Raw genomic sequence first — 57671 nt, 5'->3', positions numbered from 1 at the left:
GCGCGCCTCCTTGATGCCCGGGTCGTAGTAGCTGTTCACGTTGTCCAGGCCGACGATAACGTCGTCCGTGGTTTCCAACAGCCGTTTCACCAGGAACGCGCCAATGAAGCCGGCCGCGCCGGTTACCAATACCTTTCTATTGCACATTTATGCATCATCTCCCCAGTTCGGATGGAAATTAACTGCGCCGCCCAGCAATGCGGCCGTATCGTTTAAAGGAGGGATGGGTCTCCGGAATTCCGCTCCCCTCGGCCGGCACCTCCGGCCAGCCGAAAGCCTCGGGCGCGCACGTGAAGTCCCACCTTCGCCCTCAGGAGATCCCCTGAAGCTCCCCGAGGCAACTCTGAAGCGCAAAAAAGCCTCAAAGCTCACGACGAGACCCCCCCCCCGTATTTCTCGGGAGGAGAATTGAGCCATCCCGTCAGATCGAAGTACCGGCGAAACGCGACGGTGTCGTTGCCTATCTCGCCGTTAGCGACATACCTGCGCCCGAAACGCACGGAGCAGCCGAGATCAGGACGATCCTCGACGGTAAACAGAACCTTGTTCCTATGGCGCAGCCGCGAGAAAGAACCAAGCTCAGTCTCACCACAGTGGTTCATCTCGCTGAACTTGAAGAAGACGTCGTCGTAGTTGATCCGAGACGCCCGACGTTCCCATTTCTCCCTCGCTTCCTCGAAGCTCGGGTAATGGAGAAAGACGACCTCGATGTCGCCGAGCAGCCCCAGTGGGACGTCGCGCTGCCCCTTCGCGACAAGCTCGTCGCGGTGAGGGGAGTCCACGATGTCCAGGGGCTCGAGCGAAAGGGACATGTAGCGGCGCAAATCCCCGCAGAGTTTGATGTAATCGGGAGCGAAGAAGTAGAGGCCCGCCGTCGGCGACTGGTAGGGCAGGCCGTAGTACCTGTAAACGCTGCCAGCCCAGCAGTTATTCGAGATGATCGAGAAGCCAGTGCGCTCGAGACGCTTCCTCCTGGTCTTGGCAAAATATGGAGTGGTCGCCTCGTCCAGACGCTTGTATACTTTGTCGGTTATTCCGAGCTTCAATTTACGCCCCCTTGTGCAAAATCGATTTGGCCGGGATGCCGCCGAGGACGTCGTTGGGGACGCCGGTGCCTCTCGTTACCACCGCACCCGCGGCAACGGTGGTCCCCTCTAGAAGGAGGACGTCGCCGATCACCACGGCGCCGCAGTAGACGGTGCAACCCCTCTCAATCACGGGGCAGGCGGGCTCGCTCTTCTCACGTCTTCCGATGGTCACGTTCTGATAGATGGTGCAGCCGTCACCGATGACCGAGCCTGCGCCGATAACGATCCCCGTGGGGTGCGGGAAGTAGACGCCCTTCCCGACCTCGCATTCATAGGAGATGTGGCACCCCCAACGCCTGGCGATGCGGACGTGCAGGAGGTTCCGCACGAGCTTAATGCCCTTGCGATGAGCCGCGTGCATCCGCTCCACGTCACGGGAGAACTGGTAAGAGGGATCGAAAAGCGACCTCTTCAAATGATCGATCAGGTGCATCAGTCCGAAATCCTCCTCATAGTGCTGAGGGCCTTGAGCGCGATGGGGACGTAGGCGGCCGCGAGGACGCAGGCGGCCAGAGCAAGCCCCAAGACGCTAGTCCGCTCGTAAAGAAGCCAACAGACACAGGACTCGGCGGCATACGCGGCAAGCAGGCCGGCCGTCCAGGGGACGGAAAGCACGAAGTTCAGGCTTTTCCGAGCCAGCCACCAACGTGAGACGGTCATAGCGGCGGTACCCCCGGCAAGCCCGAAGATGACACCGTCGAGCCCGAAGAAGCCGATGAGGCCGAGCGTCAATGCGGCCGTGACCACAAGGCCGAACACCGTCGTGGTGGCTATCGAGTCGGTCTTGTTCGTGGCCATGAACACCGAACCGAACTGAGTTGCCATAACGGTCAGAGCGGCGTAGAGGAGCACCCCGGCGGTGAGCCCGGCCGCGGCCACGTAGTCAGTGGAGGCTATCAGGATGTAGAAGAGGTAGACGCATGGCATCAGAACCGAGATGGCAGCGCACAGTATCTTGAGAAGCGAGTTCGACACCGTGGAATAGAATTCAGCAAGTTTCTCGGAGCCGGAGCGGATTATCCCCTCCTCGATGACCGCCATGGAGAATATGCTTCCGACGGAGGTCACGATGGTGGCAAACTTCATGGCGAAGGCGTACTGCCCGTTCGCGTCGGCGCCGAGGTAGTTGACGGTGACGATCCTGCCGAAGCCGACGAGGAGGCTGAGCGCAACGAGGTTGGCCACGCAAGGCGTCGAGTAGCGCAGCATGGACTTGAGAAGGGGGAGGTCCGTCCTCCCCTTCAGAGCCCGGGGAAGAAGGGGACACCTGAACTCGAGGAATACGACGATGGAGAGCTGGCCGAGTATGTACGACGCGGACAGCCCGGCGAATCCGGTCTTGGCCGCGCAGACGAGCAGGATGACGCCTGCGAAGAACCCGAAGCTTGATATGATGCCCGACCAGGCGTAGTCCTTCGACCGAGAGAGGCCCCTGGCGGCGTACTGCCAGATGCGTGCCAGCGCATAGGCGGCCACCATGGCCCCGAGCGCGAGGGCGTTCTCTGGCGGGTACGAGAGGGCGAGCGAAGCGCAGACGACGAGGGCGGTCGTCCCGAGAACGAGCGGCACGCAGAACCGAAGGACGGTAACGATGGCCCGCTCGGCGTCCCCCGCCTTCCCGTTAATGCAGAACTTGAGAATGGCCTCCCAGATGGCCAGGTAGGCGACGGGGGCTATGATCTGGGTGAGCGTGAGGAGGTAGTCGTACTCGCCGAGATCCGCGGACGAGACGTATACCGCGTAGATGGGGACAATGATCGCGGAGATCACCTTCGACGAGAAGTTGCCGACGAAGTATACTCCGGTCTTTTTGAAGAGCCTGTTAGCCATTGAGCCTCCCGGGATTGAGATGAGGGCCGGGCACAGGCCTTCGGCGGGGCGCGGGGACCGCGCCCTTGGCTAGCCCGCCGCCGACGCAGCAGAAGCGCATGAGCATGTAGAGGAAGATGCCCGTGTAAACCACGTTCACGCGGCCGAACATCCATTCGATGATCATGAAGAAGAGGATTACGACCATATAGGTGTAGAGCATGAGTCCGTAGTCGCTGCCCGATCGCTCGTAGTAGGAATGTATCTTCTGGCAGACCACTGCAAGGAAAGCGGGGCCTATCAAGAGGCCAGCCGCGCCGAAGTCCCTCAGGACCCCGTAAACGTAGGTGCAGTTGTTATTCATGTGCAGCGTTGGCGAAATGTTCACCATGGCGGAGGAAACCGCGTTTATCTCGGTGATTGCGATGGGGATGTGGGTCCCTAGCAGCCGGTTGGCGACGACATAGAATGGCGACAGAAGCCCGTCGAGCGTATAGGCGCCAAACAGTACGTTGCCAAGCTGGGAGTGGGAGGGGTCAGAGATGAGGACGTTGAGCATGTCTACCGTCCCGGCGAAATAGACGTAGATAGAGGTGAGGACGTCGGTCTCCCCGATGGTCCGGTCGCCCGATATGGAAAGAATGGCCACGACGGCCAAGACACCGACGACTGTTATCGCCTTGTTTCGCCGCATGAGCTCCCAGAGGCGCAAGCCGTACTGGTGGAACAGAAGGACGGCGAGCGAGAGCATCGCCTCCATGAGTAGCCAGCGCCCCGCGAATATGAGCGTGTACATCGCGAGGTTGCAGCAGCATAGGATCAGAAGGAAGACGGGGCCCGCCTTACTGCGAGGCGTCTTCTTGAGCACGATAGCGGTCGACGCGATGAGGAACTCGGCGAGGATGAGGGGGTTGATAGCCCACTTGAGCAGGACGAGCGATGAGGACGTATAGGTGCTCGTCTCCGAGTAGAGCACGTTGTGTCTGACGGAGCTGAACCCGCCGGTAGCGAGGATCGAGAGCGCATCGGGGAGGTAAGTCGCCAGCAGCGCGGAGGTTGCGAGCGCTATCAGTATGAGCGGCGAGTAGCAGACTCGGGAGAGGTCGAGCTCCCTCGCGGGCCTCCTTTGGGCCGGGCTCTCGGGCCTCTTCCTCTCGTAAGCGCGCAGGCAGTAGGTCGTAAGAACGAATACGAATAATGTCAAGTACATGATTCCATACGTCAGGTGGCTGGGAACGTACGTCTCGTAGAACCCGAGCCTGGAAACGGAGATGATGAAAACCCACACGCCAACGAACATCGTCGCGTAATTAACGTAGCTTGGGAACTGGCTTCTAAGCAGGACGACGAGCACGAAGAAGACCGAGACGTCAAAGGGGATAAGCCATGCCATTGACATTAGCTATCACCCGCCGTCATGCGGAATGCGTCGAGCCAGGCCTTCGCGATGGCGCCCTCGTCAAAGCGAGAGACAGATTCAACGCCCCTCTCGGCCTTCGCGATCGCGGGCGCAGGGGCGCGGAAGTAGTCGTCGAGGGCGCGTGCGAGGGCGCGCGCGTCCCCGCATGGAACGATGGTGCCGTAGCGGCCGCAGTCGAGCAGTAGGCGCGCGCCACCGGGGCTACAGTCTGTCGAGATAACGGGGATGCCGTAGGAGAGAGCCTCCATCACCGTGTTGGGGATGCCCTCATAGTCGGAGCAGAGGACGTAAACGTCAGCGCCCTCGAAGGCCGCCTCAGGGGACTCGACCGGGCCCATGAGCCGTATGCGCCCCTTTGCCGGCGATGCCCCGATCAGGCTTTCGAGCTTGTCCAACTCGGGCTGCGGGCCACCGCCGTATATGCGCAGCTCTGCCTCCGTCTCCATAAGGGCCATGGCCTCGACAACGATGTCTAGTCTCTTCTGGAAGAGGTCAATTCGCGAGAGCGTCGCTATCGTCTTGGATCTGGACGGCGCCCAGCTCTCAGCAAAGGAGCGCTTCGCGGGGTTAGGTATGACTGCCGCCCTGCGCTGAAGGGACGGCGAGAAGTACCTCATTGCCTCCGGAGTCTGGAAGGCGGCGAAGTCCGCCCGGTTGTAGAGCGCGCGACGTATGCGGTCGCCCTTGCTGCGAGGATGATAGGGGTCAGCGCGTTCTGAGACGAGGAGCTTGTACCCGCATGAATGCCTGAGCGCGAGAGCGTAGTAGAACTCGTGGCCTCCGAAGCTGACCACCACATTTGGGCGCTCGGAACACATAAAGGCCTTGATTCTGGAAAACAGGACGGTCTCCTCGGCGGGGTTGCGTTTGTGAGTCTGGGTCCTCGGAGGGGCGTCGAAACAGTGGTAGGAGCACGCGGGGGGAAGACTCTCCTCAAGGAAGCGGGAGCGACTGATCGAGCATAGCGAGACCTCGCACCCGAGGTCGGCCATGGACGAAGCGACCCAGAGCATCATCCTGGTCGCGCCGCCACCCGTCTCTGCATAGTCAAGAATGAACAGTATTTTCAAATTGGAAGTCATGTGGCCTTCCTTCAGCATGTTGCGGAAATCTCGGAGGCTTCGCGGTTGGCAGTCTCCCGAAGGGATCGGTAGAAGCGTGTGCGACGCTCCATGAGCTTCCCCGCCTCGTAGTCATACGCCCGCGCGAACTGTTCCTCACGCACCTCGAGCGCATGGGACCAATCGGCAAGGAGCGAACAAACCATGTCCGCGTATGACTCGGGAGAGTTGTCGCATGAGAGGCACTCGGATCCCAGAAGCTCCGGGATGCCGTCCACCGCGTTGGCGAGGCACACGAGGCCCGAGGCCATCGCCTCTATGACGGCGCGGGGAAGCCCCTCACTCTTGGTGGGCATCACAAGGAACTGGGCGCGCTGCAGCTCGGCCTGCACTTCGGAGAAGCCGGACTTCCACCCGGCGAACTCCACGGAACCGGCAATACCCAGCTCGCCGGCCAAGGCCTCGAAGTCGGCCCTCCTCGGGCCATCGCCGATGAGAATCCCCCTGGCGTCGACGCCGCGGCGTCGAAGCTCCGCCACGGCGCGCAGGAAGACAGCGTGCCCCTTGCGGTCGTCCGACATCTTGCCTGTGTGTGCGAGCGTCACAGCCTCGGGAGCCGCGTCGCCCCATTCGGCCATGGAGTAGTCGGCCGCGCACAGGTTGATGGTCGAGTAGCTCGCCGTAAAGTGCCGACCGTCCCCGCCCTCAGACAGGGCAGCGCAGGGGTACTCCTCCTGGAGGACGCGCTCGGTCACGTAGGCTACCCCGTCGGCTTCCATGCAGGCCCGCTTTGTCTGGGCGGTTATGAAGCCGCAGATGACGGGCTGCAGGGGATGGCTCATGGACTCGCGCCCGTAGGCGGTACGCGGGTTCATCATCATCTCAGCCGCCCAAGGCACGCCGGACCTGCGCACAACCGGGTAGGCCACCATCGAGATGGGGCTCGGCATGCGGAATATGGCGGCGTCGGCGCAATCGAGGCAACCCCTCAGGGCGCGTCTGATGACCGAGAAGTTCTTGACTGGCCCAGCGGCGCCTTGGAAGTCGGGAAGCCCCACGAACTCCACGCGGGGATGCGTGGAGCGCAGCATCCCGCCCAGGTCGTCGTCGGGCGCGGCTTCGCGCATGCGGGCGCAGACGACGAGCCGGTCGAACACAGCCAGATAGCGCTCCCAGAACGAGCTGTCGCTCTGAACGTCGGTGTATACCTCGGAGCCGTCGCGGACGAAGTGCTGCTCCTGGATGACGAGGAGGGTCCTGCCCTTACGAGAGGCCATGGGCATACCCCCTCAGACTAAGCTCCCAGTCGGGCATATGGAATCCTTCCGTCTCCAGCTTGGAGAGGTCGAGCGCTGAGTGCTCCGGACGCGGGGCGATGGGCCCCTGGGCGCTCGCGTAGTACTCGGCGGTCGAAACCGGCCGCACGCAGCCGCCGTTACCGTTGATGAGGTCGAAGACCTCACGCGCAATCTCGGCCCAGGAGACAACGCGGCCGCTGCCGGTGCAGTTGTAGGTGCCGTAAGCTGCGGGCGCGCTCGGCTCGAGTTCGCCCTCGCGGTAGCCGAGCAGGTGGAAGATGGCCTTAGCCATGTCATCGGTGAAGGTGAGGCGGCCGAGCTGGTCATCGACCACGGCAACCTCGACGAGGGCGTCCTCTGGGTCGGCGCACCGATCACTCAGGGCTTTCATGGTCTTCACGAAGTTGTTGCCGTCGCCAATAACCCAGGAGCTGCGGAGAATGTAATGCATGAGGCACCCCTCCACTGCGAGGTCGCCGGCGGCCTTGGACTGGCCGTAGACGGACAGCGGCGAGAGCGCCTCACCCTCCGTGTGGAGCGGCGCCATCCCGTCGAACACGTAGTCCGAGCTCACGTGCACGAGCGTGATCCCGTGCTCGGCGCAGGTGCGGGCGAGCAGCGCCGGGCCCGTGGCGTTGGCGGCCCAGCAGGCGCGGCGTCCCTCGGGGGTCTCGGCCCTGTCGACCGCGGTGTAGGCGCCGCAGTTGATGACGGTGCCGTAGAGGGACCAGTCGTACTGCGCATAGGCCGCGGGGTCGGACATGTCGAACGTGTCGATGTCGCAGTAGTCGAAGCTATCGGCCAGGCCGCGTTCCTCGGCCATGGCGCGCACGGCACGGCCCAGCTGGCCGTTGCAGCCGGTCACGAGCGTGCGGCGCGGGGCCATGGGCAGTGCGTCGGCGAGCATGGGATGGGCCCTGTCGGCCTCGGAGAGCTCGCACTCCTCCAGCGGGATGGGCCACTGGATGGCGAGCTCCGGGTCGGCGAGGTTCACGAAGGTGTAGGTCTTCTTGAGCTCCAGCGACCAGTGGGCGTCCACCAGGTAGGTGTAGGCGGTGCCGTCCTCCAGGGCCTGGTAGGAGTTGCCGACGCCGCGCGGCACGAAGATGGCGCGCGAGGGGTCGAGCGTGCAGGTGAAGACCTTACCGAAGCCCGCGCCGGGGCGCAGGTCCACCCACGCGCCGAAGACCGAGCCCGTGGCCACGGAGATGAACTTGTCCCAGGGCTCGGCGTGGATGCCGCGCGTGACGCCCCTGTTGTCGTTGAAGGAGATGTTGTTCTGCACGAAGCGGAGGTCGGGGATGCCCGCGGCCACCATCTTCTCGCGCTGCCAGTTCTCCTTGAACCAGCCGCGGTTGTCGCCGTGGACGGAGAGCTCCACCACCTTGAGCCCGGGGATGCCGGTCTCGGTCACGGTGAGCTGCTTCTCGAAGTCGAATTCTGCCATTATCGGCCTCCCCTACTGCCCCTGGGCCTTGTAGCGGGCCTCGGTGGCCTCCTTGGCGGGGCGCCACCAGGACTCGTTCTCGACGTACCAGTCGATGGTGGCCCTGAGGCCCTCGGCGAAGTCGGTGTGGGCCGGCCTCCAGCCGAGCTCGCGCTGGAGCTTGGCGGAGTCGATGGCGTAGCGGCGGTCGTGGCCGGGGCGGTCGGCGACCCAGTCGAAGTCCTCGGGGTCGCGGCCCATGGCCTCCAGGATCATGCGCAGGACCGTGATGTTGTTCTTCTCGCCATTTGCACCGATGAGGTAGGTCTCCCCCATGCGGCCCTTGGTCAGGATGTCCCAGACGGCGCTGGAGTGGTCCTCGGTGTGGATCCAGTCGCGGACGTTCTCGCCGCGGCCGTAGAGCTTGGGGCGCACGCCGTCGATGATGTTGGTGATCTGCCTGGGGATGAACTTCTCCACGTGCTGGTAGGGGCCGTAGTTGTTGGAGCAGTTGGAGATCGTGGCGCGCAGGCCGTAGGTGCGGGTCCAGGCGCGGACGAGCATGTCGGAGGACGCCTTGGTGGAGCTGTACGGAGAGCTCGGGTGGTAGGGCGTCTCCTCGGTGAACTTGGCCGGGTCGTCGAGCGCCAGGTCGCCGTAGACCTCGTCGGTGGAGACGTGGTGGTAGCGGATGCCGTGCTTGCGGACGGCCTCCAGCAGGCGGAAGGTGCCCTCGACGTTGGTGCGCAGGAACGGCTCCGGGTCGGCGATGGAGTTGTCGTTGTGGCTCTCGGCGGCGTAGTGGACGATGGCGTCGTGGCCCGGGACGATGCGGTCCAGCAGCGCGGCGTCGCAGATGTCGCCCACGACGAGCTCCACGCGGTCGGAGGGCAGCCCGGCGATGTTCTCGGGGTTGCCGGCGTAGGTCAGCTTGTCCAGGACGGTCACGTGCACCCCGGGGTGGTTCTCCACCACGTAGTGCACGAAGTTGCTGCCGATGAAGCCGCAGCCGCCCGTGACGATGATGTTCCTGGGCTCGAAGAGCTCTTCAGACATGTTTCTATCTCCCATTGGGTCGGATTAGTACTCGCGCGGGCTGTTGACGATCTCGCCGGCGGCGACCTTCTTGAGGTGCTGCCCGTAGACCGACTTGCCGTAGGCCTCGGCGGCCTGCTTTAGCCCCTCGGTGGTGATCCATCCGTTCTCCCAGGCGATCTCCTCGGGCACGGACACGGGCAGGTCCTGGGAGTGCTCCACGGCGCGGACGAACTCCGCGGCCTCGTGCAGGCTCTCCATGGTGCCGGTGTCCAGCCACGCGTAGCCGCGGCCCAGGGTGACGACGGACAGCGTCCCCTCCTCCAGGTACATGCGGTTGAGGTCGGTGATCTCCAGCTCGCCGCGGGCGGAGGGCCGGACCCCGTGCGCCTTGGCGGCCACGTCGCCCGGGTAGAAGTACAGGCCGGTAACGGCGTAGGAGCTCTTGGGGCGCTCGGGCTTCTCCTCGATGGAGACGGCCCTCCCCTCGCGGTCGAACTCCACGACGCCGAAGCGCTCGGGGTCGTCCACGTGGTAGCCGAAGACCGTGGCGCGGCCCGACTCGGCGTTCTGCACGGCGCGCGTCAGGTGGCGCGACAGGCCGTTGCCGTAGAAGATGTTGTCGCCGAGCACGAGCGCGCACGGCTCGCCGGCGATGAAGTCCTCGCCGATGGTGAAGGCCTGCGCCAGGCCGTCGGGGCTCGGCTGCTCGGCGTAGGAGAGGTTAACGCCGTAGCGCGAGCCGTCCCCGAGCAGGCGCTCGAAGTTGGGGAGGTCCGTCGGCGTGGAGATGACCAGGATGTCCCTGATGCCCGCAAGCATGAGGGTGCTAAGCGGGTAGTAGATCATGGGCTTGTCGTAGACCGGCAGCAGCTGCTTGGAGGTCACGAGCGTGAGCGGGTACAGGCGGGTGCCGGACCCGCCGGCGAGGATGATGCCTTTCATCTTCTTGCCTTCCTAACGTCTTTTCTTCCTGCACGGTTGCCCGCGAACCGCGCCGCGCAGTCGACGGCGAACGCCAGCAGCTCCGGGATGTTAGCTTCCTTGACGAGGGCCGTTGCCACGTCCCTCGCGAGCCTCCCGCCCTCGCCGACCTCGGAGGCGCACGAGAGCAAATCGGCGTTACGCTCGAGGAACCTGCCGATGGCGAAGTTGCGCTCGTACTGCTGCCGAGGGGTGAGGTTGTGCGAGTGGTAGACCTCGGCGTCGGCCGCGTAGGCGACTTTCCACCCGGCTTTGACCGCCTTGGCCGCCATGAGCATGTCCTCGCTCATATCCGTGCTCCCAAACCCGCCGAGCTCCAGATACGCGCTGCGCCTGTACGCCGCGCAGACGTCGGTTGCGAAGTAAGCCTTTATCCCGAGCCTTGGGACGTCGTCCCTGGAGCGTACGTTCGATTCATCCGTATAGTTGAACGCTCTGACGAGCTGCTCGAAGCGCCGGGCGTCCGCCTTGGGCAGTTGCCTGCCCGAGGAGACGGCCACCGAAGGGTCAGAGAGAATCGGCGCGACCAGGTTCTCAATGAACGCATCGTTTGCGGGCACGGCGTCCTGGGTCATGAAGCAGGCGATGTCCCCGGAGGACCGCCTGAGCGCCCGGTCCCTAGTGAGGCCGTGGTCGAAGTCCCGTCGGTCGATCACCTCGACCGACACCTCGCGGTACGAGGAGGCGATCCCGACTGTGCCGTCGTCGGAGGACGAGTCGACCACAAGGATCTCGTTGGGAACGCGGCTCTGCCCGAGGAGTGCCTCGATGAGCGCGCCAATCTCCCCCTCCGCGTTGAGCGTGGGGATTATTAGGCTTACGGTCTCGCTCACCTTCCCGACCTCCTCTTACCAAACATGGCACCAAAAGTGCCTGTAAAACATTTCCAGTCCATGCCGAAGCAACGGTTCCGCACGTAATGAAGCTCGATCTTCTGGCGCAGGCCACTCTCGAAGGTCGCGGCATTACGATCAGTGGCCTGCCATAGGCCCGTGATGCCCGGGGTAACGCTCAACAGCTCTTCCTTCTCCTCGTCGGAGAAGTGCTGTTCCAGCTCGTCACGTGTGATGGGACGTGGTCCGATAACGGACAGGTCGCCTTTGAGCACGTTGAGGAACTGCGGCACCTCGTCGATGGAGCACTTACGGATGAACCGGCCCATCCTGGTGATGCGCGGGTCATCGTCGACCTTGCGCTCAACCTCCCACTGGTGCAGTTGCTCGGGGCTCAGGTACTTGCGTACGTCGTTGGCGTCTGCCACCATGCTGCGAAGCTTAAGCACGCGGATCACCCGGCCTCCCCTGCCCACGCGCTCCTGCGTGTAGACCGGGCAGCCCGGTGACTCCACGCAGATTGCGGCGCAGACTCCCGCCATGGGAATCGCCAGCACCACGGCGCATCCGGCGCTGAAGGCTATGTCGAATGTTCTCTTGCATATGCGGTAGAAGAGGGTCCCCGTCGGTTTCCTAGGCATGGGCTAACACCCCGCCATCGGAAAAATCTCGGGAGATGCCTCTAGCAGGCACCCCCCCCCGTTATCATTTCGACGACCGTGAGAACCACGATCTTCAGGTCGGTGACCACGCCGCGCTTGGCGATGTATTCGAGGTCACGTCGCACCATGCCGTCGAAGTCGGTATCGTTGCGGTCCGTCACCTGCCACCAGCCGGTGATGCCGGGCTTCACGGCCAGGCGCTGCAGGTCGAATTCTGTGTACTCGGCCACCTCATTCGGCAGCGGCGGGCGCGGGCCCACCACGGACATCTGGCCCAGAAACACGTTCAGGAACTGCGGGAACTCGTCGATGGAGTGCTTGCGGATGAACTTGCCGATCTTGGTGACGCGCGGGTCGTCCTTCATCTTGAACATGGCGCCGGCGATCTCGTTCTGCCCCTTGAGCTCGGCGAGGCGCTCGTCGGCGTCTTTGTACATGCTGCGGAACTTCCACATGCGGAAGGTGGACAGGCTGCCGTCGCGGTGGGTCTGGCCCACGCGGATCTGGCTGTAGAACGGGTTGCCCTCGCTCTCCAGGCGGATTGCCGCGGCGAGCACCAGGCTCGGCACGGCGATGACGGCCAGAACGCAGCCGCTGAACACGATGTCGAACGCGCGCTTTACGGCACGGTAGCCCAGGCGCGTGCGGTCCCAGTCCTTGACGGCCTGCACGGTCTTGTAGCGCACGGTCACGTCGCCGCCGTTCATTGCCTGGGCAACAAGCGCGGCCCCCACCGGCGCGTTTTGCCCTGTCACTTCTTTACTAGTCAAGTTCAAATCCACGTCCCTGTCCCCCAGGGATCCCCCAATCGATAAATTCAAAAAAGCGAACGAGTAGCCGATGCAACGTCTTCCCTACGTCTTACTGGGTACGTCCAACGGAAGCAGCTCCCTAAATGAGGAGTCGCCTTCGCCCACGTCTACCAGGCACCAGCGCTTATGACGGTCGATCTTCTTTACACGAGCCTCTTGCCCCACCAAGGGCCCCTGCTCTATGTGCAGCACGCCGTCTTCTATGCGGGCTACGCTGTTGCGCACCACGCCGTCGTCGTCGAGCACGCTGCGGTACCAGTCCTGCGCATCGTCCGGCATGGGCGCATAGGCCCGCTCCTTGCTACCGGCAATGCGACAGCCAAAGCTCAACTGGGCCAAAGCCTTATCAAGAAGAGCGGCATCGCGCGTGGCGACGAAGAAGTATTCCTTGTACATGGGTTTGGTTTGGAGCGACCAGGCGCCGTCCCGCTTAAACCAGAACTCCTTTTGCATCACAAAAGCGTCCTGCATCAGCTCATGCGGGATAATGCGGCGGACCTTTTCGCAGGTCTCGCGCTCTTTACCGTTGGGGGTGTGGACCAGATACCAGCGGACGCGGCCGCGCTGACTGTTGGTGATGGCGCCACTAAAGGCACCGGGCAGCTGCTCTTGGCGCCGCATTGTCTGTTCCATCTCTCGCCCCCTTAACTTGCATCCACGACGCACGCGGATGCAGGGGCGTTAAGAACAGGCTTCTCGCTCGCAGCTAGGCGCAGTCGCAAAAGTACAGGTTTTTATAGAGGGGTATGGAGATGTACCTACTAGCAGTACATTTTGCGTAATCTGGGCAAACGCTGATTAATTGCTCGTATAATGTCGTTTGTCGAAAGATACAAAAACCTGTACCTTTTTGTGCAACAAAAAAGCCGCTCAACCAGCGGCTTTTCTTATTTGGGCATGAAAAAGGCGACCGCCCTGTGCGAACGGTCGCCTTTGTTAATTGTTGTGAAGCTTGCCTTAAGCGCGGGTCTTGATCTCCTCGGTCACCTTGGCAACAAACTCGTCAACGCTCATCTGAACGGTCTCGTTGGAGCGATCGCGGACGGAGATGTTGCCGGCCTCGACCTCCTTCTCGCCCAAGATGAGCATGTAGGGCACGCGGTCGATGCTGCGGACCTCGCGGATCTTATAGCCGATCTTCTCGTCGCGGTCGTCGCAGACCACGCGGATGCCGGCCTCCGCCAGTTTGGCGCACACCTCGTGGGCGTAGTCGCGGCTCTTCTCCGAGACCGGAAGTGCCTTGACCTGCACGGGGGCCAGCCAGGTGGGGAACTTGCCCGCAAAGTGCTCAATCAGAATACCGATGAAGCGCTCGATGGAGCCAAAGCACACGCGATGCAGCATGATGGGGCGCTTCTTGGTGCCGTCGGCGTCCACGTACTCCAGGTCAAAGTTGAGCGGCATCTGGAAGTCCAGCTGCACGGTACCGCACTGCCAGGTGCGGCCGAGCGAGTCCTCCAGGTGGAAGTCGATCTTGGGGCCGTAGAAGGCGCCGTCGCCCTCGTTGACCTCGTAATCCATGTGCAGCTGCTCCAGAGCGGTGCGCAGGCCCTCCTCGGCGCGCGCCCAATCCTCGTCAGAACCCATGGAGTCCTCGGGGCGGGTGGAAAGCTCAACGTGGTACTTAAAGCCAAACTTCTGGTACACGGAGTCGATGAGGTTGACCACGCCCACGATCTCGTCGGTCAGCTGGTCGGGACGCACAAACAGGTGGGCGTCGTCCTGGTTAAAGCAGCGCACGCGGAACAGACCGTGCAGGGCGCCGCGCAGCTCGTGGCGGTGCACCAGGCCAATCTCGCCGGCGCGGATGGGCAGCTCACGATAGGAATGCGGCTTGGAGGCGTACACCAGCACGCCACCCGGGCAGTTCATGGGCTTAATGCAGTACTCTTCGTCGTCGATGACGGTGGAGTACATGTTGTCCTTGTAGTGGTCCCAGTGGCCCGAGGTCTTCCACAGCTGCTTGTTCATGATGAGCGGCGTGGAGATCTCCACGTAGCCGGCCTTGTGATGGATCTCGCGCCAGTAGTCCAGCAGCGTGTTCTTAAGGATCATGCCGTTGGGCAGGAAGAACGGGAAGCCGGGGGCCTCGTCGCGCATCATAAAGAGGTCCATCTCGCGGCCGATCTTGCGGTGATCGCGCTTCTTAGCTTCCTCCAGCATGTGCATGTGCTCGTCGAGCTCTTCCTTGGTGGCAAAGGCGACGCCGTTGATGCGGGTGAGCATCTTGTTGTCCTTATCGCCCTTCCAGTAAGCGCCCGAGACGCCGGTGAGCTTAAAGGCCTTGAGGGCCTTGGTGTAGCAGATGTGGGGGCCGACGCACATGTCGATGTAGTCGCCCTGCTGGTAGAAGGTGATGCGGGCGTCGTCGTCCAGGTCGCCGATGTGCTCGACCTTGTACTTCTCGCCGCGCTCCTCCATAAGGGCGATGGCCTCGGCGCGGGGCTTCTCGTACACGGTGAACTTGAGGTTCTCCTTAACGATCTTTTTCATCTCGGCCTCGATCGCGGGGAAGTCGTCCTCGCTGATCTTGACGCCCTCGGGCAGGTCGACGTCGTAGTAGAAGCCGTTGTCGGTCGCGGGACCGTAGGCAAAGTCGGCCTCGGGGTACAGACGCTTGATGGCCTGCGCCATGATGTGCGCGGCGGAGTGGCGGATGACGTGCGTGACCTCGTCCTGCGGGAGCTCGGCCACCGAACCGTCATTGTAGAGTGCCTTCATGGGTATGTTTTCTCCTCTCGGATGCCTGATGCAAGTGCGTGCGATGCGCTCGGCGTTTTAACTTGCATCATTATAGGCAGGTTGCCTTGGTATACAAGCGCCCGCCGCACCTTAATGGCACGGCGGGCGATTTTCTACGCATGCTTCATCGTGTGGGGCGCGCGTGGCTTGCGGCGTGCCCGTAGCTTGCGGCCGGTCCGGCGATGGATGCGTTACTGGATGCGAGTTCGGCAGTAGGGGCAGACCTTCCAGTGCGCATCGAGCGGGCGATGGCAGCTGGGACATACGTTGCGAACCTGGGTATCGCACACCGGGCAGACGACGAAGTCCTTCTCGATGGGCGCGCCGCACTGCGGGCAGGTGCCGTACTGGGCAAGCTGGCGCTCGCGCAGGGCCATGTCCAGCTCCTGCTCCTCGCGGTCGGACGCGTAGGAGTGCGGGCGCAGGACCAGGTAGGCAATGAGGCCTACAAACGGGATGAGGGCGATGATGCCCCATGCCACGTAGGCGCTGGCGCCGCGGCGGCGAGCGTCGATGAACACATAGACGACCGACAGCACATACAGGGCGATGATAAAGCCAACGAAGGCATAGACGACGCCCATAAGCTGCGGCGACATGAGCTCGGAGATGTACTTGGACATTACGGATACCTTTCGGAATATTAACAGTCCGGTCAAGTTTACCACGGGGTTTGTTTATATGGGACCACGGCTAGGGGCGGGGCTGGCGCGGACACAAACATCTCAATCTGTAACAGTTAGGAACGGAATCCGGTCCTAGATGTTACAGAACGAGACACAGGGGTCCATCCCCGACTTCAATCTCGATCAGTAACATCTAGGGTCCCAAAACCCCTCTTACTGTTACAGATCGAGACAGACGGTGGAGTCGCCGGACAAATGTCTAAATCTGTAACAACTACGGGGCAAAAACGGGTCTTGATGTTACAGATCAAGACAGAAGAATCTCTCCCCGACTTCAATCTTAATCTGTAACAAGTAGAACCGAATTTCCACTCTAACTGTTACAGATCGAGACGTACGGATAACCCGCCAGATAAACATCTCAATCTGTAACAACTAGGACCGTAATTCCCCTCTAACTGTTACAGATTGAGACGAACGTAAACCTGTGGACCCTGCATCTCAATCTGTAACAGGTAGCGGCGCAACCGCGAGGTTGGGTGGGAGGATATCGCGGTCTGGCGGGGGCGGCATCCGTGCTGGGCCGACCCTCGCCTGCCGTTGGCGGGTGTTGCGGGGCTGTTCGCCGCATTGCCGCCGCACCGGGGGTGTGCAGACCGTAGGATAGTCCTATTGACAGCCTGTCAACTCATCTGGGAGGCACTGTGACGGAAACGTTTGATATCGCGATTGTGGGCGCGGGCATTACCGGATGCGCCATCGCGCGGCAGCTCGCGCGCTATGACCTGTCCATTTGCGTGGTCGAGGCGGCCAACGACATCGCGCTGGGCGCGTCGAAGGCCAACGGCGGCCTGGTGCATGCCGGCTACGATCCGACACCTGGCACGGTTAAGGCACAGGTCAACGCCCGCGGCTGCGAGTTATATGGCACGTGGGCCCAGGAGCTAGGCTTTTTGTTCCACCGCACCGGGTCGATGGTGTTGGGCTTTAACGACGAGGACCTCGCGCATCTGGAGCAGCTGCGCCAGAATGGCCTGGCGAATGGCGTGCCCGAGCTGTCGATCGTCGGACCCGACCGCATCCACGAATTAGAGCCGCGCGCCAGTGCCGATGCAACGTGCGCGTTGTGGTGCCCATCGACTGGGTTTGTCGACCCGTTTGAGGTTGCCATCGCCGCGCTGGAGAACGCCGTGGCCAACGGGGTGACGTTTATGCGCTCCGCACCCGTGGAGGCGATTGAAGTCGCGGGGTCGGGCGGAGACGCGCGCTTTACGCTGGCGACCCCCGCTGGCAACGTGCGCTGCCGCTACCTGATCAACGCCGCGGGCAACGGCGCCGCCGACATCTCGCATATGGTGGGCGCCGAGGAGTTCCAGATGGTCTGGCGTCAGGGCAACATCGTGGTGCTGGACAAGGAGCCGCGCACGCTCATGCCGCTTTACCCCGTGCCGACGCCGGTGTCGAAAGGCGTTATCGTGACGGGCACCGTGCATGGCAATACTGTGATAACCGCCACGGCTGCCGTGCGCGAACCGGGCGACACGCAGACCTATGCGAGCGATGTGAACGCGCTGCTGACCGGCGCGCGCAAACTGGTTCCCGATCTGGACACGCGCCGCGTGGTGCGCGCGTTTGCCGGCGGGCGCCCGGTCATTCAGGGGACCAACGACTTCTTTATTGGGCAGTCGGCTGTGGTGCCAGGGCTGTTTCAGGCAGCGGGCATTCAGTCGCCAGGCGTGGCGAGCGCGCCGGCCATTGCCGAGCGCATGGAGCACGTGATGCGCGAGGCGGGCGTTGCTTTGCGCGAACGGGCCGATTGGGATCCAATTCGCCGGGCGCCGGACGACTTCGACCGTGCGCCACTTGCACGCAAGGAGGAGCTAACCCAGTCCGACCCCGCGTGGGGGCAGATTGTCTGCCGCTGCGAGACGGTGCCCGAGGCCGAGATTGTTGCCGCGATTCGACGCCGCCCAGGTGCGGTTTCGGTCGAAGGCGTCAAGCGCCGCTGCCGCGCGGGCATGGGCCGCTGCCAGAGCGGCTTTTGCCAGAGCCGCGTAGTGGCGATCCTAGCGCGCGAGCTGGGCTGCGACCCCAGCGAGGTGCTGTTGGAGGATGCCGGATCTTGGTTGGTCGAGGGACCGCTGAAGGGGGTGCGCTAGAATGGCGGAATTCAAATCGAGCGCGATTGATTGCAACGTCGTCGAAGCCGTACAAACGCAAGCCTTCGACGTGGTCGTTATCGGCGGCGGACCTGCCGGCATGGCAGCCGCGCTGGCCGCTCATAAGGCCGGAGCGCGCGTGGCCATCGTGGAGCGCGAGCAGCACCTGGGCGGCATCCTCCGCCAGTGCATCCACCCCGGCTTTGGCCTGTCGCACTTTAAACAGGAGCTCACCGGTCCCGAATACGCGCAACGGTTTATCGACCAGGTGCGTGCGACCGACATTGCGCCGTTCTTGGACAGCATGGTGATTGGAATTGATTCAGGCGAGCCTACGGAAGACACCGCGGTCCATACCGTCACGCTCATGAGCCCTGCCGGCATGCTGCAGCTCACCGGGCGCGCGATCGTCCTTGCCATGGGTTGCCGTGAGCGCACCCGCAGCGAGATCAAGATCCCCGGCAGCCGTCCCGCCGGCGTGTTTACGGCCGGTTTGGCGCAGCGATACATCAATATCGAAAACCTCAAGCCCGGCTCGCGTGCCGTCATCTTGGGCTCGGGCGACATCGGGCTCATCATGGCACGCCGTTGCACGCTCGAGGGAATTTCGGTCGAGGGCGTGTACGAGCTCATGCCGTACGCCAACGGCCTGCGCCGCAACGTCAAGAACTGCCTGGGCGACTTTGGAATTCCGCTGCATCTGTCTACCACGGTCACGCGCGTGATCGGGCACGACCGCGTGAAAGCCGTCGAGGTGAGCCAAGTCGACGAGCGTCTGGCTCCCATTGCCGGGACGGAGCGCATCGTTCCGTGCGACACGCTGCTGCTTTCTGTGGGCCTGATTCCCGAGAACGAGCTTTCGGTTGCCGCGTGCGTGGAGCTGGACCCACGCACGCGCGGCGCCGTGGTGGACCAGAGTCTGCAGACGGGCGTGCCAGGCATCTTTGCGTGCGGCAACGTGCTGCACGTGCACGACCTAGCCGACAACGTGACGACCGAGTCCGAGCGCGCTGGCGCAGCTGCGGCGGTGTACGCGCTGGGGGACGGTGCTGGGGCCGGCACGGATGCGGACGCGGGCTGTGAACTCACGGTCTCCCCTGCCGGCTTTGCGGGATACGCACTGCCGGGGCGCATCTCGGCGATGGCACTCACCAAACTCAACTTCCGCGTGCGCCGACCGATCGACGCCGCCCGCGTGCGCATTCTGGCAGGCGGCGAGGAGCTGTTCGCTGGCAAGGTCCGCCCGTTTAAGCCGAGCGTAATGGAAAGCTTCCCGCTGCCGGCAAAGGTGATTCAGCAGGCGCTCGACCTGGGCGTCAGCGAGCTTGTCCTGTCCGTCGATCCCGTTGAGGAGGCGTAACGTCATGAGCACAAATGCGACCGAAACGCTGAAGTTCAACTGCACCACCTGCCCGTCCGAGTGCCTCCTGACCGTGGAGGTAGAACGCGGAGCAGACGGCGCCGTGGCAGAGGTGCGCTCCGTGACCGGCAACAACTGCCCGCGCGGCGATAAGTTCGCACATCAGGAGCTCACCTGCCCCATGCGCGTGCTCACCACCACCGTGGCCGTATCCGGCGGCAATGAGGCCCTGCTGCCCGTGCGCACCGCCGATGCCATCCCGCTGGCACTCCACGCCCAAGCCATGAACTTCATCCGCGGCGTGGTCGTCGAGGCCCCCATCCGCATGGGCGACGTCGTCCTACCCAACCTCCTAGACACCGGTACCGACCTCATCGCCAGCATGGACATCGAGTAGCTAATTTGGGACGGGCTCTTTTATCTGGCCCGTTCCCTTCCCTTCGCTGGCGAAAATGCCCTCTCGGTTGCTATCGGATTTGTGCCATTTCAAAACTACCCCGGTTTACGGGGCTGATTCGGAGACCCCCATCCATACCGGCAATTTTAGATATTTTTTAAGCCGTCTACCTGCGGTTTTAATTTCGCGATTTTTCCCATGGTCAATTAATACAGGTCCAGCCCCGTAATCCGCCATACTTTTGAAACCAGCCCATTTGGGACGAGCCTCTTATGACTACTTTTGCTCGAACGTCCGCTAGACTGGCCATACCAAAGAGTGTCCCGAAGTGCCGGCATAAAAGGAACGTCCCTATGTGCCGGGCTTGGGATACCATGGTGGCAGCCTAACGAAAGGATGTTTCATGGCACATGTCGATGACCAGCGTGTGGCGCGCGTGCTCGATGCGCTCGAGGCTCAGCACCCCGGCGCACAGCTGCTCGTAAACGACCCGTGGTCGATCTATTACCTGACCGGCTTTTATGCCGATATGTTCGAGCGTTTTTGTGGCGTGCTGCTCGCGCGCGGTGCCGAGCCGGTGATCCTAGTCAACGCCCTGCACCAGCTGCCAGAGTATGACAATGCCCGCGTTGCCTACCACACCGATACCGATATCGTGACCGATGCCATCGCTCGCGAGATCGATCCGACCAAGCCCCTTGGCATCGACACCGTCATGCGCTCTGGCTTTTTGATGCCGCTCATGGAGCGCCATGCCGCCAGCGAGTTTTTCCTGGGTGATTTTGCCGTGACCGCCGCGCGAACCTACAAAGACGCTACCGAGCAGGAGCTTATGCGCGTGTCCTCGGCAGCCAACGATGCCGTGATGGCCGACGCGATTAAGCTCGTCCATGAAGGCGTGACGGAGCGCGAAATTGCCGACCAGATGCTCGGCTTGTATCGCAAACACGGCTGCGAGGGCTTTAGCTTTCCGCCCATCGTGAGCTTTGGCGCCAACGCCGGCGATCCGCATCATGAACCCGACGACACCGTGCTCGAGCGTGGCGACGTGGTGCTGTTCGACATTGGCGGGCGCTATCGCAACTATTGCTCGGACATGACGCGCACGTTCTTTTGGGGCGAGCCGGACGAGGAGACGGCGCGCATCTACGACATCGTGCGCCGTGCCAACGAGGCCGCCGAGGCGCTCATCGCACTGGGCGTGCGCATGTGTGACCTGGACCGCGCCGCACGCGACGTGATTGAAGACGCGGGCTATGGGCAGTACTTTACGCATCGCCTGGGACACTCGATCGGCTTGCAGGACCACGAGCCGGGCGACGTTTCACTCGTCAACGAGCAGGTCGTAGAGCCGGGCATGACGTTCTCCATCGAACCGGGCATCTACCTCCCCGACCACACCGGCGTCCGCATCGAGGACCTGGCCCTGGTGACCGAGAACGGCGTCGAGATTCTCAACGCCTACCCCCACGACGCCATGCGCCTGGACTAGGCTCATCCCCAACTGAAGAGGAAACTTGGGTAGCTAATTTGGGACGGGGCTTTTTTTGCTGCCCTATGTCAAATGTGGTTTCCTGCTTCGAAGACTCCGGGTAGGGCAGCAAAAAAAGCCCCGTCCCAAATTAGCTACCCTCCAGGATGGGTTAACGGAGCAGACCGGCTACTTCGCCGGCTAGGGTGATGGTGCCGGCTGCTACGAAGGGCTCGCCCGCGGCATCGAAGGCAGCGAGGGCCTCGGACACGCTCGGGTATACGCCTGCGAGCTTATCGGCATCAACGAGGGCGGCAAGCTCCTCCGCCGGCAGGGAGCGATCGGAATCGGTCTGGGTCACGACCACGCGGGGGAATGCCGGAACCAGAACGTCAACGATGCCCGCCACGTCCTTATCGGCCAGCGCGGCACACAGCAGCGTGGGGCGATTCTCCACGCACGGATCGATCTCGTCCAGCGCGCTCACAAAGTTCTCGCAGCTCTGAGGGTTATGGCAGGCGTCGATCAGCTTGAGTGGATCGGTCCCCAGCACGTCAAAACGACCCGGCGTGGGGCAACCCATAAGCGATGCATCCAACGCATCGTGATCGAGCTCGCGACCCAGATACCCCTCGCAAAGCATAATCGCGCACGCGGCATTCTGCGGCTGATAGGCCGGCTTGACCATGCTCGACGTATAGATGGCACGCGGCGTAGTACAGCTAAACTCCACGGTATCGCCTACATGCGCCGGTACCTTGGTCGTGGAATGGCTCACCACCAGCGGCACCACACCGCACTCGCGGCAGCGCGTATCCATTACGCGCTGAACGCTCGGCTCATGCGTGCCCTCGCCCAAAACAACCAATCGCCCAGGCTTAATAACCGCAGCCTTCTCCCCCGCAATGGCCTCGAGCGTATCGCCCAAAATACGTGTGTGATCGAGCCCAATACCCGTAATGGCGACGGCCACGGGATCAGTCGCACTCGTAGCATCCCAGCGTCCGCCCATGCCAACCTCAAGCACGGCAACATCCACGCGAGCCTCGGCAAACACCACAAGTGCAGCAGCCGTCAAAAGGTCAAACGGCGTGATGGTATAGGCGCGCTCCCCCGCCGCCACACGACGGGCATTCACTCGATGCCCCGCCTCAACAGCGGCCGAAACGCCACGGGCGAATGCCTCATCGCTCACGACGCATCCATCGACTTCCATGCGCTCGGGATAGCGTACCAGCTGTGGCGACGTATACAGCGCGGTCTTGAGCCCCTCACCACGAAGAATGGCAGCCGAAAAACGCGTAGTCGAAGTCTTGCCATTGGTACCGGCAACCTGAATGCAATCAAAGTACTCGTCCGGATGCCCCAGCTCATCGAGCATATCGACAACCGTCTCAAGCAGAGGCCCAGCATCCCCAGAAATCCGCCCCGTATCAGCAGCAAGCCCCACAGCCTCATCAAACGAAAGCAAATCAAACTCAAAAGGAACGGTATACAAGCCAGAACGCTTAGGCATATTCAGAACCGCCATTCATAGAAAAATAAAACAGTATAGGTTGAGGATAGTCAGCGAAAACGCCTCTGATGAGCCAAGGTGCCGTAAAACAAGGGCGCATAGGGCTTATGCCCATGCACCCGAAGTTGAACGGCAGATTGGCCATCAGAGGCGTTTGCAGCGTCGAGTCAGCCGCCGTTCGTTAGGACGGCGGAATAGGAGTCCGCAGTAGCGAGCAATGCCCCAAACCGCGTCCCCCAGTACCGCCTACGAGAAGTCAGCAACCTGAGCAGTCAGCGCCGCCAGGATCTCCTTGAGCTCAGCTGCACGGTCCCTCTTCTTCTGGACCACCGCAGGCGCGGCCTTAGCCACAAAGCCCTCGTTGGCGAGCGTCTTCTCGCAGCCGGCAAGCTCCTTCTGAGCCGCGGCGATCTCCTTCTCCAGGCGCGCCTTCTCGGCCGAAAGATCAACCTTGCCCTCGAGCACCACAAAGACCTCGACGCCGCTATCGACCACGGCAATGCTCGCGGCCGGCTTCTCGACGTCGGTACCCATGGCCAGCGAAGCGGTGTTCGCCAGAGGCTCGATGGTCGAACGCAGGCTCTCGAGCTTCTCGATGTCCTCGGCGCCGGCGCGCACGACCACGTCGAGCTCGGCCTTGGGGCTCAAGCGATAACGCGAACGCGTGGCGCGGGCGGCAGACACAACGGTGCGGCACAGCTCAAACGCGCGCTCGGCGGGCTCGTCAACGTACTTGGCGTAGTCGGCGGGCTCGGGCCACTTGGCGATCATGAGCGCCTCGGCGCGGTTCACGTTGCCCTCGGCGTCCAGGTCGAGCACGCTCGCCGGCATGTTGTCCCATATTTCCTCGGTGACAAACGGCATAAGCGGGTGCATCAGACGAATGGAGGTGTCGAGCACAAAGATCAGATTGCGCTGAGCTTGCAAACGGCCCTCGCCCTTCAGGCGGGACTTGGTGACCTCGACGTACCAGTCGCAGACCTCGTTCCAGAAGAACTGCTGCACGCCGCGAGCCATGTCGCCAAAGGTGTAGTTCTCAATACCCTCGGTGACCATCTTCACGGCCTTGGCCAGGCGGCTGAACATCCAGGCGTCGGCGGGCGTCTCCACGACGGGCTCACCGGGCGTGTAGCCCTCCATGTTCATAAGCAGGAAGCGGCTGGCGTTCCAGATCTTGGTCACAAACGACTTGGCCTGCTCGGTGCGCGGGCTGTCGATGAGCTTCTTGGTCTTCTTGTCGATGTTCGCGTCGAACTTGACGTCCTGGTTGTTGGTGCACAGCGTGAGCAGGTTGTAGCGCATGGCGTCGGCGCCATACATGCCAATAAGGTCCATGGGGTCAACGCCGTTGCCCTTGGACTTGGACATGCGGCTACCGTCCTTGGCAAGAATCGTCGGGTAGATGACGACGTCCTTAAACGGCACCTCGTCCAGGAAGTACAGTGAGCTCATGACCATGCGGGCAACCCACAGCGCGATGATGTCGCGTGCAGTGACGAGCGCTGTCGTGGGGTGATGGCCCTCGAGTAGCTCCGGCTTTTGCGGCCAGCCCTGCGTGGCGAAGGTCCACAGCTGCGAGCTGAACCAGGTGTCCAGCACGTTCTCGTCCTGATGCACGTGATGGCCGCCGCACTTGGGGCACACATCGGTGTCCTCGGTGAGGGCGTCCTCCCAGCCGCAGTCCTCGCAGTAGAACACGGGGATGCGGTGGCCCCACCACAGCTGGCGGCTGATGCACCAGTCCTTGAGGTTCTCCATCCAGGTAGTGTAGGTCTGCGTCCAGCGCGCGGGGTGGAAGGTGACCTTGCCGGAGTTGACGGCGTCAAGCGCCGGCCCCTTGAGCTTGTCGACGGCGACGAACCACTGCTCGGACAGCCACGGCTCCAGGGCGGAGTCGCAACGGTAGCAGTGCATGACGGAGTGATCGTGCTCGTCGACGTGGTCGAGCAGGCCGTGCTCGTCGAACCACTTGATGACGGCCTCGCGGCACTCATCGCGGTTCATGCCGGTGAACTCGCCGTAGCCCTCGACGACCACCGCGTGCTCGTCGAAGATGTTGATCTGCGGCAGGTCGTGGGCCTGACCCATGGCGTAGTCGTTGGGGTCGTGGGCCGGGGTGACCTTGACGAAGCCGGAGCCAAAGTTGGCGTCGACATGCCAATCCTCAAAGATGGGAATCTCGCGGTTGACGATCGGCAGCATGACGGTCTTGCCCACAAAGGCGGCCTTCTCGGGGTCCTTCGGGGAGACGGCAACGCCCGTGTCGCCGAGCATGGTCTCGGGGCGCGTGGTGGCGACGACGATGTAGTCCTGGCCATTGACCGGCTCGGTCAGCGGGTAGCGCAGGTGCCACAGGTGGCCCTTCTCGTCCTTATACTCGGCCTCGTCGTCCGAGATGGCGGTGGTGCAGTTGGGGCACCAGTTGACGATGCGCTTGCCACGGTAGATCAGGCCGTCATGGTACCAGTCGCAGAAGACCTTACGCACAGCCTGGGCGTAATCCTCGTCCATGGTGAAGCGCTCGTTGTCGAAGTCGACGGAGCAGCCCATGCGCTTGATCTGCTCGACGATGATGCCGCCGTACTCGTGGGTCCAGTCCCAGCAGGCGTCGATAAACTTATCGCGACCGATCTCCAGGCGGCTGATGCCCTCGCTCTTGAGCTTCTTGTCGACCTTGGTCTGCGTGGCGATACCGGCGTGATCGGTGCCCAGCACCCAGCGCGTGGACTTGCCGCGCATGCGGGCCATACGGATGATAGCGTCCTGGATGGAGTCGTCGGTGGCGTGGCCCATGTGGAGCTTGCCGGTCACGTTGGGAGGCGGAATGGTGACGGTGCAGTCGCCCACGCCCTCACGGCGCTTGTAGTAGCCGCCGTCGAGCCACTTCTGCAGGATCGCCGGCTCGTTGGTCGACGGATCGTAGTTCTTGGGCATTTCTTCCATATATCTCTCCCTGTCCCGCCGGGGAGGAATGTCGGCCCGATTTTCGCTCGGTCAAGTCCTGGCTCGCTCGAAGAGCACATTTAGTGCTCTTCGGCTCGTGCGGGATCTACGAAAATCGGGCCGACATTCCTCCCCTTAGGTTTCGATTACTTCAGTCTGAATGGACTTTGCTGAGACTTTAAACAAACACACAGAATAACACAGGTAGTTAGGGTTATTGCGTATATATAAAATAGCCTCCGACCGCGGATGGTCGGAGGCTATTTGCAAGTACGTTTTTGGCTGGTTTACCCGTAGATGCGTTGGGGCTGTTCTTCGCCCTTGACGGCGGCTTCGGTTACGACGACCTTGGTGACGCCCTCCTCACTGGGCAGGTCGAACATCGTCTGCTGCAGCACGTCCTCGCAGATAGCGCGCAGGCCACGGGCGCCGGTCTTGCGGGCAAGCGCCATGCGGGCGATCTCGTGCAGGGCAGCATCCTCAAACTCAAGCTCAACGTCCTCGAGCTGGAACATCTTGCGGTACTGACGCACCACGGCGTTCTTGGGCTCGGTCAGAATCGACACCAGGTCGTCCTCGTCGAGCGCCTGCGTCTGGGTGACGACGGGCGTACGTCCCACAAACTCGGGGATCATGCCAAAAGCGTTGAGGTCCTGCGGGAGCACCTGACGCAGCAGGTCGTTCTCGTCGACCGATGTGGGGCCGGCAATCTCGGAGTTAAAGCCCACGCCCTTGTTGCCCACGCGGTCGGCGATGATCTTGTCCAGACCGACAAAGGCACCGCCGCAGATAAACAGGATGTTGGTCGTATCGATCTGCAGCAGCTCCTGCTGGGGATGTTTGCGGCCGCCGGTGGGCGGAACGCTTGCCACCGTGCCCTCAAGAATCTTAAGCAGCGCCTGCTGAACGCCCTCGCCCGAAACGTCGCGGGTGATGGAGAGATTCTCGGCCTTGCGGGCGATCTTGTCGATCTCATCCACGTAGATAATGCCGACCTGCGCGCGCTCAATATCGCCATCGGCGGCGTTGATGAGCTTGAGCAGGATGTTCTCCACATCCTCGCCCACGTAACCGGCCTCGGTGAGCGCGGTGGCGTCGGCGATGGCAAACGGCACCTCGAGGATGCGCGCGAGCGTCTGGGCGAGCAGGGTCTTACCGGTACCGGTGGGACCGAGCAGCAAAATGTTGGACTTAGCGAGCTCCACCTCGTCCATGTCATCGTCAAGCTGCGAGTCCAAACCGTCGTCAAAGGCCGAAAGCGCGGCACCGCCCTCGATCACGCGGCGGTAATGGTTGTACACGGCAACCGACATGGCGCGCTTGGCGTCCTCCTGGCCCATGACATAGGCCGAAAGCTCGTCATAGATCTCGTGCGGCGTCGGCACATGCGTAATGACCTGGCGGGCGTCATCCTCGAGCTCAAAGCCCTCGGCCTCGGGATCCATGGCGGGCTGCCCAGCAGCCTGGCCGTGATCATTGAGGAAGCCCGGCAGCTTGCCGTTGCGGGCAGCGTCCATAAAGTCCGAAGCCAGCGACTCCTCCAGAATCTCGGAGCAGGCGGCGACGCACTCGTCGCAGATAAAAATGTTGGTAGGGCCCTTTACAAGGCGGCGAACCTGCCCCTGCTCTTTTCCGCAGAAAGAGCAGCGGATGGGGTTGCCGTTCTCGTCAAAGTTGTCCTGCATGTTACCGGCCATCCTAGGCGTCCTTCGCGGCGAGATCGCGCGAGGTGACGATACGGTCAATCAGACCGTAGTCGAGGGCCTCGGCAGCGGTCAGGTAGTTGTCGCGCTCGGTATCGGCCTGGACCTTCTCGATAGGCTGGCCCGAGGCGTCGGACAGAATCTGGTTGAGCTCGCGGCGGGTCTTCTTGATCTCCTCGGCCACGATCTCGATCTCGGTCTGCTGGCCCTGGGCACCGCCGCTGGGTTGGTGAATCATGACCTTGGAGTGCGGCAGGCAGAAGCGCTTGCCCTTGGCGCCGGCCGAAAGCAGCACGGCGGCCATGGACGCGGCCATGCCCACACAGATGGTGGAGACCTGCGGCTTGATAAAGTTCATGGTGTCAAGAATCGCCAGGCCGGAGTATACCTCGCCACCGGGCGAATTGATGTAGAGCGAGATATCCTTCTCGGCATCCTGGCTCTCAAGATGCAGCAGCTGGGCAACGACCAGGTTGGCACTGACAGAGTTGATCTCCTCGCCCAAGAAGATGATGCGGTCGTTGAGCAGGCGCGAATAGATATCGTAGCTGCGCTCGCCGCGCGGCGTCTGCTCGATAACGTATGGCACGAGGGCGGAATCGAACTTAGCGATCATACGCATCTCCATTTCTCTCTTGCGGACCAAATTGGTTCTAGATAAACGTACGGTGCCCGCATGCTATGCATTGGCTGGCACCGTACGAAGCAACCGGATAACCGGTGTATAACTTTACCCCATCACGGGCGCTCACATGCGCTCGCGGGCAAGGTGGCGAGAATTACTCGGCGTCCTTGGCGGTCTCGTCGACCTCGGTCACCTTGGCGTTCTCGACCAGGTGATCGACGGCCTTGGAGCGACGGATGGACTCGCGGACGGCGGGCATGCGGCCATCGGCAATGAACTCGGCCTTGGAAGCCTCGACGTCCTTGACGCCAGCCTTCTCGAACTCGGCGTTGATATCGTCCTCGGTGACCTCGATCTTGAGCTCACGGGCGAGGGCGTCCAGAGCCAGGGACTCACGGGCAACGTCGTTGGCCTGCTTGTGCAGGTCGCCGATGAACTGCTCCATGGTCAGACCGGAAGCGGGCAGCCAGGTGTCCAGGGTCATGCCGCGGGCAGCGAGGTTGGACAGGAAGTTCTGGCCAAGCTCCTCAAAGACGGATTGCTCGTAGTCGGCGTCCATCTCCTCGAGCTGCAGACGCTCGGCGAGAGCGGAGACGCAACGGTTCTCCTTCTCGGCCGGGAGGCGGGAAGCCTTGTCCTGCTCGATCTCGAGCTTGATGGCGTCGCGCATGGCGGGGATGCTGTCGAAGCCAAAGTCGGTCTTGACGAGCTCGTCGGTGAGCTCGGGGGTGTTGCGGACCTTGATGCCCTTGACGGTGACCTCGACGGTGTGGGTCTCGGCCTCCTCGCCCTCCTCGACCTCGTCGGTCCAGGTGACGGTCTTGACGTCGTCAACGTTAGCGCCGATCAGGGCCTCGTTGAACTCCTTGGGGTTGCTGTCGCTACCGGCGATGAGCATACGGCCCTCGGCGGCGAAGTTATCAGCGTTCTCGACGGCCTTGAGGTCGACGGTCACATAGTCGTCAGCCTCGACGGCGCGGCCCTCGACGTCCTCGAAGGTGGCGCGGTAGTTGAGGAGCATCTCGACCTGGTTGTTGATCTCGGACTCGGTGACCTCCGCGGGAGGCATCTCGATCTCGACGGCATCGAAGGAGGAGAGCTCAGCGGCAGGACGCAGGGAGAACTCGACAGTGTAGGTGTAGTCCTCGTGATCCTTGGCGAGGTCGAGCTCCTTGTAGTCACCGTTCTTGGTGGGGACGATGTCCAGCTCGTTGAGGACGGCGGGCTCGTTGGCGGCGATCAGGTCGTTAGTGGCCTGAGCGAGGGTAGCCTCGGCGCCAAGAGCGGAGTCGATAACCGGACGGGGAGCCTTGCCGGCACGGAAGCCCGGGAAGCGGTACTTCTTGGCGGTGTCCTTGTAGGCCTTCTTGATCGCGGCGTCGACGTCGGCGGCCGGGATGGTGACCGTAGCGGTGAGCTTGGCGTCCTTGACGTCAGAAGCGGTGATGTTCAACACGTTCCTCCTCATACTGCCCAGCTTATCTGAGGTGCTGGTACCTTTTATGCAACAAAGAGTCGCGACGGCGGGAGCCGACGCAGGTGCGTTGGTGCGGGCGAAAGGACTCGAACCTTCACGGGAATCCCACCAGAACCTAAATCTGGCGCGTCTACCAATTCCGCCACGCCCGCATGAGCGCACAGACTAGGAATGATAGCAGATACGAACGGCAAGCGCACGCACACGTTTTACAGGCTCACGACCTCACCACGAGTTGCCGATGGCTCAGGGTAGCTAATTTGGGACGGGGCTATTTTATCTACCCCACCAAGGCATTCGAGCTCGGGGCCGAATTCGAAGTGTGGGTAGCTAAAGCGTACGGCCTCGTAGCTCGCGCGGTAGTCGTGTTTGACGACCACGATGTGCTCGATCACGTCGCGCACGTAACCCATGTCCACGAACTCGGCGAGCGGCACGCGGCCGGCACCCGTCAGCTCAACATAGGAATCGAGCGCGAGGAAGGCGGAGAGCACGTCCGAGAAGCCAAAGCGGCCGTAGATGTTGCCACCCACCGTGGCGGTATTGCGCAGCTGCACGCCCACAATGTCGTGGACGGCAAACTCAAACACATTGTTGACGAGCGCGTTGAGCTCGGCATGGCGCTCGAGCTGGCGCAGGGTGCACATGGCGCCGATGCGAAACTCGGTCTCGGTCTCCTCGATCTGATCGAATCCGCAGGCCGAAAGGTCAATCGCCGTCGCCACGCGACGCGATCCCAGGCGCATCCAGATGCCGCCGCCCACAATCTTGTTGTTGCGGTTTTACTGCAAGAGCTCATAGGCTTCGGCCGCGTTTCCAACACGGACGTAGGTACCGAACTTGAGCAAGTTCTCCCCCATCTCTTTACTTGTCCAGTACCTCCAAGTGTACCAAACGAGGGCGCACGACCCTCGCCACCATAGAAAAGGGCTCCCGGCCGATATGGTCGAGAGCCTTAGGTGCATCAGCTGGTGCTGAACGGAGCTATGTTGAGCTGGATTTAGCAGACGCCCTGAGCGAGCATGGCGTCGGCGACCTTCAGGAAGCCGGCGATGTTGGCGCCCATGACAAAGTTGCCCTCCTGGCCATACTCCTTGGCGGTGTCGTCCACGTTGTGGAACATGCCGCGCATGAGCTGCTCGAGCTTACCGTCGACCTCCTCGAAGGTCCAGGACAGGTGCTCGGCGTTCTGGCTCATCTCCAGGCCGGACACGAGCACGCCACCGGCGTTGGCAGCCTTACCAGGCATAAAGGCGACGCCGTTCTCCTGGAAGTAGGTTGTGGCCTCGATGGTCGTGGGCATGTTTGCGCCCTCGCCGACTACCTTGCAGCCGTTGGCGACGAGCGCCTGGGCGTCCTCGAGCAGCAGCGTGTTCTCGCGAGCACAGGGCAGCGCGATGTCGCAGGGCAGCTGCCACACGCCGCGGCCGTCGCCCTCGTGCCACACGGCGTTGGGCTTCTCGTCAACATACATGGCGAGCGTGACGCCCTTATCGTGACCGGAACGCTTCTGGTTGTAGACGTGCTCGAGCACGGAGTAGTCGATGCCGTCGGGATCCTCGACCCAGCCGTGAGTATCGGAGCAGGCCAGCACCTTGCCGCCGAGCTGGGAAACCTTCTGGACGGCGTAGATAGCGACGTTGCCGGAGCCGTGAACGACGACGTTCTTGCCCTCGAAGGAGTCGCCGCGGCTCTTGAGGTACTCGTCCACAAAGTAGACCAGGCCGTAGCCGGTGGCCTCGGTACGGGCGAGCGAGCCGCCAAAGGAGAGGCCCTTGCCGGTGAGGACGCCGGTCCACTCGTTGGTCAGGCGCTTGTACTGACCGAACATGTAGGCAACCTCGCGGCCGCCAACGCCCAGGTCGCCGGCGGGGACGTCGGTGTTGGGGCCGATGTGGCGATAGAGCTCGGTCATGAAGGACTGGCAGAAGTGCATGATCTCGTTGTTGGACTTGCCCTTGGGGTCAAAGTCGGAGCCGCCCTTGCCGCCGCCCATGGGAAGGGTGGTCAGGCTGTTCTTGAGGATCTGCTCCAGACCCAGGAACTTGAGCATGCCCAGGGTGACCGTCGGGTTAAAGCGCAGGCCGCCCTTGTAGGGTCCAATGGCAGAGTTGAACTCGACGCGGTAACCGCGGTTGACCTGAACCTTACCCTGGTCGTCGACCCAGGGAACACGGAACATGACGATGCGCTCGGGCTCGACGAGGCGCTCCAGCAGGGCGGCCTCCTCGTACTCGGGGTGGGCGTCGAGCGCCGGCTGGATGGTGCCGAGGATCTCGGTCGCGGCCTGGATGAACTCAGGCTGCTCGGGATAGCGGGCCTTGAGCTCTTCGAGAACTTTCTGCGTGTAGCTCATGCTTCCTCCAATGATGGGAAACGAAAAGTGTCGGTCGCGGCACCCTATGCGCCGCGAGCTTTATCGTGTATGGATAATATCGCACTGTTGCGGCAAAGTTACGAATAAGACCGCGGGCGGATGTTTCATTTTGATTACGATGCAGGTAGATGGGTTTTTGACCGTCTGACGTGCAAATCGCGTGTTTCAAAGCTGTTTCTCGCACGTTTCGAAACCACCACAAAGGGGACAGGCACCTTTGTGGTGGTTTTGGCGCGATGCGTTGGCGGGAACGTATGTGAATCGAACACATCCAAGACGTTTTGCACGCCTCGCAACGGTTTTGAGGACCGCGGGGCCCACCGGGGCACATCCGTTCCCAAGCGTGGCGGTATTGTTACCAAACCGAATATGCCGCAATCGAAAAGAGCGATGCGGAGGCCGCTAGCGCAGCAATCTCAGACCGCCGGCCTCCTTGTCGAGCACTGTAAAGCGCACGGCATCCAGATGCTCCAAGATGCTGACGGTTCGCTTGCGAGACACGCCCAGAGCTTCACGCAGCACACTCGTGGTGGCGGCACCGCCAGCAGCCTCGATAGCCGTCGCAACAACCTCACGCGCATGGGCCTCGGCGGCGGCGGACAAGGCAACGTCGCGCTCGACTTTAACGATCGAGTGGTTGAGCGAAAGCTCGCGCAGTGCACGCGTCATGGTGTCGCGATCGAGCTGCAACTGCTCGCCCACCTCGGGAAGCGTCGGCGCATTAAGACCCGCCTCGTCCAACAGGGCAACGATACGCTGGCCAGCCTCGCGCACCATGCGTATCGCCGCAGCAGCGGAATGCGGGTCGAACACCTCGGCGCCGTCGACGGCGCACACGCCGCGCGCGCTCCCCCGCCGACAGAGCCCGCGCGCGGCGACGGTGCGAAAGCAGGACGCGTCCGCCACCAAGCAGCGAAACTGGCGAATACGACAGAATGACGGCCTGATCGCCGACGCGCAACGGCAGCGGCCGTTCCAGGCGCACCTGCACCACACGCGTCTCGCCGACCGCAATAGGCGGCTCGTCGTCCAAAAGCATAATGCGGCCGAGCACCTCGGCCGTGCCCGCCATGACGTGCATGCGCGTACCCGAAGCAAGAACGCCGGATCGCACGCCATCGCGCCCCACATATGTCAGTTGCATCAAAAAGCGCAGCGTCTGGCCCACGCGACCCTCGACGCCGAGCATCTCGCCGCGCTTGAGGCCCGCCACGCCATCGTCCACCAGGTTCAGGGCGACGCGCTTGCCGGGAACCGCGCACTGGGTATCCCCGTGAACCTGCCCCCGCGCACGCGACAGCGCGTTTGCGACGGCAGCGCAACGAGCTCATCGCCAACCGAAACGGGACCGTCGTGCAGCGTACCCGTCACGACGGTTCCGGTGCCGCGGATGCTAAAGCAACGGTCGATGGGAAGACGGGGCGCGGCGCCCGAGCCCGCGGCTGCCTCCAGGTGCTCCGACCAGCACGAGCAAACCGCGTTATCGAGCGCCGTAAGCAGCTCTTCCAGGCCCTCGCCCGTCTTGGAGGACACCGGCACTATCGACGTCCCCGCAAACACGGTCCCGTCCAGAAACGCCTCGACATCGAGCTCCGCCAGCGTGGCAATCTCGTCGTCGGCCAAATCGCGCATCGTGAGCGCGACGACCATGCGCGTCACACCCAACAGCTCCAGAACCCGAACGTGCTCGCGGGTCTGCGGCATCACGCCCTCAACGGCCGAAACCACCAGCAACGCTACGTCCACGCCGGTGGCGCCCTGCACCATGGCGCGCAGATAGTGCGCATGCCCGGGCACGTCGACCAGGCCGACAATCTTGCCACCGGGAAGCTCGAGCTCGCCAAAACCGAGCTCTGTAGTCATGCCTCGGCGCCGTTCGACCTCCAGACGATCGGGATTTTTGCCCGTCAGTGCCTCAATAAGAGCCGACTTTCCGTGGTCGACGTGTCCTGCTGTTCCAACGACAACGGGACACTCGACAAGCTCGCGCGCCGTCATCGGCGCAAACCTGCCCGCACGGCATCCACCAACGCAGACGCACACAGGTCAAGGTCGGTGTCGTGCAAAAGCGTGCGAACGTCAAACAGCACCTGGTCGTGCCGCACGCGTGTCACGACCGGCGTATCGGGCTCCTGAACCAAGGCGCGCTTTAGGCCATCGGCGGATAGGCGCCCATCGACAGGGCAGACGGCAACGCAAAATGTTGGGGGCTCGACAGTCGGCAGCGATCCGCCGCCGGGAGTAGAGGCGCCCTCGACAACCTGCAGCTCCACGGCCTCTTCGCACTGAGACTCGCGAAGCTTGCGCAGCAGACGCGCGGCGTGCTCTTTGCGGCCCCCACGGGCACAGGTCGCGACGTCATACTCAAGCGTGCTGTAGCCGCGGGCGACATCGGTCACCGCCTGCACCGCTGCGGGAGCAAGCGGAGCGCGGCCCAGATTGGTGTGAATCACAACACCCGTCGCGTTGACGGCAGGGCGCAGGGTCGGCAGCGACAGTCGGTGGCACCGCTGCTCGATGGCCAAGGCGAGCTCGCGCTTATTCCTAGCGGGGGTGCCAGAGCGGATCGCCTCGCGCTCGGCATCGAGCTCGGCATCAATTGCCTCGCGCACAATCATGTCGCCCGCATCGCCGGCAGCCTTCATGACCGGCCACTCGGCCAGCAGCTCGTGAGCGGCGGGAATGGAGCGCAGGCGGTCGCGCACCTCGGCAGGCGTGGATTCGCGGTCGCTCATGGAAAGCCTTTCGACATGTTCAATAAAAAGCGGGTCCCCTTTGGTCGTCATCGGCCAAAATGTGACGAGACGTATGCATAAGGGACAGGTCCATTATGGCAGCTCGCGACAAGACGGCGAAGCGCCTCGTCCAAAACCTGCCAAAATAAACCTGTCCCTTTTTGGTCGGTTATGGGTTGGGTCCTTTAGGCCTCTTTATTGGTGTAAATAAACCAGTAGCCCAGCGCCACGATCAGGGCGCCGCCCACGATATTGCCCAGCGTGGCGACCGAAAGGTTGAGCGCCAGCCCGGCGGCGTTGAGGGCATCGGTGCCGGCGACATCGGCTCCATAGCCGCAGGAATGCATCAAAATGCCCATGGGCAAAAAGTACATGTTGGCAACGCAGTGCTCAAAACCGCAGGCCACAAAGGCAGCGATAGGCAGCAAAATGCCCACGACCTTATCGACCACGGTCTTGCCAGCAGTGCCGATCCATACGGCCAGGCAGACAAAGATGTTGCACAGAATGCCGCGGAAGAAGATGGTAACGGCGTCGATCGTAACCTTACCGGCGGCGACGCTCACCATGGTGTTGGCGACGGCCTCGCCGTTGAGCTTATAAATAGCTGCCATGTAAATCAAAAAGACAACGAACAGGGCGCCGGCAAAGTTGCCGATCCACACAATAGCCCAAGCCCTAAGCATCTGGACGAGCGTGATCTTTTTGCTCTTAAGCGCGCAGACCATAAGCGAGTTACCGGTAAACAGCTCCGCGCCGCAAATGAGCACGAGCACCAGTCCCAGGCAAAAAGCAAGACCGCCCACGAAGCGCTGGGCGCCCCAGCCAAGCGTGGGATCGCTCAGAAAGACCGTGAAGAACAGGCCGCCGAAGGCGATAAACGCGCCGGCGAACATGGCGAGCAAAAAGGCCTTCGAGACCGGCAGGCTGACCTTGGCAACACCGGCAGCCTCGGTCTTGGCCTCGATCGCGGCGGGCGCCAGGCAGTCGGGAGTGGGATATTCTGCCTTACTTTGTGCCATGGCAATCACTACTTTCGTACGATGTGGGACAAACGCTCCTGGTTCATTTGCCCCGCGAGGTCGGACGGTATAAAAATAAACGCGAGCCAAATTAGCATATTGGCCTGCGATTATATAGCTTGGAGCGGGCGACGGGAAGTCCAAGGATTTGCTTCGCAAATCCTTGTTTCGCTGCGGGCCTTCGGCCCTTGCGTGCTGCGCTGGAAAATGCTCACGCATTTTCTCAGCTCCGCACCCTGACGGGTTCGATTCCCATCGCCCGGCGCGTAAACGAAAACAGCTCTGATTCCCAAAGGAAACCAAAGCCGTTAAGACAATTCTTATGGAGCGGGCGACGGGAATCGAACCCGCGTCATCAGCTTGGAAGGCTGGGGTTCTACCATTGAACTACGCCCGCAAGATATGGTCGGGACGACAGGATTTGAACCTGCGACATCCTGCTCCCAAAGCAGGCGCGCTACCAAACTGCGCCACGTCCCGAAGGTGTTGAGCAGCTAAGGTCTAAACCTTGCGTGTCCCAAAGCGAAGGAAATTATAGGGGAGACTCCCCGCCTGTGCAAGCATTGATGCCTTAGCTCCTCGAATGTGCAACAAAACGACTATGGAGCAGGCCAATCACAAACGCCACCACGGCAACCGGCGCCCACGCGGCACCGATATCCGCCAGCGGCAGCACATCAAACGGCAGCCACGCGCCCGCAAAGAACGCATCGCGGACCGAGGTGATCACACTCTGCACGGCAACCACGCCGCCGACCCAGACCCACACCTGCGGATGCGCATCGCAAAAACCGTGCACCAGACCCATAAGCACCAGCACGATGGCGACGGGGTACAGGGCGTTGAGCATGGGCACCGAGAACATGAGGATCACGTCGAGACCCACGTTGGAGAGCACGCACGAAAACGCCGCGAAAACAAAGGCGAGAACCGCAAAGGGACGGCGCATGGCCTCCTCGGAAGCCTCCGCTCCCCCTTCGACCAAATACGTCTCGCAAAAATAACGCGAACAGCAGCTGATGAGCCCGATGCACACGTTCATGCAAGCGAGGAAGAAGATCGCAAAGACCACGACCGTGCCGACAAGGCCAAAATGCATGGAGGCAGAGCGAGCGAGGATGGCGGCGCCATTGGTGGCATCGGGCATCACGGTGCTGAGTTGCGTGCCGGCAAGTGCTAGGCCGCAGTAGATGATGGCCATGAGCACACCGGCGATCACGCCGGAGCGCGAAATCTCGAAGGCAACGCGCTTGTCATCGGTAACGCCCAGCTCGTGGATAGTCTCGGCGATGATGATGCCAAAGGCGAGCGAGGCGAGCAGGTCCATGGTCTGGTAGCCGGTCAAAAAGCCCTGCACGGCAGCGCCGGCATTATAGGGAGCCTGCGGCGCGGCAGCGGGACCCAGCGGCGAGACCACGGCGGCACCCACGACCAACACGATAAGGGCGATGAGCGCGGGGCCCGTAATACGGCCGAGCACGCGCGTGATGACGCCGGGACGCAGCGTGAGCGCAAATGCGACGATAAAGAATCCGACGGCGAACACCAGGCGAGCCGTGGCGAGCGAGACGCCCTCGGGCAGCAGCGGCACCAGCATCTCGAAGGCTGTTGAGCTCGTGCGCGGAATGGCCAAGCACGGGCCGATGGCCAGATACACCGCCGCGACAAAGAATTCGCCAAACTTGGGGTGCACGCGGCCGGCAAGCTCGCGCGCCGTTCCGGCAAGTGCCACGGCGATAAAGCCCATGACGGGCAGGCCGATGGCGGCGATGAGAAAGCCGAGCATGGCGACCGGCGTGGCAGAACCTGCCTGCAGCGCCAGCAGCGGCGGAATAATGAGGTTGCCGGCGCCAAAGAGCATCGAGAACAGGGCAATGCCGACAGTGAGGACATGGTCGGAGCGCAGGCCGCGGGGAGCGGATGAGGCCATGGGACCACCTTTCGAGTCGAGACAAAAACGGGACGGGCAAAAGACCCGTCCCGCAAGTATATATGCTTTAGCAGACTAAATCGTGCAAAGCTTCAATCTAGCCACCCCTTTTGAGCCGTTACGCGTCCGAGCGACGACGACGCAGCAGCTCGAGCGCTATTACGATAAGCGCAACGGCGCCCGCAGCCACGGCGACTGCCAATGGCGCGTGATCGCCCGTATCGGCGAGCTGCTGAGCGCTCGTCTTGGACGAAGCCTTCTGTCCGGGGTTTTCCGCACCATCGCCCCTTGTCTTATCGGCTGCGGAGTCAGCCGAACTACCTGGTTTTGCCGGATCCCCAGAATCCGACTGGTCGGAATCGGGCGTCCCGGGCTTATCCGGGTCCGGGTTGCCGGGCTCCGGCTTCTTCTTCACCGTCAGCGTACCAGGCTCAGCCGTGACATCAAAGTTCGGGTCGGTGACCGTCGCCTCGATCTGGTACTCGCCCGCCGGGGAACTCTCGTCGGTGACGCAGGAGTACTCGACCTTCACGCCCGAGGTATCGACCGCCCTCTCAAGGCTCGAGGTGAACGCGGGGTTCGTCTCTCCCTCGAAGCGCTCGGTGTCGTCAACCTTCACCGTTACTAGATTATGCTTTCGCGCGAATAATGTATATGATAAATATCTCTCGCCTGATAATTTTCTTTTACCAATAACCACGAGACGGCCCGCACTGTCGCTGCATAAAAAGGCGGAGCAGCCCGTAAGGTTACTCCGCCGCAGGTGAGCACGACATTGGCGTGGCACTCATCGGCGGCTTCCACAATGGCATCACCGATTTCGCTGACGTCGTCGCGCACAACCACATGTGAGGCGACCCTCCATCCCTGCGCCTCGATAAGCTCCTCGAGTGCGGCACCTGCCTCGTCCTGGGCAAGGTCGCGCGTATCCGAGCACGTCACGATCGAAATCTTCAACTCCATAGCATTCCTCCTACAGCACGGTACCCTCGGGCAGATTGACGCGGACAACATCCACGACATCTCCCGCCTTGAGCTCACACGGCCCTTCGTCAATACGCAGCAGGCAGTTGGCCCGCTGCATCGTGCCGAGTAGCGCCGAATTCTGCGTCTTGGCCTCGGTCACCAGCAGCTCACCGGTCTCGGGGTCGCGCAAAACCGTGGTGCGATCGAAGAAGCGTCGGTCCTGGCGCTTCTTCACGCCGTGCGTCAATATCGCCTGCTGCACGGGACGCGTACCCTCGGCAAAGCCGCGCATCTTGCGGATCGCGGGGCGGGCGAGCATCTCAAAGCCCACATACGCCGCCGCGGGATTGCCCGAAAGCCCCAAAACCGGCTTGCCCCCAAGCAGGCCAAACGTGATGGCCTTGCCGGGACGCATCGAGATGCGATCTTACATGCCACGGCGCGCAACGGCGGCGCCGATTCTTTATGTTTGGTTCAGTATAATCCCCCGCTGCCCGCTCAAGACATGGCCCGCAACGGCAAATACACCTGTCGGCTACGCGCCTCTCGTAACAGATCCGAAACCTGCCAATCGCCTTGAGACTGAGGGCGCCGTCCTATAATGCATGCATCACAACAAATAAGAGGACGTTATGGCTTTTATCGATAAACGTGAAAATACACTCGACCCGTCTGATGACGCCCGTCAGGACAAAGACGGCAGAACCTTCTCTCCGGCCGACTTGATCATCAGCGGTCGCAACCAGCTCACCCGCTCTGAGCAGCTCTTGGCCGCCGACACGCGCCGCAATGCCCGTAACATGCTCGCGAGTGCCAAGCTGCTCGCGCTCGTCGTTGTCGTTTCGCTCGCCATGGGCGTTGCCGCCTGGGCGTTTTTGGCCTCGCTGGATATCGCGACCGATTATCGAGAGCACCATGCGTGGGTCTACGCCCTGCTCCCCGTCGTGGGCGTGGCCACCGCGTGGGTCTACAAGAACCACGGTCTTGCCGCCAAGCGTGGCAACAACCTGGTCATCGACTCCGCTCTGGGCACACGCCTCATCCATATGCGCATGGCCGTCCTCACCTTCGTCTGCTCCACGCTCACGCACCTAACGGGCGGATCGGCCGGTCGCGAGGGAGCCGCAGTGCAGATTGGCGGCACCATCGCCAGCAACATCTCGAGCCTCGCCCACCTCAAAAAGCATGACCACCATGACCTCATGCTCGCCGGCATCTCATCGGCCTTTGGCGCCGTATTCGGTTCGCCCCTTGCCGGAGCTTTCTTTGGCATGGAGATGTGCTTTATCGGCAAGATCGACTACACCGCGGGCATCTACTGCCTGGTCGCCTCGTTTACCGGCTACTTTACGTCACTCGCTATGGGCACCCAGTACGAGAGCAACGTCATCGCCAGCGTTCCCGACATGACGCCCAGAACGGTTGCCATCGTCGTTATCGGAGGCATTATCTTTGGCCTGACGGCACGTCTCTTTGCCTGGTCGGTTCGAACCGTCAAAAGCCTGTACGGTCGCTTTATCACCAACTACCTTGCTCGCGCACTCGTGGGCGCGCTCGTGGTGCTCGCGGCCTACGCGATACTCGACGCCTGGGACTACGCCGGCCTTTCCACGTGGCTTTCCGGCGCCGGATTTGCAGGCAACACCACCCTGGCGGACGCAGTCATCAAGTTGGTCGTCACAGCGCTTACCCTGGGCGCGGGCTTCCAAGGCGGCGAGGTCACGCCCCTGTTTGGCATCGGTGCGGCGCTCGGCGGATGGATTGGCTGCCTCGCCGGACTCGACCCGAGCTTTATGGCGGCCCTCGGCATGCTCGGCGTCTTCTGCGCCGGCCTCAACGTGCCCATCACCACCTGCATGATGGCTATCGACCTGTTCCATGGAACGGCCGCGGGCTTCTTTGTCATCGTCTCGTTTATTAGCTATCTCGTTGGCGGACACCGCGGCGTATATCCCGCCCAGCGCATTGTGTCCCCTAAGTGCCGCTCGCTTATCGTGGACGAGGGTCACACGGTGGCAGAGGCTATCGAGCGCCACAACGACCTGATAGAGTAGACGTTAGTATTCGCCGTGCAGCCACAATCGGGGGCAATTCGACCTGAGCGCGACCGCACCGTCATGCCACACGCCGGGAGTCGCCCCATGCACGCAACTGATTTTGGTCGCACGCTCATCATCGCCAACCCCGCTGCCCAGTCGGGCGCGGCGCGCGAGGTTGCCGAGCGCCTGCAACGCTTTTTGGACATGACGGCGCGCGCGTCCCAGTTTGACTTGGTGCTGACAGAGCGCATGGGGCATGCCAAGGAACTTGCCGCACAGGCCCAGGGCTATCGCACGGTTATCGCACTCGGCGGCGACGGCGTGATCCACGAGGTTGTCAATGGGCTCATGGCGCAGGAAGAGGCCATCCGTCCCGCCCTTGCCGTCCTGCCCGTGGGCTCCGGCAACGATTTTGCCCAGACGCTCGGAATCGACGATTTCTCCGGTAAGGATTTTGGCGCGCTGCTCACCTCTGAGCTGCAACGTCAGGACATCGGGCGTATTCGCTCATGGAACCCCGCAAGCGGAAGCGGCGAGGCTTCGGTGGAGTACTACGGCCAGACGCTCTCGGTCGGCATCGATGCCGCTATTGGCCTGGGCACCACCGAGTTGCGCAAAAAGACCGGCTTGACGGGTACTCCGCTCTACACCCTCTCGGGACTTGAGCAGTTTGGTCTGCGCTATCGCAACTACCCCATGACGGTCAGCTTTGACGGCGCGCCCGCCGAGCGCGTGCGGGCGATCATCATGGCGATTCAGCTGGGCCCCACCTACGGCTCGGGCTATCGCATCTGTCCCGATGCCGACCCCTGCGACGGCATACTCGACGTCTGCTACGCCTGCGGCCCCGTCCCCCGCGCGATTGCCCTACCCATGTTTCTTTCGGCCAAGGACGGCCACCACACCAAGCTGCCGCCGGTTCGTATGCGCCGTTGCTGCCATGCCGAGCTCACCTTCGAGCAGCCCGATTACCCCATCCAAGCCGATGGCGAGCCCGTTGTCGCCTCGCGCATCGAGGTCGACGTCCTCGGCGGCGCCCTCCAAGTTTGGCACCCCACCCGCTAGCAAGACCAGTGGAACAAGCGACTACTCGTCCCTGCCCGGCTTGCGTCGGTTGGCCTTTTTAATGGCATTGAAGTGCTTATCGTTGAGCCTGCGCTGGCGAGAGCGCTGGGGCACCTTGGTCTTTACGCGTCGGCGCGGTGGACGCCCGCGACGCTCAAGCTCGGCGCGCAGCTTGCGCAGGCAGCTCGCGCGATTTTGGAACTGACTACGGCTTTCGCGCGCCGTCACGGTAATCCCTGTGGGCACATGCTTCATGCGCACCGCCGAGTCCGTCGTGTTGACGCCTTGTCCGCCCGGACCCGTCGCGCGAAACACCTGCACCTCGCAATCGCGCGCCAACTCCTCAGCCGACATCGCGGCATAGCCCGCATACTCGCGCCATCCCATCTTGTTCTCATCCATATCAACACCTCCCCTCATACAAAAAAAATGTGACAAAGGGACAGTCCCTTTGTCACATCGCATACCAATCGCTTGTGTTGCACGCTTAGGCGAAGGTGATCTCGCCGTTCTCGCAGTCCATATCGGCGATACGGGCCAGGCTCTCAACGCGGAAGCCACGCTCGCGGAGCTTATCGCCACCGCCCTGGAAGCCCTTCTCCACCGCAATGCCAATTCCGGACACCTCGGCACCCGCAGCCTCGCAGATCTTGATAAGACCCTCAAGCGCGCAGCCGTTGGCCAAGAAGTCGTCGATGATCAGGACCTTGTCGCCCTCGGACAGGAAACGCTTACCAACGATGACCGGGTACTCCTTTTGCTTGGTAAAGGAGTAGATGGTCGTGGCATACTGCTCGCCGTCGAGGTTGATGGACTGTGCCTTCTTGGCAAAGACCACCGGCACACCGCCAAAATGCTGAGCCGCGATGCAGGCCATGCCAATGCCCGAAGTCTCAATCGTCAGGATCTTGTTGATCTCGACGCCCTCGAACAGACGGGCCCACTCGGCGCCCATGTGGTCAAACAGCTCAACGTCGCACTGGTGGTTGAGGAAGGCATCAACCTTAAGGACGTTACCGGCCTTTACGATGCCGTCATGGCGAATACGATCCTCAAGCTCCTGCATGAGGCAACCCCTTCTCGCGGCAAGGATGCCGCGCGATTAATAAACGTTGTTCGGTAGTCTACCACGGACCGACCCCCGCCCGCCCCACAAGCCGCATCGCACCATAAAGCCGCAAGACCAGCTGATTTGGGACGGGGCTCTTTTAGCTACTTTCAATGGGCCGATAGCCGCCTTCGCAAGCTAATGGCGGGCGCGCATCCTCACCAAACGCACCATGGCGAGCGCAAAGCCCGCTGCCGCCACAGCCATGAGCACGTAGAATACCGAGCGAAAACCAAACAGGAACACATCCGGACGACCTGCAACAATACTGGTCACGGCCTCGCCCATCGCCACGCTCATCTGCCCATACAGGATATGCGATGCCGCTGTAATGCCCACTGCCATACCCGCATAGCGCGCCAGGCTACCCAGGCTGCCCGCAAAGCCGAGCGCTTCGCGCGGAGCCGAGCCCATATACAGCGAGTTATTGGGGCTCTGGAAAATCGACGTACCGCACGACATAAACGCAACGCAACACACGATCACAGGGATGGAAGAGTGCTCGTCGAGAGTGCTTACCGCAAAAAGACCGCATACGTACACGCCTAGGCCGACCGCCGTGGGACCCTCGCAGCCAACACGGTCCGAAACCGTACCCGAAAGCGGGCCGATAAAGGCATTCACCATCGGCAGCGCCAAAAAGAGCAATCCGGAAATGTCGGAACCAAAGCCGTGGGCGTCCTGAAAATAGAACGGCAGGATAAACTCTGATGCGCCAATACCAACGAACACGATGAGCATGCAGGCGAGGTTGATGGTGAAGGCCGAATTTGCAAAGCAACGACGAGCGGCCTCGATCAGGGACATGGGGCGCTCGCCAGCCTCCGGCTTAACATGCGGCAGCGTGTAGAGCCCCACGATAAACGAGATGACGCCAATGGGCAGGTTGATGAGGAAGATACTCTCCCAGGGAAAGCTTGTCACCAGCATGCCGCCCAGCACGGGGCCACACATCATGCCGAGGGCCACGAAGGTCGCGAGAATGCCCATGGCGCGGCCGCGCTCGCGCGCCGGAAACGACTCGGTGATGATACCCATGTTATTGGCCATGGCCGCCGCGCAGCCGACGCCCTGCACAATGCGTGCCAGAATAAGAACTTCGAGCGAGGCCGACAGCCCGCACAGCAACGATCCGACCGTAAAGACGATTACACCCAGCTGGAATACGCCCACCTTGCCGCTCACGTCGCCCAAGCGGCCAAACGGCAGCATAGCCACGCATGTCGCAAGCAGGTACACCGAGCTCACCAACTGGATGTGGTCGAGGCCCACGCCCAGCTCCTTTTGCATCACGGGCAACGCCACGGTCACGACGGTCGAATCCAGACACGACATAAACGTCATGATGAGCACGGTAAACAGAATCGCCCATTTGTTCTTGCCATGGGTGTCGCCTTCTAGGGCAATGTGCTCGCGGCACAGCTGCTCTGCAGTTTTCTCCATATCCATCCTTTCGAGTGGCCCAACGCAAAAACGGGGCCCCAATCGTCTGCAAACAGTCGCGATTGGGGTCCCGCCTACGGAATCGGAACGAAAGGTCACCGAAGCTTTCTGCCAGCATCGGCGCCTTGTGCGAACGCTAGCCTAGCACTGCTCAAGCGCCTGCTCAAGGTCGGCAATCAGATCGGCCGTGTCCTCGAGGCCGCACGACAGACGCACCATGTCGGCGGAGATGCCACAGGCGATGAGCTCCTCATCGTTCATCTGGCGATGGGTGGCGTTTGCCGGATGCAAGCAGCAGGTGCGCGCATCGGCCACGTGCGTAGCGATCTGGGCGAGCTTAAGGCTCTTCATAAAGGTCTCGGCCGCCGCACGACCACCGTTAAAGCCAAAGCTCACGACGCCACAAGTACCGTTGGGCATGTACTTCTGAGCCAGGTCATAGTACTTGTCGCCCTCCAGACCCGGATAGCTCACAAAGCGCACCTTGGGATGGCTCTGCAGGAACTTAGCGACCGCTAGGCCGTTCTCGCAATGACGCGGCATGCGCACATGCAGGCTCTCGAGCGAGCTGTTCAAGAAGAACGCCGCCTGCGGGTTCTGCATGGGGCCAAGGTCGCGCATGAGCTGAGCGGTTGCCTTGGTAATGAAGGCACCCTCGCGACCGAACTTCTCGGCATACGTCACGCCGTGGTAACTCTCGTCGGGCGTGGTGAGACCCGGGAACTTGTCCGCATGGGCCATCCAGTCAAACTGGCCGTGGTCGACGATCACGCCGCCCAGGTAGGCAGCATGTCCATCCATGTACTTGGTGGTAGAGTGCGTAACGATGTCAGCGCCCCACTCAAAGGGACGGCACATCACGGGCGTCGGAAAGGTGTTGTCGACCATCAGCGGCACGCCATGGTCATGCGCAGCCTTGGCAAAGCGCTCAATATCGAGCACGGCAAGGGCGGGGTTGGCGATCGTCTCGCCAAAGACGAGCTTGGTGTTGGGCTCAAAAGCAGCCTCGAGCTCCTCGTCGGTGCAGTCGGGAGCGACGAAGGTGCAGCTGACACCCATACGACCCATGGTATGGGCGAGCAGGTTGTAGGTACCGCCGTAGATGGCAGAACTGGCGACCACGTGATCGCCGGCGCCGGCCACGTTAAAGATCGCAAGGAAGTTAGCAGCCATGCCCGAGCTCGCGAGCATCGCAGCAGTACCGCCCTCCATCTCGCAAATCTTGGCGGCAACCAGATCGCACGTGGGATTCTGCAGACGGCTGTAGAAGTAGCCCGACTCCTCCAGGTCAAACAGCTTGCCCATGTGCTCGGACGTGTCGTACTTCCACGTGGTTGACTGGTAGATAGGCACCTGACGCGGCTCCGCATCACCCGGGCGATAACCGCCCTGAACGCACGTGGTACCGATAGCCTGCTCGCTCATATCTTGCTCCCTTGCCTGGGTTACGTTTTATTCGGTTCACGATACCGCTACCCCGCACCCCTCTCAACCCATCCCGCCGATAGGTTATGGGACAAATTAATCAGGTTTATTTGTCCCAAATCTTAAGAAAGCGTTCGATGGCGAAAAACAATAAGATATGCGCTGGGGTCTCGATGAGTGAGTGCGCCAGCAAGGGTACCATAGGCGGGTACACCGTGATCAAGGAGACAACGATGAAGCAAATCGATACTGCCCAGCTCGACGCCGCCGCCTGCCAAGCTCAGGCTGCCGAATACCACGCCCGCGGTTTTAACTGCGCACAGGCCGTCGCCTGCACGCTCGCGCCTGCCGTCGGACTCGACCCCCAGGTCGCCTTTACCCTCACCGAGGGCTTTGGCGCCGGCATGGGCGGTATGACCGAAACCTGCGGCGCCATCTCGGGCGCCGTGGCCATCATGGGCTTTGTAATGAGCGACGGCATGGAAAACCCCAAGTCCAAGGGCAAGACCTACAAGCTGTCGCGCGAGATCGCCAAGCGTTTTGGCGAGAAGAACACGACGACCGTCTGCGGCACGCTCAAGGGCATCGGATCGGATAAGGGTCCGCTCCGCAGCTGCCCCGGCTGCATCGACGATGCCGTCGAGATCGCCTGCGATATGCTAAAGCAGCTCGCCGAGTAAACGGCAGCAACAGAAAACGACAGCCGGCACGCTTGGGATCCATCCAAAAGCACGCCGGCCGTCGCCGTTAGAACTCAGCAAATTCGGGAGCGCCGACCTCGATCTCCTCGCGACCGGCCATAAGCTCGCGCATCTTGGCGCAAAACGACTCCTGCTCCCCCGCCTTAAACACCAAATGAATCGTCACGGCATCCGCGTAATCGGTATCCGAAACCTTGGCACCACAATCCTGCGCCAAGCGAAGCACCTGCTCATACTGCGGATAGGCCACACGCACGTCAACAGGCACGACGCTCGTCATCTCGACGATCTGCCCGGACTCCTGAGCCGCCGCCACCGCCGCCTGCGTCGCCGCGGTATAGGCGCGCACCAAGCCACCAGGCCCCAGCAGCGTGCCACCAAAATAGCGCGTTACCACGCAGCAAACATTTTTGAGCCCAGCACCGCGAAGCACCTCGAGCGTCGGCATGCCGCTGGTTCGACTCGGTTCACCGTCGTCGCTCTGACGCTCGCGTCCATCGACCAAAATCCAAGCGGGAACATTGTGTCGAGCATCGTAATGACGCTTGCGGACCATCTCGATAAAGGTATTCGCCTCATCCTCAGACTCAATATGGACCAGCTGGGCAATAAACCGGCTCTTACGGTCCACAAACTCGCCCGAAGCCTCAATATTCGATTGCAGAGTAAAATAGCTGTCCAACAAAGCCCCTCAACAACAAGCAAAGCAACAAACAGCCTCAATAATACGGCAAAGCCCGTACCGTTTACCCCGGTAAATAGAACGGCGACACCGATGACCAGGCAAAAACAGCGAGACGCCAAGGATGACAACGCCGATGAATCCGTCAACGAAAGCGAGAACCCGTCAGCGCGAGCAAGGTGCCTTGAAAGCCGAGACCGCAACAAAAATGGAGCCGCCGATGACCAGGCAAAAACAGCGAGACGGCGTCAGCTGAGTCGATTTGGCCCGAAAGAGGAGGGAGCACGCCTTATGGCGGCGACCGACGAATGAGCGCCAAATCGGCCAGCTGACGCCGTCGCAGCGTCAACAAGATAGCTGAGTGGGCCTATAAGCCGGGTTCTGTCGTGAACGGTCATTTATCTTGTCTGCACGTTACCGTGCAGCTCCACGCACGCTACCCGAACGCGGACCGGGCCGGCCCATAGCGTTCCTATTCGCGCTTGCTCCGGATGGGGCTTGCCAAGCCGCCGTGTTGCCACGACGCTGGTGGTCTCTTACACCACCGTTTCAGCTTTTCCCTTTACGCCTTGCGGCGCAGGTGGGAGTCTTCTTTTCTGCGGCGCTTTCCGTCGGATCACTCCGCCCGGCCGTTAGCCGGCATCCCGCCCTCTGGAGCCCGGACTTTCCTCACGCGTGCTGCAAGCAGCACATCGCGCGACCGTCTGGCCCACTCAGCAGTGCAAGAGTGTAGCACACCGTCAGCATAGGCAGCGGCACAACACAAGCGCTCGACACGATAAACCAAGAACCATGTCATGCAGTACAATAGGAACGCCGATGGGCAACGTCGTCAGTCGAGACGCGACCGCGCTCCGCACCCCTCCGTCTACTCGGTGCGTTCCCGCCTCCTCCCCGAGGCGGGATGTCGGCGTTTTTTCATGCACCGACAACTCAATAGCAGGCGAATAGCCCAAGCAGCGTTACGCGCAGGCACTACCGAACATCTCGGCAGTAAATGCAAAAAGGGACCCGTCCATTACGGACGGATCCCTTAAAACAAGTGATCGTCAAACCGATTTACTCGGCGTCGGTCTCCTCGTCCTTCTTCTCGGAAGGCAGCGGGGTAACCTCGATCTCAACACCCAGAGTCTCAGCAGCGGACTTCATGGACAGGGAGATACGACGACGGTCGAGGTCAATCTCCATGACCTTGACCTGAACCTTGTCGCCCACGTGGGTGACCTGAGAAGGCTGATCGACGTGCTTGTTGGCCATCTCGGAGATATGCACCAGGCCCTCGATGCCCTCGCCCAGGTCGACGAAAGCGCCGAACGGGACAAGCTTGGTCACAGTGCCCTCGACGATAGCGCCGACGGGGTACTTCTTGACCAGTGCGCGCCACGGATCCTCGGTGGTCTGCTTGAGACCCAGGGAGATGCGCTCGCGGTTGAGATCGACGTCGAGAACCTCGACCTCGACCTCCTGGCCGACCTTGACAACCTCGGAAGGATGGTTGACGTGGTTCCAGGAGAGCTCGGAGATGTGGATGAGGCCGTCAATACCGCCGAGGTCGACGAAGGCGCCGAAGTCGACGATGGAGGAAACGGTGCCCTGGAGACGCATGCCAGACTTGAGCTTGGACAGGATCTCGGAGCGCTCGGCCTTACGGGACTCCTCGAGCACGACGCGACGGGAGAGGACGACGTTGTTGCGGTTGCGGTCCATCTCGATAACGCGGGCCTCGATGCGGGTGCCCATGTAGGAGGTGAGGTCCTTGACGCGACGGAGGTCGACGAGGGAAGCGGGCAGGAAGCCACGCAGACCGATGTCGAGGATCAGGCCGCCCTTGACAACCTCGATAACCTCGCCCTCGACGTTCTCGCCGGAGTTGAACTTCTCCTCGATGCGGTTCCAAGCACGCTCGTACTCGGCACGCTTCTTGGACAGGACCAGACGACCGTCCTTGTCCTCCTTCTGGAGAACCAGGGCCTCGATGGGATCACCGAGTGCAACGATGTCTGCAGGGTTAGCGTCCTTGCGGATGGACAGCTCGCGGACCGGGATAACGCCCTCGGACTTGAATCCGATGTCAACGAGCACCTCGTCATGCTCGATCTTAACGACAGTGCCGTTAACGAGATCGCCCTCATCAAAGTCGGTAATCGTACCGTCGATGAGGTTGTTCATCTCCTCCTCGTTGACATCGTCAAGAGAGAAAATGGACGAGTTCTGAATCTCACTCAAAGGTGGACCCCTTTCGAACTACGGGGCCCCGATTGCTAGGACCTACAGAAGGGTGCGACAAGCACACAACGTTTAGGAACACTCGGGAGCCGACAGATACTGATGTGACGCTTATGCAATCACGTTCGTATAGATTACGGGGAAATCGCTTCGATTTCAAGCGTGAACTGCGATTTTTTACTCGTATGGAGACTTTTTCGCAATCTTGTGAACGACTGTCTCCACAAGTTGACGATGAGCAGCTAGGCACACTGCTTTGGGGTAAAGTATCCCAGACATACGATTCTGGAACGATTTTTCGAGAAAGGTGCCCGCGTGCTCAAAGCAGTCGTTTTCGATATGGACGAGACGCTTCTTAGCATCAACCTCAACGCGTTCATCCTTCGCTATTTTAAGGATGTCTCGTCGATGCTCGCGGATATCGGACGTCGCAGCCGCGGGGGCACGATGGCGCGCCTCGGCACCATCCTGGTCGACCTCAACGCCAATCGCCGCAGCAGCACGGACAATCGCACCAATCTTGAGTTTTACCAGACCGAGGTCGAGCGCCGGTGCGGCATTTGCCTCTCGGACCCACTTATCTACGAGGCGTTTACCTACTACGATCACGAAGTTCTGCCGTACAAGAACGATGACATGATCAACGCAAAAGCCATGCCGGGTGCGCACGCCGCGCTTCAAGCCGTACAGGACGCAGGGCTGCGCTGCGCGCTCTTCACCAACCCCAGCTTTCCTCAAAGCGCCATCGAGTGCCGCATGGGCTGGGGCGAGCTGACAGACGCGCCCTTCGAGCTCGTAACGCACATGGGCAACGCCACGCGCTGCAAGCCCGATGCCACATATTATCTAGAGCAGCTGCAGGTCATGGGGCTCGAGCCACATGAGGTCCTCATGGTGGGCAACGACCCCAAGCGCGATTTCCCCAGCCCCGACTGCGGCATTCAAACCGCCTATGTGGGCCAAGGAAAGCCCGGCCGAGCCACCTGGCGTGGAACCATGAAAGACTTCGCCCGCGACTTTAACGCCGTAGCAGAAGCCTTCTACGAGCACCAAATAGCCGACGAACTAAGCTAGTCCCCAAATCAGGAATGGGGCGCACGTTTGCCCCACGCTTCATTACGTGGGCAACGGCTTGAGGGCAAGATGCGATGCCCCAGTGTCCTAGGCCGTGATCATTTTGACGCGTTCGCCGATTTTGGCGTCGCGCTTGTCGGAAATAACAGTAAAGCCCTCCAGGTCGCACACCTTTACATTTGAAAACACGTGGAACTTGGAGCTATCGGCGAGTACGTAACTCGCCTGGGAATTCTGCATCACGATACGTTTTTTGATAGCCTCGGGATAACCTGGCGTCATGATGCCGCGGTCCTCGTCCACCGCGTTGACACCTATAAACGCCCGGTCAAAGTACAGCTCGCGCAGCGCGCTCTCAACCATAGGACCGGTGAGCGAGCAGGTAACGGGGTTGAAGTCGCCGCCAATTACCACCACCTTAGCAGCAAGCTCGCCCGTAAACCGACATGCATAGCCGTTGGTGGTGTAGATAGTCACCGGCTTGTCGACGAGCAGGCTCAGGAGCGCCGTCGCGGTGGTACCGGAGTTGACAGCGAGATGAGATCGTCACGCCCGAAGACCCCGCTTTCGCCGCCGAGGAGCGCGCGGCGCACGTGGCCCATGAGGAGCGGCTCGAGCATATCGAGGGGCTCCTTCCCAAGAAGGGAAACGACCCTGCGGGACGACACGGCGAAAACCATCGTTGATTCCGGCAAGAGACGCCGTTTCTCTGGTAGCTTCATCTTCAACCAAGACCGACAATGCCGGCCAGGCGCTCAACCCAAAAGGAGACAGCATGCCCAACGAGCTCAGCTATGAGGTCAGCCTCGAGCGCAGCAACCAGATCCGCGCCGACCTGCCGCAGCACCCCGAGAAGTACACCATGCTCACCGGCGACCGCCCCACCGGCCGCCTGCACCTCGGCCACTACTTCGGCACGCTCAAGAGCCGTGTCGAGCTGCAGGACATGGGCGTGCACACCAACGTGCTCATCGCCGACTACCAGGTCATCACCGACCGCGACAGCACCGATAACATCCAGGACAACGTCTACAACATGGTCATCGACTACCTGGCCTGCGGCCTGGACCCCGACAAGACGATGATCTACACGTACTCCGCCGTGCCCGCGGCAAACCAGCTCATGCTGCCGTTCTTGTCGCTCGTCTCCGAGGCCCTGCTGCAGCACAACCCCACCGTCAAGGCCGAGATGGAGGCCAGCGGCCATGAGCTCACCGGCCTTTTGCTCACCTACCCCGTGCACCAGGCGTGCGACATCTTGTTCTGCAAGGGCAACATGGTGCCGGTCGGGCGCGACCAGCTGCCGCACATCGAGCTCACCCGCACCATCGCACGCAAGTTCAACAACCACTACGGCAAGGTGTTCCCCGAGGTCGACGCGCTGCTGTCCGACACGCCGCTGCTGCCCGGCCTTGACGGGCGCAAGATGAGCAAGTCCTACGGCAACGCCATCAACATCTCGATGACGGCCGAGGAGACCGCCAAGCGCATCAAGAAGAGCCAGACCGACGGCGAGCGTATGATCACGTTCGATCCCGAGGCGCGCCCTGGCGTATCCGGCCTGCTCTCCACCGCCGCGATCTGCACCGGCCGCTCCGAGGTCGAGATCGCCGAAGAGATCGGCATGGGCGGCTCCGGCCAGCTCAAGAAGTACGTCACCGAAAGCGTGAACGAGCACTTTGCCCCCATCCGCGCCCGCCGCGAGGAACTGGTCCAGGATATGGACTACGTCAAGGACGTCCTACGCGAGGGCAATCGCCGTGCCAACGAGGTCGCCGAGGCGACGCTCGCCGAGGTACGCGAAGCCATGGGAATGTTGTACTAAGCCATCCGGCTCGCGGAAACGCGCCGCGACACGCGAATGGGCCATCTTCACGTGTCCACGCCTTCGACATAGCCAAGGTCTTACGAGGTGGGCGATAATAAGCCCGCCTCGTTTTTTACGTTGTATGGGGGATTGCATGTACCGACTTGTTGCCAGCGATATGGATGAGACGTTTCTCGATGCCGACCACGCCATCCCGGCGTCCAATCTCCGAGCACTCAAACGCATGAGGGAGCTCGGTGTGCTGTTCGTCCCTTCGAGCGGGCGATGGTATTCCTCTATCATGGACAACTTCTCGGGGGAGGCCCGCGAGCTGATCGAAGACGGCTATGTGCTCTCCTATAACGGCGGCTTCATCAACCGCGTGGGAGACCCCACCCCGCTCACCACCTGCGGCCTTTCCAACGAATGCGCGAACGCGATCTATGCAAAGGGGCTCGAACTCGGACTCTGCATGCACGTCAACGTCGCCGACGGCCACGTGTTCGTGAATGACGCACCCACACGGGAGCGTGACTATCTGGAATCGATCACCGGGGTCACTCATTTTCGCGGATCTGACCATCCCGACCTCTCATTCCTTGAAGGCCGTGGCATCGTGAAGATCCTGTACGTCGACTGGGACTTCGATGAGCTGCAGGAATTGGGCCGCAAGCTCGCGCCGATGGCCGAGCGACTCGGCGTTGACATCACCTTCTCCTCCAAGCGCTACCTCGAACTCATGCCCGCAGGCGTTGACAAAGGGACGGGGCTCACGCGCCTTGCCGATATGCTGGGAATTCCGATGTCCGAGGTCATCGCCGTTGGTGATTCCGCAAACGACCTCTCCATGATCAAGGCGGCGGGACTGGGCGTCGGCGTGGCGAATGTCACCGACGACGTGCGGCCGTATTGCGATGTCGTCCTTGAAACGGCTGGGACTGAGGGTGCGTTCTCCGAACTCATCGAGCGATTCCTTGAACCCTAACGACCACATGTCACTGTGTCTTTCTATTTGTAACCCTTGATTAACTTATGGAGAGGCTGTGTGCTCGTCGGTCTACGACTTGGGTCTCAGAGAATTAGCTATAGTTAACTTAATGAAGGCACAGGCGAATTAAAGACCTTCGACACGAACGTTGCGCCTTCCCTCCCCTCGCGCAACACCTCTTTGGAAAGGCGCCCCGCACATGTGGGGCGCCTTTCTTGACTACAATGGCGATATCGATTGAAAGTGAGGGCGGCATGGCAGACCGGGACACCGACGGATTCTTCAACCGCGTATACGACATGGTACGCCAGGTGCCCTGCGGCATGGTTGCCACATATGGTCAGATCGCCAAGCTCGTTGGTGAGCCCCGTCGAGCCCGATACGTGGGATACGCCCTGCACGTCAATCCGGAACCCGGCACCATCCCCTGTCATCGCATCGTATTCGCCGACGGACGCCTCGCGGAGGGGTTCGCCTTCGGTGGGCCCGAGGCGCAGCGCACACTGCTCGAGGACGAAGGCGTTGCCTTCCTCGCCAACGGACATGTCGACCTGCAGGCCTCTCGCTGGCCAGCGGGCCTGGTATGACAAGGGGCGCCGACAGCGCCCCTTCCCGTTTTGGATCCTTGGCAGGCAACCCAATCAAACGGTCGCCTCGAGTGCGTCCCCCGCGCGGTCGAGTGTGCTTCTGACCTTGGCACTCTGTTTGAACCACGTGCGCAGGTCCTCGAGCGTGCTGCCCGCTGCATACACCTTGATTTTGCGACCACCCCTCGTGGTCACCGTGCAGCGGTCGCCGCTCTCGCTGTTCTCGTGCGCCGTGATCTTCTTGAGGTAATCGCGGCGAAACGCCACGACGCGGGCGTTGCTGATCTCGATGAACCAATCGTCATCGACAAGCGAAGTACCCGTGGCACCTCGGCTTGCCATCTCCTCGGAGAAGGAGAAACCGAGCGCGCGCTCCTGCCTGCCGATCTCGAGGATGCCGCGGGCCGGCATGCCGAGCATGAGCAGGGGCAGGAACCCCCCTATGAACAGGAACAGGAACGGGATGAGCACGAGCAGGCGCGCACCCTCGTCGGTGAAGACCGCCATGAAGGCGAGGACGAGCGAGAAGACGAGGGCCATGCCGTTGAAAACAATCGTCAACGGCTTGATGGCAGACCAACACAGGCCCGCCTTGGTCATGGGACCGTCGACGGCGTCCGAGACTTCGATGCCCTCTTCCTCCAGACGGGCGAGGAGGTTGAGCGAGCACACCCCCTCGAGACTTATCGAGCAGAACTTCCGGTCGCCCTCGAACAGGTCGATCCTCATCATCTGCGCGTGAAGCGTTGCACGGGTGATGTTGCCAAACGTCGTCTCCTTGCGGATGCCGAAGGCGTTACGCGAGAGAATGCGCCCACCGTCCACGTCGATACGCGGGATGCTCAGCAAGGCCCAGATAGCCATACCCGCGAGCGCCATGGCATGACCGAACCACACAAGTTCGTGGTCCCACTCGCCCAGCGAGACGCCCTGCCAGACGTAGACACCCAGCATGAGCAGTTCGAACGCGACGGCGCAGCAGGCGATGATCGTGCGGATGGCTGCGGGCATGCGCACCGTGAAGCAATCGAGGCTGTCCGTTGCCTCGCTGCGCTCGCGCGCGCCGCGGCGGGCGACCCATGCAGTGAGCGGGCCGACGATGAACACGGTCATACCGACGCGCAGAATGGATTCGAGCAGATTACTCATAGGGGCCACCGCCTTGGGCTCTGGAGATTAACTGCAGGAAACGCTGCCAGAACGATGGGATGCGCACAACGTAAGGAGCCGCGTATCGGCAAGCGGCGGCATCGCAATCGCCCGGCGAACAGATGATGATCGGCGCCGGGCCAGACGAATTAAACAAAAGGGTGGTCGACGGCGCCCTCGCAGGCGCACCGTCGACCACCCTTCACGTCGCAGCGACCCTACGAGCCGTCCGAAACGAAACGCACTCCGCCAGAGCGCTACCCAATCTTGCGGATGCTCGGGATCGCCCAGGTGATGCCTGCTAGGATCACCATTGCAGCACCGATAAGCACGAAGCACGCGCTTACGCCGATGGCGTCCGCGAACAAGGTCGATGCGACGAGCCCCACGGGCATAGCCCAGCTGCAGACCGCTCCGTACAGACCGAAGACGCGGCCCATGCACTCGGGATCGACGCGCTCCTGCATGAGCGCCATCTGCGGCGCGCTGTACAGCGGACTCGAGACCCCCATCGCGAACGTAAGCCCCAGAAACACAACGAGCGCGGAAGGGGGCACGAGGCCGCCCGCGAGCGTGCCCGCTCCGAAGAGGCCGATGGCCAGCGTGCACGAAAGCGCGCGGTTCTTAAGGCCACCCGTCGCCCCGATCCAGCCGCTCGCCGCGATCATGCCGACCGAGAACGCGATCTCCGCGATAGCCGACTGCGTAGTGGTGCCCCCAAAATGGTCGAACACCATGAGCGGGAACAGCGCGGATATGGGCGAGAACAGGACCGAGAAGGCGAAGCCGATCCAGAGCATGGCGAACAGACCGTGATGGCGTTTGAGCTCGCGGTACCCGTTGGCCGTCTCCAATAGGAAGGCCCGCACCGCGCGGTGCGACGCCTCGGCGTTCTCCTCGGGCGTATGGCGCTCGGGCGCCGGCGTCTTGATGCCGGAGGTCGCCACCGCGATGCTCGCGAGCACCGCCCCGGCGACATCGAGCGCGATCATGAAAGTCAGACCAAATGCCGGGTAGACCGCCGCGGCGATGGCGTTGCCGATGATATAGCTACCCGACTGCATGAACTGCAGCATGCCCGCCAGCTTGCCGAGCACCTCGGGCGGGGCGATGAGCGGTGTGAGCGCGTTGAAGGCGGGCGTATGGAGCGTGCTGCCCAGCGCACGGACGAACAGCACCGCCGCCACAACGGCGACAGAAAGGTCGCCCCGAAGCGAGCCGAAGACAAGCGTGAGGCTCACGGCCGCGATGAAGAGATCGGCGCCGATCATGAGACGCTTGATGGACGTGCGGTCCACGATGGTGCCCGCGAAGGCGCCGAGGAGCGCCATGGGCAAGAAGGCCGCCAGGCTCACGAACGACAGGGCGCTCGCGGAGCCGGTGGTGAGGGTGACGTGCCAGATGAGACCCATCTGCAGAATGGAGCTCGTGAGCACGGAGAAGAACTCGCCGATCCAGACGATGGCGAGCGAGCGCTTCCAAGAAGCGCAGGGATTCGGTTGTGTCATGGAATAATCCTTTGATGCGATCGGTGGTATGCAGCGAAGTACCGGTCGCTCACGCGACCGTGGCTAGAGCCAAATCCTCATGGAAGCAAGCATGGTGCAGCTCCCCTTTCCAAATCTAGAGGTAAACCTTCAGCCGTGAGTGGGGCTATTATAGGGACTTGCGAGCCAAGATGCAACAGGAAGACCTCTACGGAGCGTAGATGCCGGGCGCCCCGAACCACTTATGCCATGAGAGACGGCATCCGATTCTCCTTGACTTGGTCTCAATGTGATATCACAATGCAATCAGTAGTCGCACGGACTGCTCGGGGACTCGCCTCCTCCCCATCGCAATCTGGAGCGCGGCGCCGGGGACGTCACGCAAACGCCGGCGCAGTCGTGAAAGGAACTCACAATGAGCGTGGAAAAGCAACTCAAGGCCAAGTCGGGCTACGGCATGCTCGTCGCCGTGGCGGTGGCGCTCATCGCCATCATCGGCCTCTTTATCTGGAGCACCATCGGGCTCGCGAGCACGCCCGACGGCGTCGACGCGCCCGCAGTCTACGGATGGGGGCTCGGCCTCAGCATCCTCGCGTTTTGCCTGTGGTTCATCCCACTCAACGGATTCTTCTCGCTGCAGCCCGGCCAGGCGCGCGTGTGCATCCTGTTCGGCAAGTACGTGGGCACCGTCCGCGACGAGGGCTTCTTCTGGGCCAACCCGTTCTTTAGCAAGAGCATGGGCGGATCGGCCGGGATCGGCGAGATGATCGAGCTCGAGATGAGCGATTCCAAGGCCGCCAAGGCCGCGGCGCAGAAGGCCGCCAAGGGCAACCCCACCACCATCTCCACCCGCGTGCGCACCCTGAATGGCGAGCGCCTGAAGGTCAACGACAAAATGGGCAACCCCATCGAGATCGCAACCGTCGTGGTGTGGCACGTCGCCGATACCGCCAAGGCGCTCTTCGACGTCGACGACTACCAGAGCTATGTCGCCATGCAGGCCGAGACGGCGCTGCGCCACGTGGCGAGCGTGTACGCCTACGACCACCTGGAGGACGAGTCCGATGCCGCCGGCGCCATCACGCTGCGCGCCAATGTGGAAGAGGTCTCCGAAGCCCTGCGCCGCGAGCTCGCGATGCGCCTGGCGCCCGCCGGCGTCGAGGTCGACGATGCACGTCTCACGCACCTCGCCTACTCCCCCGAGATCGCCCAGGCGATGCTGCGCCGCCAGCAGGCCGAGGCCGTCATCGCCGCACGCAAGAAGATCGTCGAGGGCGCGGTCTCCATGGTCGACATGGCCGTGAAGGAGATGGCTGCCGGCGGCACCATCGAGCTCGACGACGAGCGCAAGGCGCAGATGGCCAGCAACCTCATGGTGGTGCTCTGCGGTGAATCCGAGGCGCACCCGGTGCT

52 protein-coding genes, 4 tRNA genes, 1 other RNA gene and 1 pseudogene (2 of these 58 cut by a window edge) are annotated in these 57671 nt (G+C 61.8%); 12 read left to right on the top strand and 46 right to left on the bottom strand.

The genetic code is table 11. The features are described 5' to 3' along the window. The 16 genes from DW123_RS04725 to DW123_RS04650 all read right to left on the bottom strand — a co-directional run. A protein-coding gene (locus DW123_RS04725) for an NAD-dependent epimerase/dehydratase family protein (RefSeq protein WP_118273395.1) crosses the window boundary here: on the bottom strand, nt 1-147 show its 5' end (the start). The gene continues 894 nt to the left of window position 1, outside the view; only the first 147 of its 1041 coding nucleotides appear in the window; it begins with the start codon at nt 145-147; its stop codon lies off the left edge, out of view. Between the two features lie 221 nt (nt 148-368). Further along, entirely contained in the window at nt 369-1046 is a 678-nt protein-coding gene (locus tag DW123_RS04720) for a DUF1919 domain-containing protein (protein WP_118291487.1), read from the bottom strand. Nucleotide 1047: 1 nt separating this feature from the next. Then, nucleotides 1048-1521, bottom strand: a complete 474-nt coding sequence (locus DW123_RS04715) for a serine O-acetyltransferase (protein WP_118273393.1) — start codon at nt 1519-1521, stop codon at nt 1048-1050. Further along, a complete protein-coding gene (locus DW123_RS04710) occupies nt 1521-2918 on the bottom strand; it encodes a polysaccharide biosynthesis C-terminal domain-containing protein (RefSeq protein WP_118273392.1) in 1398 nt (465 codons plus the stop codon). The genes DW123_RS04715 and DW123_RS04710 overlap by 1 nt, the downstream gene beginning before the upstream one ends. Next, on the bottom strand, nt 2911-4290 hold the full coding sequence (locus tag DW123_RS04705; protein ID WP_158570730.1) for an O-antigen polymerase: 1380 nt from the start codon (nt 4288-4290) through the stop codon (nt 2911-2913). The genes DW123_RS04710 and DW123_RS04705 overlap by 8 nt, the downstream gene beginning before the upstream one ends. Nucleotides 4291-4295: 5 nt before the next feature. Beyond that, complete coding sequence (locus DW123_RS04700; RefSeq protein WP_158570729.1) at nt 4296-5399, bottom strand: glycosyltransferase; 1104 nt, start codon at nt 5397-5399, stop codon at nt 4296-4298. 11 nt (nt 5400-5410) lie between these two features. After that, nucleotides 5411-6655 carry a glycosyltransferase family 4 protein gene (locus tag DW123_RS04695; protein ID WP_158570728.1) on the bottom strand — a complete coding sequence of 415 codons (1245 nt, stop codon included), beginning with the start codon at nt 6653-6655 and terminating at the stop codon, nt 5411-5413. Then, nucleotides 6642-8123: a sugar nucleotide-binding protein gene (locus tag DW123_RS04690; RefSeq protein ID WP_118273388.1), complete on the bottom strand. Its 1482-nt coding sequence runs from the start codon at nt 8121-8123 to the stop codon at nt 6642-6644. Before DW123_RS04690 ends, DW123_RS04695 begins: the two co-directional genes overlap by 14 nt. Nucleotides 8124-8135: 12 nt before the next feature. Next, nucleotides 8136-9158, bottom strand: a complete 1023-nt coding sequence (gene rfbB / locus DW123_RS04685; RefSeq protein ID WP_118291485.1) for a dTDP-glucose 4,6-dehydratase — start codon at nt 9156-9158, stop codon at nt 8136-8138. A 24-nt stretch (nt 9159-9182) separates the two neighbouring features. Next, nucleotides 9183-10082, bottom strand: a complete 900-nt coding sequence (gene rfbA, locus DW123_RS04680) for a glucose-1-phosphate thymidylyltransferase RfbA (RefSeq protein WP_118291483.1) — start codon at nt 10080-10082, stop codon at nt 9183-9185. After that, nucleotides 10079-10954 carry a glycosyltransferase family 2 protein gene (locus tag DW123_RS04675; protein ID WP_118273622.1) on the bottom strand — a complete coding sequence of 292 codons (876 nt, stop codon included), beginning with the start codon at nt 10952-10954 and terminating at the stop codon, nt 10079-10081. The genes rfbA and DW123_RS04675 overlap by 4 nt, the downstream gene beginning before the upstream one ends. Then, on the bottom strand, nt 10951-11595 hold the full coding sequence (locus DW123_RS04670; RefSeq protein ID WP_118273621.1) for a sugar transferase: 645 nt from the start codon (nt 11593-11595) through the stop codon (nt 10951-10953). The genes DW123_RS04675 and DW123_RS04670 overlap by 4 nt, the downstream gene beginning before the upstream one ends. Nucleotides 11596-11636: 41 nt before the next feature. Next, nucleotides 11637-12386, bottom strand: a complete 750-nt coding sequence (locus DW123_RS04665; protein ID WP_233540128.1) for a sugar transferase — start codon at nt 12384-12386, stop codon at nt 11637-11639. A gap of 84 nt (nt 12387-12470) precedes the next feature. Continuing rightward, nucleotides 12471-13061 carry a hypothetical protein gene (locus tag DW123_RS04660; protein WP_118273620.1) on the bottom strand — a complete coding sequence of 197 codons (591 nt, stop codon included), beginning with the start codon at nt 13059-13061 and terminating at the stop codon, nt 12471-12473. A gap of 324 nt (nt 13062-13385) precedes the next feature. Continuing rightward, nucleotides 13386-15149: a threonine--tRNA ligase gene (thrS, locus tag DW123_RS04655; protein WP_118273619.1), complete on the bottom strand. Its 1764-nt coding sequence runs from the start codon at nt 15147-15149 to the stop codon at nt 13386-13388. A 212-nt stretch (nt 15150-15361) separates the two neighbouring features. Beyond that, complete coding sequence (locus tag DW123_RS04650; protein ID WP_055251579.1) at nt 15362-15793, bottom strand: zinc ribbon domain-containing protein; 432 nt, start codon at nt 15791-15793, stop codon at nt 15362-15364. A 707-nt stretch (nt 15794-16500) separates the two neighbouring features. Between DW123_RS04650 and DW123_RS04645 the strand changes: the two genes are divergently transcribed. The 4 genes from DW123_RS04645 (at nt 16501) to DW123_RS04630 (ending at nt 21204) form a co-directional block, all read left to right on the top strand. Further along, nucleotides 16501-17955 carry an NAD(P)/FAD-dependent oxidoreductase gene (locus tag DW123_RS04645; RefSeq protein ID WP_118273618.1) on the top strand — a complete coding sequence of 485 codons (1455 nt, stop codon included), beginning with the start codon at nt 16501-16503 and terminating at the stop codon, nt 17953-17955. A gap of 1 nt (nt 17956) precedes the next feature. After that, nucleotides 17957-19315 (top strand): NAD(P)/FAD-dependent oxidoreductase, encoded by a 1359-nt coding sequence (locus tag DW123_RS04640; protein WP_118273617.1) that lies wholly within the window; start codon nt 17957-17959, stop codon nt 19313-19315. A gap of 4 nt (nt 19316-19319) precedes the next feature. Beyond that, complete coding sequence (locus tag DW123_RS04635) at nt 19320-19712, top strand: DUF1667 domain-containing protein (RefSeq protein ID WP_118273616.1); 393 nt, start codon at nt 19320-19322, stop codon at nt 19710-19712. Between the two features lie 403 nt (nt 19713-20115). After that, nucleotides 20116-21204, top strand: coding sequence for a Xaa-Pro peptidase family protein (locus DW123_RS04630; protein WP_118273615.1), 1089 nt, complete (start codon nt 20116-20118; stop codon nt 21202-21204). Between the two features lie 151 nt (nt 21205-21355). Here the strand turns inward: DW123_RS04630 and DW123_RS04625 are convergent, their stop codons facing one another. The 20 genes from DW123_RS04625 to DW123_RS04540 all read right to left on the bottom strand — a co-directional run bounded on the left by DW123_RS04625 (nt 21356) and on the right by DW123_RS04540 (nt 38892). Continuing rightward, entirely contained in the window at nt 21356-22699 is a 1344-nt protein-coding gene (locus DW123_RS04625; protein ID WP_118273614.1) for a folylpolyglutamate synthase/dihydrofolate synthase family protein, read from the bottom strand. A gap of 246 nt (nt 22700-22945) precedes the next feature. Beyond that, nucleotides 22946-25642, bottom strand: a complete 2697-nt coding sequence (locus DW123_RS04620) for a valine--tRNA ligase (protein WP_118273613.1) — start codon at nt 25640-25642, stop codon at nt 22946-22948. Between the two features lie 287 nt (nt 25643-25929). Further along, entirely contained in the window at nt 25930-27339 is a 1410-nt protein-coding gene (gene clpX, locus DW123_RS04615) for an ATP-dependent Clp protease ATP-binding subunit ClpX (protein ID WP_118273612.1), read from the bottom strand. Between the two features lies 1 nt (nt 27340). Then, nucleotides 27341-27961 carry an ATP-dependent Clp protease proteolytic subunit gene (locus DW123_RS04610; RefSeq protein WP_022095182.1) on the bottom strand — a complete coding sequence of 207 codons (621 nt, stop codon included), beginning with the start codon at nt 27959-27961 and terminating at the stop codon, nt 27341-27343. Between the two features lie 163 nt (nt 27962-28124). Next, nucleotides 28125-29426 carry a trigger factor gene (gene tig / locus DW123_RS04605; protein ID WP_233540127.1) on the bottom strand — a complete coding sequence of 434 codons (1302 nt, stop codon included), beginning with the start codon at nt 29424-29426 and terminating at the stop codon, nt 28125-28127. A gap of 89 nt (nt 29427-29515) precedes the next feature. Beyond that, nucleotides 29516-29599, bottom strand: a tRNA-Leu gene (locus DW123_RS04600). A gap of 57 nt (nt 29600-29656) precedes the next feature. Then, on the bottom strand, nt 29657-30211 hold the full coding sequence (locus DW123_RS04595; protein WP_118273610.1) for an FAD binding domain-containing protein: 555 nt from the start codon (nt 30209-30211) through the stop codon (nt 29657-29659). Nucleotides 30212-30447: 236 nt separating this feature from the next. Next, on the bottom strand, nt 30448-31803 hold the full coding sequence (gdhA, locus tag DW123_RS04590; protein WP_117743617.1) for an NADP-specific glutamate dehydrogenase: 1356 nt from the start codon (nt 31801-31803) through the stop codon (nt 30448-30450). Between the two features lie 263 nt (nt 31804-32066). Then, nucleotides 32067-32163 (bottom strand) — tRNA-Sec (locus DW123_RS09580). Between the two features lie 63 nt (nt 32164-32226). After that, the gene (locus DW123_RS09575) at nt 32227-32601 is read right to left on the bottom strand and encodes a SelB C-terminal domain-containing protein (RefSeq protein WP_158570744.1); all 375 of its coding nucleotides are present in this window, start codon (nt 32599-32601) and stop codon (nt 32227-32229) included. After that, nucleotides 32546-33037 carry a hypothetical protein gene (locus DW123_RS09570; RefSeq protein WP_158570743.1) on the bottom strand — a complete coding sequence of 164 codons (492 nt, stop codon included), beginning with the start codon at nt 33035-33037 and terminating at the stop codon, nt 32546-32548. The genes DW123_RS09575 and DW123_RS09570 overlap by 56 nt, the downstream gene beginning before the upstream one ends. A gap of 17 nt (nt 33038-33054) precedes the next feature. Then, a complete protein-coding gene (locus DW123_RS04580; protein WP_118273608.1) occupies nt 33055-33822 on the bottom strand; it encodes a GTP-binding protein in 768 nt (255 codons plus the stop codon). Next, nucleotides 33819-34559, bottom strand: coding sequence for a hypothetical protein (locus DW123_RS09565; RefSeq protein WP_158570742.1), 741 nt, complete (start codon nt 34557-34559; stop codon nt 33819-33821). Before DW123_RS09565 ends, DW123_RS04580 begins: the two co-directional genes overlap by 4 nt. 185 nt (nt 34560-34744) lie before the next feature. After that, complete coding sequence (locus tag DW123_RS04570; protein WP_118273623.1) at nt 34745-35581, bottom strand: formate/nitrite transporter family protein; 837 nt, start codon at nt 35579-35581, stop codon at nt 34745-34747. Nucleotides 35582-35904: 323 nt separating this feature from the next. Further along, nucleotides 35905-35978: transfer RNA gene (locus tag DW123_RS04565), tRNA-Gly, on the bottom strand. 6 nt (nt 35979-35984) lie between these two features. After that, a tRNA-Pro gene (locus DW123_RS04560) sits at nt 35985-36061 on the bottom strand. Between the two features lie 91 nt (nt 36062-36152). Next, on the bottom strand, nt 36153-37511 hold the full coding sequence (gene brnQ, locus DW123_RS04555; protein WP_118273607.1) for a branched-chain amino acid transport system II carrier protein: 1359 nt from the start codon (nt 37509-37511) through the stop codon (nt 36153-36155). Between the two features lie 118 nt (nt 37512-37629). Beyond that, nucleotides 37630-38130 (bottom strand): MBG domain-containing protein, encoded by a 501-nt coding sequence (locus DW123_RS04550; RefSeq protein WP_118273606.1) that lies wholly within the window; start codon nt 38128-38130, stop codon nt 37630-37632. Nucleotides 38131-38135: 5 nt separating this feature from the next. Beyond that, nucleotides 38136-38474 (bottom strand): molybdenum cofactor biosynthesis protein B, encoded by a 339-nt coding sequence (locus tag DW123_RS09740; RefSeq protein WP_233540126.1) that lies wholly within the window; start codon nt 38472-38474, stop codon nt 38136-38138. A 10-nt stretch (nt 38475-38484) separates the two neighbouring features. Beyond that, nucleotides 38485-38892, bottom strand: a complete 408-nt coding sequence (locus DW123_RS04540) for a hypothetical protein (RefSeq protein ID WP_233540125.1) — start codon at nt 38890-38892, stop codon at nt 38485-38487. Between the two features lie 217 nt (nt 38893-39109). Here DW123_RS04540 and DW123_RS04535 point away from each other — a divergent pair, with 217 nt between their 5' ends. Together DW123_RS04535 and DW123_RS04530 are read left to right on the top strand one after the other, a co-directional pair. Beyond that, nucleotides 39110-40531, top strand: a complete 1422-nt coding sequence (locus tag DW123_RS04535) for a chloride channel protein (RefSeq protein ID WP_118273605.1) — start codon at nt 39110-39112, stop codon at nt 40529-40531. A gap of 87 nt (nt 40532-40618) precedes the next feature. Continuing rightward, on the top strand, nt 40619-41581 hold the full coding sequence (locus DW123_RS04530; RefSeq protein ID WP_118273604.1) for a diacylglycerol kinase family protein: 963 nt from the start codon (nt 40619-40621) through the stop codon (nt 41579-41581). 21 nt (nt 41582-41602) lie between these two features. On the opposite strand, the pseudogene DW123_RS04525 reads toward DW123_RS04530, so the two are convergent. The 4 genes and pseudogenes from DW123_RS04525 to DW123_RS04510 form a co-directional block, all read right to left on the bottom strand. Further along, a pseudogene (locus DW123_RS04525) lies at nt 41603-41911 on the bottom strand (peptide chain release factor-like protein); the annotation flags it as partial. A 157-nt stretch (nt 41912-42068) separates the two neighbouring features. After that, nucleotides 42069-42647, bottom strand: a complete 579-nt coding sequence (locus DW123_RS04520) for a xanthine phosphoribosyltransferase (protein ID WP_117762870.1) — start codon at nt 42645-42647, stop codon at nt 42069-42071. A 180-nt stretch (nt 42648-42827) separates the two neighbouring features. Then, nucleotides 42828-44132 carry an MFS transporter gene (locus DW123_RS04515; RefSeq protein WP_118273603.1) on the bottom strand — a complete coding sequence of 435 codons (1305 nt, stop codon included), beginning with the start codon at nt 44130-44132 and terminating at the stop codon, nt 42828-42830. A gap of 141 nt (nt 44133-44273) precedes the next feature. Continuing rightward, nucleotides 44274-45557 carry an O-acetylhomoserine aminocarboxypropyltransferase/cysteine synthase family protein gene (locus tag DW123_RS04510; protein ID WP_118273602.1) on the bottom strand — a complete coding sequence of 428 codons (1284 nt, stop codon included), beginning with the start codon at nt 45555-45557 and terminating at the stop codon, nt 44274-44276. Nucleotides 45558-45790: 233 nt separating this feature from the next. Here DW123_RS04510 and DW123_RS04505 point away from each other — a divergent pair, with 233 nt between their 5' ends. Beyond that, nucleotides 45791-46237: a C-GCAxxG-C-C family protein gene (locus tag DW123_RS04505; protein WP_117734986.1), complete on the top strand. Its 447-nt coding sequence runs from the start codon at nt 45791-45793 to the stop codon at nt 46235-46237. A gap of 67 nt (nt 46238-46304) precedes the next feature. Here the strand turns inward: DW123_RS04505 and DW123_RS04500 are convergent, their stop codons facing one another. The 3 genes from DW123_RS04500 to rpsA form a co-directional block, all read right to left on the bottom strand. Beyond that, a complete protein-coding gene (locus DW123_RS04500; RefSeq protein ID WP_199412323.1) occupies nt 46305-46943 on the bottom strand; it encodes a YigZ family protein in 639 nt (212 codons plus the stop codon). Nucleotides 46944-47294: 351 nt separating this feature from the next. Beyond that, nucleotides 47295-47656, bottom strand: an RNA gene (rnpB, locus tag DW123_RS04495) — RNase P RNA component class A. Between the two features lie 343 nt (nt 47657-47999). Next, the gene (rpsA, locus tag DW123_RS04490) at nt 48000-49166 is read right to left on the bottom strand and encodes a 30S ribosomal protein S1 (RefSeq protein WP_022095232.1); all 1167 of its coding nucleotides are present in this window, start codon (nt 49164-49166) and stop codon (nt 48000-48002) included. Between the two features lie 315 nt (nt 49167-49481). Between rpsA and DW123_RS04485 the strand changes: the two genes are divergently transcribed. Beyond that, on the top strand, nt 49482-50240 hold the full coding sequence (locus DW123_RS04485) for an HAD family hydrolase (protein WP_118273601.1): 759 nt from the start codon (nt 49482-49484) through the stop codon (nt 50238-50240). An 87-nt stretch (nt 50241-50327) separates the two neighbouring features. Here DW123_RS04485 and DW123_RS04480 read toward each other — a convergent pair whose 3' ends face one another. Beyond that, complete coding sequence (locus DW123_RS04480; RefSeq protein ID WP_118098410.1) at nt 50328-50717, bottom strand: hypothetical protein; 390 nt, start codon at nt 50715-50717, stop codon at nt 50328-50330. Between the two features lie 298 nt (nt 50718-51015). Here DW123_RS04480 and trpS point away from each other — a divergent pair, with 298 nt between their 5' ends. The 3 genes from trpS (at nt 51016) to DW123_RS04460 (ending at nt 53622) form a co-directional block, all read left to right on the top strand. After that, a complete protein-coding gene (gene trpS / locus DW123_RS04470; protein ID WP_118273600.1) occupies nt 51016-52065 on the top strand; it encodes a tryptophan--tRNA ligase in 1050 nt (349 codons plus the stop codon). 136 nt (nt 52066-52201) lie between these two features. Continuing rightward, the gene (locus DW123_RS04465; protein WP_233505115.1) at nt 52202-53032 is read left to right on the top strand and encodes an HAD-IIB family hydrolase; all 831 of its coding nucleotides are present in this window, start codon (nt 52202-52204) and stop codon (nt 53030-53032) included. A 257-nt stretch (nt 53033-53289) separates the two neighbouring features. Beyond that, nucleotides 53290-53622, top strand: coding sequence for an MGMT family protein (locus tag DW123_RS04460; RefSeq protein WP_117743637.1), 333 nt, complete (start codon nt 53290-53292; stop codon nt 53620-53622). 54 nt (nt 53623-53676) lie between these two features. Here DW123_RS04460 and DW123_RS04455 read toward each other — a convergent pair whose 3' ends face one another. After that, nucleotides 53677-54771, bottom strand: a complete 1095-nt coding sequence (locus tag DW123_RS04455) for a hypothetical protein (RefSeq protein WP_117743602.1) — start codon at nt 54769-54771, stop codon at nt 53677-53679. Between the two features lie 257 nt (nt 54772-55028). Continuing rightward, a complete protein-coding gene (locus DW123_RS04450; protein WP_117799207.1) occupies nt 55029-56279 on the bottom strand; it encodes an MFS transporter in 1251 nt (416 codons plus the stop codon). A gap of 394 nt (nt 56280-56673) precedes the next feature. On the opposite strand from DW123_RS04450, the gene DW123_RS04445 reads away from it, so the two are divergent. Further along, nucleotides 56674-57671, top strand: partial view of an SPFH domain-containing protein gene (locus tag DW123_RS04445; protein ID WP_117734981.1) — the 5' portion only. The gene runs 22 nt beyond the window's last position; the window shows 998 of its 1020 coding nt (coding positions 1-998); its start codon is at nt 56674-56676; its stop codon lies off the right edge, out of view.

This window comes from Collinsella sp. AM10-26, from assembly GCF_003472525.1.
Classification (GTDB): Bacteria; Actinomycetota; Coriobacteriia; order Coriobacteriales; family Coriobacteriaceae; genus Collinsella.
Note: the sequence above shows the minus strand (reverse complement) of the source record. Positions and strands in the feature narration are given on the sequence as shown.

Excerpts from the sequence above, each read along its gene's own strand:
- DW123_RS04660 (WP_118273620.1), bottom strand. The coding sequence starts at position 13,061 with ATGGAACAGACAATGCGGCGCCAAGAGCAGCTGCCCGGTGCCTTTAGT.
- DW123_RS04690 (WP_118273388.1), bottom strand. The coding sequence starts at position 8,123 with ATGGCAGAATTCGACTTCGAGAAGCAGCTCACCGTGACCGAGACCGGC.
- DW123_RS04705 (WP_158570730.1), bottom strand. The coding sequence starts at position 4,290 with ATGGCATGGCTTATCCCCTTTGACGTCTCGGTCTTCTTCGTGCTCGTC.
- DW123_RS04620 (WP_118273613.1), bottom strand. The coding sequence starts at position 25,642 with ATGGAAGAAATGCCCAAGAACTACGATCCGTCGACCAACGAGCCGGCG.
- DW123_RS04450 (WP_117799207.1), bottom strand. The coding sequence starts at position 56,279 with ATGACACAACCGAATCCCTGCGCTTCTTGGAAGCGCTCGCTCGCCATC.
- rfbA (WP_118291483.1), bottom strand. The coding sequence starts at position 10,082 with ATGAAAGGCATCATCCTCGCCGGCGGGTCCGGCACCCGCCTGTACCCG.
- DW123_RS04630 (WP_118273615.1), top strand. The coding sequence starts at position 20,116 with ATGGCACATGTCGATGACCAGCGTGTGGCGCGCGTGCTCGATGCGCTC.
- DW123_RS04510 (WP_118273602.1), bottom strand. The coding sequence starts at position 45,557 with ATGAGCGAGCAGGCTATCGGTACCACGTGCGTTCAGGGCGGTTATCGC.
- DW123_RS04695 (WP_158570728.1), bottom strand. The coding sequence starts at position 6,655 with ATGGCCTCTCGTAAGGGCAGGACCCTCCTCGTCATCCAGGAGCAGCAC.
- DW123_RS04515 (WP_118273603.1), bottom strand. The coding sequence starts at position 44,132 with ATGGAGAAAACTGCAGAGCAGCTGTGCCGCGAGCACATTGCCCTAGAA.
- DW123_RS04465 (WP_233505115.1), top strand. The coding sequence starts at position 52,202 with ATGTACCGACTTGTTGCCAGCGATATGGATGAGACGTTTCTCGATGCC.
- DW123_RS04460 (WP_117743637.1), top strand. The coding sequence starts at position 53,290 with ATGGCAGACCGGGACACCGACGGATTCTTCAACCGCGTATACGACATG.
- DW123_RS04715 (WP_118273393.1), bottom strand. The coding sequence starts at position 1,521 with ATGCACCTGATCGATCATTTGAAGAGGTCGCTTTTCGATCCCTCTTAC.
- DW123_RS04535 (WP_118273605.1), top strand. The coding sequence starts at position 39,110 with ATGGCTTTTATCGATAAACGTGAAAATACACTCGACCCGTCTGATGAC.
- rfbB (WP_118291485.1), bottom strand. The coding sequence starts at position 9,158 with ATGTCTGAAGAGCTCTTCGAGCCCAGGAACATCATCGTCACGGGCGGC.
- DW123_RS04505 (WP_117734986.1), top strand. The coding sequence starts at position 45,791 with ATGAAGCAAATCGATACTGCCCAGCTCGACGCCGCCGCCTGCCAAGCT.
- DW123_RS04570 (WP_118273623.1), bottom strand. The coding sequence starts at position 35,581 with ATGGCACAAAGTAAGGCAGAATATCCCACTCCCGACTGCCTGGCGCCC.
- DW123_RS09565 (WP_158570742.1), bottom strand. The coding sequence starts at position 34,559 with ATGAGCGACCGCGAATCCACGCCTGCCGAGGTGCGCGACCGCCTGCGC.
- DW123_RS04455 (WP_117743602.1), bottom strand. The coding sequence starts at position 54,771 with ATGAGTAATCTGCTCGAATCCATTCTGCGCGTCGGTATGACCGTGTTC.
- DW123_RS04580 (WP_118273608.1), bottom strand. The coding sequence starts at position 33,822 with ATGACGGCGCGCGAGCTTGTCGAGTGTCCCGTTGTCGTTGGAACAGCA.
- thrS (WP_118273619.1), bottom strand. The coding sequence starts at position 15,149 with ATGAAGGCACTCTACAATGACGGTTCGGTGGCCGAGCTCCCGCAGGAC.
- DW123_RS04670 (WP_118273621.1), bottom strand. The coding sequence starts at position 11,595 with ATGCCTAGGAAACCGACGGGGACCCTCTTCTACCGCATATGCAAGAGA.
- DW123_RS04650 (WP_055251579.1), bottom strand. The coding sequence starts at position 15,793 with ATGTCCAAGTACATCTCCGAGCTCATGTCGCCGCAGCTTATGGGCGTC.
- DW123_RS04625 (WP_118273614.1), bottom strand. The coding sequence starts at position 22,699 with ATGCCTAAGCGTTCTGGCTTGTATACCGTTCCTTTTGAGTTTGATTTG.
- gdhA (WP_117743617.1), bottom strand. The coding sequence starts at position 31,803 with ATGAGCTACACGCAGAAAGTTCTCGAAGAGCTCAAGGCCCGCTATCCC.
- DW123_RS09740 (WP_233540126.1), bottom strand. The coding sequence starts at position 38,474 with ATGGAGTTGAAGATTTCGATCGTGACGTGCTCGGATACGCGCGACCTT.
- DW123_RS04540 (WP_233540125.1), bottom strand. The coding sequence starts at position 38,892 with ATGCGTCCCGGCAAGGCCATCACGTTTGGCCTGCTTGGGGGCAAGCCG.
- DW123_RS04700 (WP_158570729.1), bottom strand. The coding sequence starts at position 5,399 with ATGACTTCCAATTTGAAAATACTGTTCATTCTTGACTATGCAGAGACG.
- trpS (WP_118273600.1), top strand. The coding sequence starts at position 51,016 with ATGCCCAACGAGCTCAGCTATGAGGTCAGCCTCGAGCGCAGCAACCAG.
- DW123_RS04530 (WP_118273604.1), top strand. The coding sequence starts at position 40,619 with ATGCACGCAACTGATTTTGGTCGCACGCTCATCATCGCCAACCCCGCT.
- DW123_RS04610 (WP_022095182.1), bottom strand. The coding sequence starts at position 27,961 with ATGATCGCTAAGTTCGATTCCGCCCTCGTGCCATACGTTATCGAGCAG.
- DW123_RS04520 (WP_117762870.1), bottom strand. The coding sequence starts at position 42,647 with ATGCAGGAGCTTGAGGATCGTATTCGCCATGACGGCATCGTAAAGGCC.
- DW123_RS04640 (WP_118273617.1), top strand. The coding sequence starts at position 17,957 with ATGGCGGAATTCAAATCGAGCGCGATTGATTGCAACGTCGTCGAAGCC.
- brnQ (WP_118273607.1), bottom strand. The coding sequence starts at position 37,511 with ATGGCCTCATCCGCTCCCCGCGGCCTGCGCTCCGACCATGTCCTCACT.
- DW123_RS09575 (WP_158570744.1), bottom strand. The coding sequence starts at position 32,601 with ATGGTGCGCGAGGCTGGCCAGCGTATCGTTGCCCTGTTGGACGAGGCG.
- clpX (WP_118273612.1), bottom strand. The coding sequence starts at position 27,339 with ATGGCCGGTAACATGCAGGACAACTTTGACGAGAACGGCAACCCCATC.
- DW123_RS04635 (WP_118273616.1), top strand. The coding sequence starts at position 19,320 with ATGAGCACAAATGCGACCGAAACGCTGAAGTTCAACTGCACCACCTGC.
- DW123_RS04710 (WP_118273392.1), bottom strand. The coding sequence starts at position 2,918 with ATGGCTAACAGGCTCTTCAAAAAGACCGGAGTATACTTCGTCGGCAAC.